Here is a 57671-nt window from a genome sequence, read left to right as displayed (position 1 = left end):
GCCGCCGGGCGCGTCTACGAGCACCCGGGGGAACATCGGCGGCACTATCAGAATGCCGCCTCGACCGTGATAGATCGCTCGCGTACGTCAAGCACAGCCTTCATCCGCGAACGGAACATCTCATTCGAGAATCGCTTGGCATTTTCGGCACAGGCGTACGGACTCATTTCCGGACCCGCCTCAAAGCGCGCAACCGCCTCGATAATCGACTCTGGTGTCTGCTTGGAGAAAAGCGTTCCGGTTTTCCCGTCACGAACGATTTCCGCCGCGCCTCCGACACCATATGCAATGACCGGGGTGCCGCACGCTTGCGCCTCGACCATGACTATTCCGAAATCCTCTTCCGCTGCGAAGACAAACGCACGCGCCTCCTGCATCAGTTTCACTACCTCGGCGTCCGACTGCCTTCCTAGCAGTTCAATATTGCGCGCGCCGTTCGCTGCCCGCTCCAGCGCTGCACGCTCAGGCCCATCGCCGATCACCAACAAACGGCGCCCCAAGCGCCGAAACGCTTCGGCGATCAATGGCACACGCTTGTATGGCACCAGCCGGGAGGCAGTCACATAATAGTCCTGCTTCGTCTGATTAAGCGCAAATCGCTCGGTGTCAACGGGTGGATACACGACGGTTGCCTCCCTGCCATAAACCTTCCGAATACGGCGCGCGATGAATTCCGAGTTCGCTATGAGCTGATCGACGCCATGTACGCTGCGCAAATCCCACAAACGCATGTAGTGCAGCATGGCTCGTGCAGCAGCAGACTTCACGCCCCGCAGCAACGCGGCCTCGCGCAGGTACTGATGCTGGAGGTCCCATGCGTAGCGAATAGGCGAATGCACATAACTCACATGCCGTTGGTTAGGTCCCGTTAGCACGCCCTTCGCCACGGCGTGCGAACTTGAAATCACGAGGTCATAGCCCGCTAGATCGAGTTGCTCGATCGCCAACGGCATCAGTGGCAAATAGGCGCGATAGCGCTTGCGCGCGAAGGGTAGCCGCTGAATGAAACTCGTGCGTGCCTTGCGTCCGCCAAGGAAGCCTCGTTCATCGTCGCGCAGAAAGTCGCATACGGAGAAAAGGTCGGCTGCCGGATACAGAGCAAGAATCTGTTCGAGTACCCGTTCTGCCCCGGCGTACGTGACCAGCCAATCATGAACTACCGCTACTCGTTGACTCATGCCTGTACTTCCGAAACGAGCGAAAGCATCCGCTCAGTACGCGCTGCGTACGTGTTCTGACGCGCGAGTTCGATACGTTCCTGCTGGGAAACACATCGACCGGCAAGTGCGCTCTCGATGCCCGCAATAAACTCATCGACCGTTTTCGCGATACAGACTGATTGCGCATAGCTTGCAAGCGACGGTAGATCGACGCTAACAACGGGTTTCCCGGCCGCCAGATACTCGAAGAACTTCATCGGGAACATGGCAGCCGTATATTCGTTAAGCTGATTAGGAAGAATCGCGACATCAACGCCTTTCAGATAGGCGGGCAACTCTGCATAGGGTCTCGGTCCAAGAAGATGCACGTTCGCAAGTCCCTTCAACGCGGACGCGTCCGTCCAAGGGTCGCCCTCTCCGACCTGGCCAATTAGAACGAGTGACCAATCCGGGTGCGCCTCCGCCACTGCCTTGAGCAAGGCAAAATCGACCTTGTAGCCGCTAATCGCACCAATAAAGCCTATGCGGGGCCCGGGGATAGACTCGAGGTCCTTTGGGATTGCGGTCGATTTCTTCAGTGCCAGGGAGAAGTGATCGAAGTCCGCGACATTCGGTAAGTAATACGTGTGCGGATTCAGTGCACGACGCGACGACGCGAGTGTGACCGAAGTCACGAAGACAATACTCGCCTGCTTGACTAATTCTGTCTCCGCGCGTGCGAGAGTCTCGGCCGGCATGCCAGGCATGGCCTTGATCTCATCGACGCAGTGATAGACCACACATGGCCATCGCGTCCCGCCCATTATTTCCGTGGTCAACGGACTGTAGGTCCAGAAAATGCTTTTGCGCATGCGCAACATCGACATCCAAAACTTCAAGCCACCGGCCAATAGCAACCGGTTTAGCTTGCGCACCCATGCAACCCCGTGAAACGGCAACAGAATCGGAGACCAAACCCAGACGTTATCCATCACGCGCCTCGGCGCCCTGACGCCACTGACAAGACGCCGCCAGATTCGATTCGCGTCGCTCGTTGAAAGGCTGGGCCTGCGCAGTCCGAGCGAGTCGATATACAACACACGGTGCCCGTGCCGGGCCAATTCAACAGCAACGTGCTGCTTGTTCGTCCAGAACGGATTATCCCAATCGGCTGTGGACATCAAGACGATATCTTCACCACTCATCTAGCTGTACTCCATTTTTCTATCATGAAACGGGCGTCGGTGCGCAACGTCGGCACAACCGCGATAAATGCCCCCCACCAAGCCATGAACCAGATCGCGGCCACCAGCATGCCGAGCCACCCTTGCGCGATCGGCATCATCTCGATCGACGCATACCCGAGCGAACCCAACGCCAACCAGGCGAGTCGCTTCAAGACAGTCCCTGTCAATCCGAGTGCTCGGGTACTGAGCGCGAAAAGCACCACACCATTCGCACAACTACCTATTCCAAGCACCGCCGGCCCCACAACACGATAGAAGCTGAAGTTGATCACCATGTTCACGACCAATCCCGCCGCCATGATGCGAAACACCGCAGTATTGAGCAGGCGAGCGCTGAGCGACTTCATCAGCACGTAGCTGGCCACTTGCGCCCAAAACCCAAGCGCGTAGCCCCATAGAATCAATTGCGTGAGGTGAGTCGACTCGGCATCGAAGTGACCGCGCTGATACACGATGGCGATGACCCAACGGCAATTGACGGCCAGGGCCATAGAGACAGGAACGGACGCGAGCAATAGCGGTGGAAGGAGCCTTTCAAGCGATACTCGCGCCTCTTCGTCACTCATCTTGCTGATAGCAGACAGGCCTGCAAGTCCGAGTGGCACAGCAAAGAGGAGGATCCCCGTATCGCTAATGAACTTCGCGTAGTCGAGAGCAGCAAACGTGCTGACACCGAGTAACGATGCGACTGCCCGTTCTGCGACCGTGTTGCCCTGCAGAAGAACGGGAATCAGCATGAGAGGCTTTACCACATGCCAGAACTCGCCTGCAACGCTACGGATATCCTCACTACGCAACAAGGATGGCAATGGCACCCATCCGCGCCGAACGATACGCGCGAACCCCCAAACTGAGTACACGAGGTAGGCTACGGTGAAACCCCATGCGAGCAGGCTCGGCACACGCATTACATAGGCGACGAGCGTTCCCACAATCAGGCCCGCGCTCTGCAGCGTCGCCCGCGCCGATGCTAGCGTGTACACGCCGTGCCCCATCTCGAGATACGAGAACAGTCCTCCTGCAATGTAAAACGGCACGCCGAGACCCATGATCCGCACGAACTCGACGGTCAATGCACGCTCGCTTGCGCTGAAACCCGGCACCAATGCACGTATCCAATACGGCGCGGCAGCTAGCAAAAGCGTGACAGTCAGAACCGATGCCACCAGGAGCAGGCCCGCCGTCCACCAAAAAAGCGATCCGGCACGACGGCCATCGCTGTCGCGATAGCGCGCGTAGAGCGGCAAGAATCCGGCCGATAGCGTGTCGGCAGTAAAGAAATTGACGGGCACCAGCGTCGCCGACTGGGCGGCACGCAGCGCGGCGACCATGCCAGACGTGCCAAAGAGCCCGGCGAGCAAGACCTCGCGTAGCACGCCGGCAAGCTTGCCCGCAAGTGAGCCGAAGAAAAGATGGAGAAACGACTTAAACACGGCTGCCGCCCATCCATATCGGCATTGCGCGTTGTGCATTCAGCCGTTCAAAAAGCGCGAGGTAGGAATCGACACACGTATCGAGCGAGTAGTGCTGCGGTAGCACACCAGAGGCAGCGGTGCCCACCTCGAGAGCCGACCGCAAGCCATCGGCCACCGCCGATTCGTCTTGCGCTTGCACGCGTGTCAGCCATCGACCGAAATCCGCGTCCCTGAACAAATGCCGGGAGACGACGCATGACAGTCCCACAGCCAATGCTTCAAGGACGTTAAGCGGCAATCCCTCGACGTGCCTCGTCGTAAAAAGCAGGACGTCCCCTGTCTGCAGATAGCGCGGCAATACATCACGCTGTACGCTGCCGACAAAGCGAACTTTCTCTTTAAGCCCAAGTGCGCTCGCGTGTGCCTCCAGTTCGCTGCGCTCAGGACCGTCTCCCACGATCAAATAACGCGCGTTGTCCATCGTCTTTGACAATGCCGCGAACGCGTTCAACCCTAGATCGATCCCCTTCTGCTTATGCAAACGACTGGCCGATACGATCACAGGCGCGGCATCGCTCCAACCGAGTGTCTTGCGCATCGCGCTCCGGACAGACAAGTCCCGTTTGAACAACGCCGTATCGATTCCATTGGGAATGAGGTGCACACGCTCCGACGGCAACGACCGACGAATCAGCGCGGAACGCATGTCATTGGAGACACGTTCCCCAACGGCAACGATCGCGTCGTATTGCCGATACGCACGCAGATCCTTCACGATCCACGAGATATTGCGCGCGGAGCTCAAGATGCTTTTCGGTGAACGCGTACGCCACTTCGAAAGCACTTCACCCAGAGAGGTACCATGCGCCTGCATGACAAATGCAAGCTCCGGATAGCGGCCACGCAACGACAACAGCGAATTCGCTGCGGCGCTCACTCCGAGCACGGCGTTGCACGAGGGCGCTATACGCTCGAAAACGCCTCGAGCGCCGCGCCACCACGTCGCGTCATAACGTTTCCATGCAGCTCCCGGAATCGTAACGATGTGTACGCGCTCATCCTCGAACTCACACGGCCGCCCAGGGATCTCGGTAGTCACCAAGGTCACCCTGTTGCCACGCGAAAACGCTCTCGCCAGATCCCAAGCGACGGTTTGCATTCCACCAATACTGTGATGCGGTAAAACGCGGGTAAAGATCGCAATGTGCATTTCGCGGTTCAGACGAGCTCTTTGTAGTATTCGGCGAGCAGGGCGGATTGCTTCGCCACATCGAAATGCTCTTCCACACGTCGTCTCGCCGCTCGTCCCATCTCCTTCCTTGTACTTGAGGAATCCATAAGATCTGTCATAGACCTTGTCAATCCAGCTATATCATGCTCCCTCACCAAGAGTCCGGTCTGCCCGTCAACAACGGCCTCCACAATTCCGCCACTTCGCGTTCCAATGGCTGGAATTCCGGATGCAGCGGCTTCCAGTAGGACCATGCCAAAGCCCTCTGCGTCCCCTGATCGTGCAGTCACACTCGGCTGACAAAGAAGCATCGCCTCCCGCATGAGTTCATGTACGCGGTGCTGAGGTTGCGGCCCCATGAACACCACTCGTTTGCTCAAGCCAAGCGCCTGCGAACTACTCTCCAAAACACCGCGTAGTGGACCGTCGCCGACAATGACGAGCCTGGCATCCCTATGCCGCGCGGGCAAATTCGCAAACGCTTGGATTAAATCTGCGCATCCCTTCTTTTCCACCAATCTTCCAACGTGCAACACAATGGGAATATCTGATCGTGATTCGGGCACAAAAATCCTTTTTGTGTCGATTCCCATGTAATGCACACGCATTCTCTTTTCTGGATAGCCATGACTTAATGCCCGTTGCCGGATATACTCCGAAACACAAAGGAAAAGTTGTCCGCTACGCGCCAACGCTCTTCGATGGAGAAGATAGTTGATCCACGAAGGTTTCCCGGACCGAATCATGTTGATCATTCGAGTTGTGACATCGAATCCATGGAAGGTTGAAACCAAAGGAATATCCAGAAGCGCAGCGACACGCTCCGCGTAGACAGCGTCTACACCAAAATGGGCATGAATTAGCCTGACATCGAAAGGACGCAACATTTCAGCGATGCCCCCCGGACAACGCGTAATTGCGTGCAGAATGTGCGCACGCTTCATGTGATTGCCCGCGATATCACACATTGCGATGCTCTTCATACCAACAGGTGCATCGCCCCAACGGTCTCGTCCAACCATGATTGGCCGAAACCCTCTTATGTGCATCGCCTGCTGTTCGATGAACGGCTCAGAGCGCTTAAAGAGTTGATGACGATAGATTGCGACGTTATGCACTTTTCCCTCTCGTCGTCTTTCCGTTTAAGGACGCCCGAACGGTGAACAGAGCCAACACGGTCGCAAGTATGGGTTGAATGTGTACATCTCCGATGAGGCCCTGATTCTCCCCAAATCCCTGTATCAATAACCAGGTGTAACTGAGCAACAGCATCACTCCTAAACCTTTTGACTCCACATCCGCTGCACCAGCGCCTTCCAGGGCCTTCTTCAATATCCAAACGACGAGCGCGACACCGAGCGTTAGCGCAACAATTCCACTTTGAGACCAGAGATAAATAAAAGTATTGTGGGGTGGCAAGTCTGTCGGAACGCCAGAAAATCTTGCATAGGCCGGAAATTCAATTTGCCACCCCCCAAATCCCTGACCAAGAATTGGATTTTCAAGAAACATCTTCAAAGCAAATCCCCACATTTGAAACCGTGTATCTGCCGTATCTGCCACTCTGCTACTTACAACAGAGCTCATCCCGCTGTGGCCGATATTCATAATTTTGTAAGAAATTATTGCAATAGCAGTGACCTGAACTAACAAGATCGACACAATTCCCCGATCCTTTTCTGAAACACGAAACAAGAACAGGACCGCCAACATTGGTAAAATAAGCATCATTCCCGCCTTCGATCCCGCGAATGGAACCGCAGCAGTCAATATAATTCCCATAATGAAATGGGATCGAGATCTATAGGCGAATGCAGACCCCAGCGCCGTCATAGCGACGAACCCAAGGAAAGTAGACGCAGCGTTGCCGTTGACGAATGCGAATCCACCAGATTTTTCAGGATCGAAAACATTATTTCGACCATCTGAAAATAACTCCGTCAACGTATTTGAGCTTATAAACCACGTTGCAAGGTTCGTCTTCAGGAATAGCAACTTCTCAACCGGCGCGAAACGAAACATCACGACACTTGCAGCAAATACCATCATCGCGAGATAGAAAATCGTTAGCGCACGTGTGATCCAACGAGAGTCTGAACGCGCCTGGCTCGCGATGCCTGCGAATACGGCTATGAATGAGAGAAAGGCATTTAACGAAACAAGTCCGAGTCGGACGTTAACGGACCAGAGAAAACTCACGACTGTAATGATCGAAATTCCGAGAATGATTCGAATCGGTTTTACGGAGAACAGGAATTTCGCTTCCTTGAGAAGCTCCGGCCAAAATGCATAGGCAACGACCAGTGCCAACGGCACCGGGAGTTGACCGACTACGAGCCACGGTGGGTAGACCTGAAATACCGCAAGCGGCAACAGAAGACACACGCGCAGACATCTCGGTATCAACGGCAATCCAATAACGAGTGCAAGAATGATTACGATCCCCATGCGCACTCCAACCCTGCCAGTCGCATGGTGTCGCCAGCCTTGCCAAAACAAACATCCATCTTATTCGCGCTCACGTTGGATCGACGAGACGGCTAGAACATTGACCGCGGTGGGCTGTCACAATGGCAGGTATTGGGGAAACTGAAGCGGCTCCGAACGTTTGGTCGATCGTCATGACATCGTCACCTTTCCCGCAATCGACGCGCATCCTTCCAGTTTGTCGGACATCCCACACAACCGCTGTTCTCGGGCCACCCATGAGGGGCCGAGCTTCTATCGCGACCACGCCTTCGTCGAACCCATTCGTGTTTGCCAACGTCAACGCATGCGTCGCAACAAAGGTAGCGGCCGACGACATACCCGAGGCAACCGACTTCGACGTCAGGTCGATGCGAAACAACCCAAAGTGATGCTCCTTGTTGGTCGGGTCGTTGCCATCGTCAACGAGGTCGTACCACCAGATTCCCTTGATGTACGGAAGCGAACGGGCGAGCAAAACGAGGCGCGTCGCGAAAGATCTCTGCGTTTCCTCGCTTACACCGAATTTGCCGATGTTTGTAGGCCAGCCAATTTCAGTCACATACAGATCGACCTTTGCCTTACGGGTCAAGTGGCGCAAACGCTCCTCAAGTTCGATAAGCGCCCGGATGCAGTGCTCTGGCGCGAGATCGTCCGTAACCTGGTAGTTGTAAGGATGAACGGCCAACCCGTCGCCCATCTGAACTATGCCGAGTTCAGCAAGACGCTCCTCCCAGCCCTTGCGCACGCCAGCTCCAACCACGATCGTGGCATCGGGGTTGGTCGCCTTAAGCACCGGATAGACGGCTCGAAACAGCGTCGCATAGTCCTCCGGACTACCCGGTCGAAACCCTCCCGTGTAGTTGTCCCATTCGTTCCAGACTTCGAATTGATTGACACGACCGCGAAAGTGAGCAACGACAAACGTGGCATATCTCGCATAAGCGTTGATTGCGGCCGCAGAGCGAGGTTTGTCACCACCGTCATAGAGAGAATTGCCGTAGTCGAGGATCAACACTGGCTGAATCCCGCGCTTTATCGCCATATCGACGTACCGCTCAAGATCGGCCGGGATTGAATACTCGCCCTGACGCGTCTCGATATACTTCCACGGCATGTCGAAGCGAACCGAAGTCAGGTTGGTTTTGCTGACCAAGTTCAGTTCCGATTCCTGCTTTGCCACGGCAACTCCGCCCGGATGTACACCTACACCGACCCAAGGCTGTTGGGCAGCAGCCGTTCGGCACAGCCCCTCGATCATCAGCATTACCATCAAAACGGCTGACCTCAGCCATCTTGACTCTCCAAGACATTTCGACATTATTTCGATCTCAACATGTTGCATTCCTAATTACTTGATCTAAGATAATTAAATGCAACGTTTCACTTTTATACAGGGAACGACTCTAACGTCCTGCCTTTTCGTCGTAGGCGTAATACGCGGTGTAGTACGCACCCGCCTTCAGGCTGCGCTCAGCCACATTGGTAAACAGCGCTCCCTTGATCGAAACGCCCGCCGCATGCAGACGCTGAACAACCTCCATCAGTTCAGGCATCGGATGCGCGCCGTGCTGGATAGCAAGGAGAGTCATACCCGAAAGTTTTCCGACCACAGCCGAATCGGTCACTGCGAGCACAGGCGGCGTATCGACGATGACGACGTCATATTCCCTTGAGAACCGATCGACAAGATCTCTCATCCTGTCGCTCATCAGAAGCTCTGAAGGGTTGGGCACCGAAGTACCTCGTGGCAATACGTCGACGTTCTTGATAGCTTGCTTCACCACGGCACGTGAAACTTCTGTACCACGAAGGATCACATCCGTAACACCCGGCTCCTTTTGGATGCCGAAATATGATTGGAGCGTCCCCCTTCTCAGGTCGGCGTCGATGAGCATGACGCGCTTGCCGCTGCTTGCTAGCACCGCCGCGAGATTGGCGGAGGTAAACGACTTACCGGCGCCTGGCCGCGAGCTCGTAATGGAGATCACATTGTTAGCGGCATTGAGCATCGCAAACTCTAGCGCAGTGCGCAAGCTGCGTATCGCCTCAACCGCCACATCACCAGGGGCGGTCACCGCCAACAATGGAATACCGCGTCCGTCCCGCTTGACCTGCTTCTCCAGGCGATTTTGCGCATCGCTGTGCGGGATCATCGCGTACACCGGCAGCCCCAGCGATCGCTCGATTTCCTCACTATGCGTCACACCTTGGGACAAGCTCCGGCGGATGAATACGATCGCGGTGCCGATAAACGACCCGGCCACGATAGACAGCAGTAGCACCAACAACTTCTTGGGTTTGACCGGTAGATCTTGTACCACCGCATAGTCAACGATGCGAACGCTTCCCACCTGCCCTGCCTTGAGGATTCGCAGTTGCTGTGCACTATTGAGCAGGCTCATATAGAGCTCTGTGTCGACTCGCACGTCACGCAGCAACTGGAGCGCCGTTTGCTCGGTATTGGGTAGTGCGGTCACCTGCTTGCTCAATTGATCAAGCTCGGAGGTGACCCCTGCAATCTGACCGTCCAGTGCCGCAACGGCCGGGTGAGATGCCGTAAAGCGCTGCACCATCTCGGTACGTTTTTGCTGAAGCTCAAGAAGCTTTGTCTTGCTGTCGACGACCCGCTGCAACAGCAACTGCCCTTCCTGCGATAGATCCACTGTCCCCCGCTGATTACGGAAGGCGTTATATTGACTCTCCGCGTCATTGAGTTGCTGGCGCAATTGGGGCAGTGTGTCGTCCAGGAATTTCAGTGTGTGTTGCGCTTCAGCCGACTTGCGGTCAACGTTTTGCTGCACATACATGCTCGCTATTGTGTTGATCACCAGAGCGGCATGGGATGCGTCGTCGCTATCCAGCGATACACCGATGATTCCCGAGTCCTTAGCGAGTTCGGTAATGACTAGTGCCTGCTGCAAATCGCCAATCGTATCCAGCGTAGAACTACGCTTCAGCACGAAGTGCGTACCCGCGTGCGCGATCAGCCGGTCGACCTTGATCGAAATCGGCTCCTTGCCTACGGAAGTCGTGGCCAACTGCCCCACATGGCCTTGCAATACCAATTCGCCGTCGGGGTCGACAATATCGTAGGCTCCCCCTTCGCGCGCGACGAGTGTGTACTTATCGTCGTACCGGCTTTCAGCAACGTCGAAGCGTGACACTTCGATCTTTTCTCCGCCCCACGCGTAGCGGGTCATACCTAGCACTGGAGATGCCAGCCCACCCTCAACCGCATGCCGGGCGATCATCCGGCCAATCAACGGAAAATAACGGGGGCGCGCAGTGACATCCAGATGTAGCGCGTTGACCGCCCCACCCACGACAAGCCGGGAACCGATCAGCGCCATCTCTGCCGCAGCCGTCTGCTTGTTGTCGAAAATGGACGCTAGTTGGCCCAGCGCGCTATTCGAGGAATTACCATCGTCCTCTACCTGGATCATGGCGTCCGCCCGGTACTGGGGCGTCGCGACAACGATATAGACAACACCAAGCAATAGCGAGATAGCAATGGCAACTGCGATCAGCTTCCAGTGTTCGAGGATTGCGGCGACATATTCGGCAAGCTGAATTTCATTGCTAGCCGAGCCGTTGTCATCAGCAACGTTTTTTTGGGAAGAGATCATACAATCAGGAAATAACTTTCTTTAAATCTTCGATCCACACAGCGATGCACCGGTCGATTTGGTTCAGCGACGAGACGAACGCATCTCGACCGCGTCGATAAGGATCAGCCACCTCAATGCCAAGAGGCGCACCTATGCAATACACCTTACCCTTTGCAAACGGGTACCGCGCCTCGACAGTTTTGGACTGGGCGTTTGACATGGTCAGCACGAGGTCCGCCATTCGCACCTGCTCGAGATTCATGTTCACTGCGACATGATCACGAATATCGATGCTGCGCTCCGCCATCAATTCGACAGCAAATTCGTCCACGGGGCGGCCTGCAAGTGCCGCACAACCTGCGGAGATTACATTCACACCCGGCAGACGGCTTGCAAGAAGCGCTTGGGCCATGGGGCTACGGCATATGTTTCCTTCACATATAACGAGTATGTTCTTAAGCATTCTCACCTATCCTCTTTTTTGTTCCACACGGGGGCCTCTCGTGCCAGCGATTTACTGGCAACTCACGACCGCCCGTATGTATCGTCGAGGCGGACGATGTCGTCCTCGCCCAGATAGGCTCCGGACTGTACTTCGATCAATTCAAGCGGTAACTTGCCAGGATTCTCGAGCCGGTGAGTTACCCCTAGCGGGATATAGGTGGATTCGTTTTCGCTGAGCAGAAATTGCTCATCGCCGCGCGTCACGCGTGCCGTTCCACGCACGACGATCCAATGTTCAGCACGGTGATGGTGAAGTTGAAGCGAAAGCGAGCCTCCAGGAGTGACGACTATCCGCTTGACCTGGAATCGGTCACCTTGATCGATCGAATCGTAATAGCCCCACGGCCGACGCACCATTCGATGTCTGTCCGCTTCCGGCGCTTGTTGCATTCGAATTTTTTCGACCAGCGCCTTTACATCCTGAACGCGTGAACGGTCAGCGACCATTACAGCATCGGCGGTTTCGACGACGATCAAATTCTTGACGCCAATACACGCAACGAGACGTCCTTCGGATCGGACCAGACTTTCAGTTGTCTCCGCTAAGGCGACCCGGCCACTAGCAACGTTGCCCTCAGAATCTTTCTCGAGCGCACCCCAGACCGCGTCCCAGGTACCCAGGTCCGACCAGCCGGCATCAAGCGGGACAACCACGCCCGGGGGAAGCGATTGCGTACGGCCAAGATGTTCCATCACCGCATAGTCGATCGAACTCGCGGGCGCACTGCTGAACGCAACCGCATCTGGAAATGAAGCGTCATCGTCTCCCGTGCCTCGGTTGTATGCCGAGACACATGCGTCGAGCATCGAGGGTTCGAGCATACGTAGCGCATTCAGCCACACGCTGGCGCGCAACACGAAGATGCCGCTGTTCCACCAGTAACAACCTGAAGCGAGGTAGCGCTCCGCTGTCGCCACTGCGGGCTTTTCGACGAATTGCTCGATACGGCGTGCGCCGTTCTCCAGAGCGGAACCCGTCTTGATATAGCCGAAGCCGCTGTCTGGACGTGTAGGCGGCACGCCCAAGCTCACGATCGCACCATCGCAGGCATAGCGAACTGCGGTATCAATTGCGCTATAGAAGGCCTGAAGCTCCGTGATTGCATGGTCTGCCGGCATCGCGACGACAATTGCATCTTCCTTGCCCCGCAAAGCCGCGAGCGCCGCAAGCGTGAGCGCCGGTGCGGTTTCGCGCCGGCACGGCTCGACAATGACGTGCGTTTCGACACCTGCTGCCCGAAGTTGAGCTTGCGTCGCGAAACGCGTGTCTTCGCCGCACACGACTATCGGCCGCTCAACCTTCCAGCGAAACGGGGGAACGCTCAGCAGTCGTTGAACCGTAGTCTGAAGAAGCGATTCCTGACCGAGTACGTCAATCAATTGCTTCGGAAATTGCTCGCGCGATAGTGGCCACAGGCGAGTTCCGGAACCGCCTGCCAACACAACCGGAACGACAGCAATATCAGTGATCGAACTGGCGTTCCCAAGCGGTTGAATTTCATCGGACGTCGCGTTAGCGCTACGAGTTTGAATATCCATAGTTTCTATCGGCCTCACGCGTCCGATGCCACCTTGAAAGCGCTTAGCGGGGCATGTTCTTCGCTCAGAAATCGATCCTGACGCGGCCTCACTTCGCCAGCACTCCTGCCGTCATGCCCGCATTAATCGCCGGCAAGAGCAAATTCAACACACGACTAAAGCGCACAAGCCCGTTGCCGTCCACATAGACCACGTCCTTCGGCTGAAGATCAAACTCCTTGGCGACCAGCATCGCGACCGGCGATCGGCCATCCAAATGGAATACCTGCGGCGTGCCGTTGAGCGCCCCGCGCACAACAAACATTTGTGCGGCGTCCGCCGTCGCGGCGTTCACGCTTCCAGCCTGGGAAAGCGCATCGGCGAGTGTGATTCGCCCAGTGCGATTAGGAATCGCCGAAACCGGCTTATTCACCTCGCCCATGACATAGACGTCGTTCTCTTCGCGTGCGACGACCCGTAGTCTGTCACCCGTGCGCAGATAAAGACGGGACGGGTTGAGGCCGCTTGCGACCATTTGCGTGAGGTCTATTCGGTGGGAAACGCCATCGCGCACCAACACCAGCGTGCTTTGATCGGCCGCATCGGAAAAACCGCCGGCTCGCGCGATCGCCTCATAAAGCGACATAGGCACATCGTTGATGGCAATCACGCCAGGCGTATGAACTTCACCATCTACATAGACTTGATGCGCCCGATAGGAAGCCATACGCACGGTCACCTGCGGCTTCACGAAATACTTGCCTAATGCAGCGCTCAAGCGTCTTTGTATTTCCTCTGTCCGCAAGCCAGCGACATGCAGCGTACCCGCATAAGGAAATGCCAGATCGCCGGCCTGATCAACGACGAAACCTGAGCTGGGATCTCCTGGCCGGCTGGTATTCTGCGCCGGCGTACTGCCCATCGCAGCTGCAAGTTCCGGGTGATCCCAGACAATGATTTGCAGAACGTCGCCCGCTCCCACCGCATATGGCGTCGGCTGGTCGGAAAGCAGCTTGACATGCTGCTGACCATTCTCTGCCCGCTCTTGTTGCGAGCGTCTAACGTATTCGATATCCAGCTCGACGATGGGAATTTCTGGCGTGGCTCCGGTGGCGCTCACCGTTTTTGTCGCATTCGCGGATTCAGTGCTAGTGCTCGCAGCGATAGTCGTACCGTCCTCCTTAACCGCAGAAGCCGTAGCTTGAGAGCTTTCCCTCTGCGTCGCGCCGCCTCCCGACGAAGTCAACATGCGCATACCGGGTGCGAAAGCGCAGCCGCCAAGCAGCAGCGAGAGCGCCAATGCGGCACCGATGCCTGCAAACTTCACCGTAAGTCGCGAAGACACCGGAGCCTGAGAATTCTTCAATCGAGTCACCACTTCCACTGTCCAGCCAATCAATAAGCATTACGATGAACCAGTCCCTTGAAAACTGTGGCAAAGACAATCCGAATGTCGAACCAGAAGGACCAGTTACTGAGGTAATAGAGATCGTGCGCGATACGCCCCTGCATCTTTTCGATGCGGTCTGTTTCGCCACGAAAACCGTTGATTTGCGCCCAGCCGGTGATACCCGGCTTGATGCGGTATCTATGGATGTACCCATCCACAATGTCTTGATACAACCTGTCGTGCTCGATGGCATGAGGCCGAGGCCCGACAACCGACATTTCGCCACGCAAAACGTTGAAGAACTGCGGTAGCTCATCAAGACTCGTACGCCTGAGGAAAGCTCCAACGCGCGTCACACGCGGGTCGTTGCGCGTCGCTTGCTTGAGCACACCATCCGATTCAGCATGCACACGCATGCTGCGAAATTTATAGATATTGAAGACCTTACCGTTTGCGCCCTTGCGACGTTGCGTGAAGAATGCAGGGCCTGGTGATGAGCATTTGACTGCCGCCGCAATCGCAAGAAAGAGCGGTGCAAGCGTCACCACGGTACACAGTGCAAACGCTCGATCGAATATTTCCTTGCTGATGAGTGAATGCGAAGCGAGCGGTGAAGCTACAAGGTTGATCGCCGACGTACCTTCGAGATTCGTCATTCCAGCTGCGAAAACCGAGAGACCGCTCACATCCGGGATAAAACGGACGTTGATCAAATCATTACGAAACAACCCGACAAAAGGGACAATCGTCTGCCCTTCGGAAAGCGGAACGGCTAGCCAAAGCTCGTCGATATTGGTATTGCGAACATAGTCGGCAAACGCTTTGCGATCGCAGAAGGTGGGCAAGCCAAGCGGAACGGCGTCTGCCTTCGGCTCCGTGTCAAAAGCCGCACTGACGCGATACATCGAATCCGACTTCGCGCCAACCTTACGCATGATCTGGCGGCAACGCGCCGCGTTGCCCACTACCGCAACCGTGCGCGTGTGCGCATCCTGCTTCGTCAGCCGGAAATAGATTGCATGTGCAGCCAGGCGACTGATCACGACTCCGGCCGCAGAAACGCACGCCCACTCTTCGAGCCAGTCCGCTGCAGGACGGTATGTACGATGTAGCGCCATCACCAATACGCACGATGCGACCAGGACGAAAAGCCATGCAAACATTGGCACGCAAACACAACGCCAGAACACACCTCGACGCGCCACACGGTACATGCCCCACGAGGGAAACAGCATGAGCGCTAGCAGCATCGAAAACGCGACCAGAGCGCTGTCGTAGCCGGCACCATCGATAATGCCCGGCGCGCGCATTGTCAAAAGCGCACCACCGGCGATCACCACGACGTCCGACAGACGCGCAAGCATTCCGCCGTTTCGGATAGGCACCGAAGCATCAATATGGGTAGTCGAATGCATAGGCTCTCCTTCTCGGAGGCAGGTAGCGCAGTGGACACAATGCAACCGGTTCAAACAGCCGCGAACCGATTCAACGACATGACGCCTGCGGATTCCAGCAGTTAGCCCACGCACTGCCATGCGCACGCTTATTCGTCGGTCAAACCGGCTCCTACTTAAGGGCCAAGCGCTGATTTTGTTTTAATGGCACTTTCGCGTATATAGGAAGAGTCCTAAATGACCTCTCAAACCTACGCATAGACACCTCTTACCTAGTCGCAAAACGACCGCGATCGCGATCATGTCGCCGGATTGCTCGATGTCAACTATCTATAAATACGTACTGCGAATTATTTGTATCGGTATATTTCACCCGATCGAAGACAGGCGATATCGATCAAAAAAGATGATGACTCGTGCAATCGACAAATGGTCGCACGTGTATCCCACGTGAGATAAAGATGAAAAATATTTAATTCTCACAAATCATCCGGTATTTTCTTTTTAATTGCCGGACATCTGTTAATTCGATTTAAAACTCAACGAGCTTTAAGCAGCGACGCCAGAGAATTCCGACGCCGCCCTACAAACTACCTTACTTCTTCCTCTGAATAAACTCGATCTTGTACCCATCCGGATCGGTCACAAACGCGATCACCGTGGTCCCATGCTTCATCGGACCCGCTTCACGCACCACCGTCCCGCCCTGCTCCTTGATCTTCGCGCAGGCGGCGTAGGCATCATCCACCTCAACCGCCAGGTGACCAAATCCGGCCCCAAGATCATAGGAAGCCGTATCCCAGTTATGCGTAAGCTCGATCACCGTGCCATCGCGCTCGTCCGTGTACCCAACGAAGGCCAGCGTGAACTTGCCATCGGGGTAGTCTTCGCGGCGCAGCAGTTTCATGCCGAGCAGTTCGGTATAGAACTTGATCGAGCGATCGAGGTCGCCGACCCGGATCATCGTGTGCAGCAGGCGCATTGTGTACTCCGTTTTGCCGTCGTCAAAAACCGGACTGTACCAAAAACGCGCCAGCCCTGCCGGGCCCGGCAAGATGCGCCGATTTGCTCTAGCATGAACGCCATCCTGAAATTGCCCCCGGCAATTTCGCTATACGCAAGCAACTAGGAGTAGACATGCGAATTCTGGTAGTGGGTGCGGGTGCGACGGGCGGCTATTTTGGCGGCCGGCTCGCCGCTGCGGGGCGTGACGTGACGTTTCTGGTTCGCGAGGCGCGCGCCGCGCAACTGCGCGAATCGGGCCTCGTCATCCGCAGTCCGGCGGGCGATCTCACGCTGCGCGACGTCAAGACCGTCACGCGCGAAGCGCTCGAGTCGCAAGGTGGCCAATCGTTCGATCTCGTATTGCTGAGCTGCAAGGCCTACGACCTCGACAACGCCATCGATTCGTTCGCCGCTGCCGTCGGGCCGAACACGCTGATCCTGCCGCTGCTCAACGGTATGCGCCATCTGGAAGTCCTGCAGGCGCGCTTCGGCACGCAGGGGGTGTTGGGCGGCGTGTGCCTGATCGCGTCCACGCTCAACGACAAACGCGAGATCGTGCATCTGAATGATGTGCACGCCATCACGTTCGGCGAGCTCGGCGGCGGCGTCTCGCCGCGCGTGCAAGCCGTAGCGGATCAGTTCGGCAATGCCGGCTTCCACGTGAAGGCGAGCGATCACATCCTTCAGGAGATGTGGGAGAAGTGGGTGTTTCTCGCGTCGCTCGCGGGCAGCACCTGTCTTTTCCGTGCGCCCGTTGGCGTGATTCTCGCCACGCCCGACGGCGCCGCGACCATCGAACGTCTCTTTGCCGAATGCCGCGCGATCGCAGCCGAACATGGCCACGCCGTGCGCGACAGCTTCCTCGAACGTTCACGCTCGATGCTGTTCGCCAAGGGTTCGGCGCTCACCGCCTCGATGTTGCGCGACGTGCAGAACGGTTCGCGCATCGAGGCCGATCACGTGCTCGGCGACCTGATCCGGCGCGGCGGCGCGGTGCAGCACGCATCGAACGAGCTATCGGTGCTGCGCGTCGTCTATAGCCAGCTCAAGGCCTACGAGGCGCAGCGCAGCGAGGCGACCTGAGAAGCGGTCTGAGAAGCGGCCTCAAAAAACGGCTAACGCACCGGCAAGGCGGCGCATCGCGCGCTCATCAAGCGCCGCCTGCCCCTTCCAGCGCCTGCGCGAGACTCACATACTCCTCAACGGGCACTTCCTCGGCGCGGCGCGCCAGATCGAAGCCGAGCGCGTCGAAGTCGAGGCGTTCGCGGTAATCGCTGAGCGTATTGCGCAGCATCTTGCGGCGCTGCGAGAAGGCGGCCGTCACGAGTTCGCCGAGCAGCGCATCGTTCACCTTCGGCAGTTCGTGCGGGGCGTAGGGAATCATGCGCACGATCGCTGAATCCACCTTGGGCGGCGGTTGGAACGATTCGGGCGGCACGTCGATGAGCTTGTCGATCACGTAGCGGTACTGGAGCATCACCGTGAGACGGCCGAACGCCTTGCTGCCGGGCTCCGCCACCATGCGCTCGACCACTTCGTTCTGCAGCATGAAGTGCTGGTCGATCACGCGCTCGGCAAACGTGGTCAGGTGAAACAGCAGCGGGCTCGAAATGTTGTACGGCAGATTGCCGACAATGCGCAGCGAGGGTTTCTCGCCCGGCGCCGCGAGCGAGCCGAAGTCGAATGCGAGCGCATCGCCCGCGTGCAGTTCGAGCAGCGGGCCGAACTTCTTCGTGAGGCGCGCGATCAGGTCGCGGTCCAGCTCGACCGCGTGCAGCGGCGATTCAGGCGTGGCGAGGCGCTCGATGAGCGGCTCGGTGAGCGCACCCAAACCGGGCCCGATCTCGACCATGCGCTCGCCGCGCTGCGGGCGAATGACGTCGACGATCGAGTCGATCACGCCCGTGTCGACGAGGAAGTTTTGGCCGAAGCGCTTGCGCGCGAAGTGGCCCTGGTGCTGTCTGCTGCTGTTGGACATCTTCTCTGGATTCAATCAGATAGCGCGCCGGTGGCGCGCCATCGAAACGGCGGTGTCGAGGGCGGCGATCAGGCTGCCTGCGTCCGCGCGGCCAGTGCCGGCGAGGTCGAGCGCAGTGCCATGATCGACCGAGGTGCGCACGATCGGCAGGCCGAGCGTGACGTTGATGCCTTCGCCGAACGTCGCGTATTTCAGGACCGGCAGGCCCTGGTCGTGGAACATCGCCAGCACGCAGTCCGCATCCTTCAGGTAGCGCGGCTGGAACAGCGTGTCGGCGGGGTAAGGGCCGCGCGCGTCAATACCTTGCGCAGCGGCGGCGGCCAGCGCCGGCGAGATCGTGTCAATTTCCTCGCGCCCCAGGTAGCCGTTCTCGCCCGCATGCGGGTTGAGGCCGGTCACCAGAATCCGCGGCAGCGGCACGCCGAAATGATGACGCAGGTCATGATCGATGATGCCAAGTGTTTCAACGAGCCCCTCGACCGTGAGCGCAGCCGACACGTCCTTGAGCGGCAAATGCGTCGTGGCGAGCGCCACGCGCAACGGGCGCGCGCCGGTGCCCGCCAGCATCATGACCACGCGCGGCGTATGCGTGCGTTCGGCGAGATATTCGGTGTGGCCGGTAAAGGGCACACCGGCGTCGTTGATGGTGCTCTTTTGCAGCGGCGCGGTGACGATCGCGTCGAATTCGCCCGCCAGTGCGCCGTCGATCGCGCGGTCGAGCAGCGCGAGAACATAGCGGCCGTTGGCGGCGTCGAGCTTGCCGGGCTTGGCTGGCGTCGCGAGCGCGATATGCTCGACCTGCACAGGCTGGTGCGCCAGCACGGCGGCCCAGTCGACGCTCGCGGCTTTCGCGCGTGCTTCGAGCAGCGCGCTGTCGCCGAGGACGACGAACTGCGCGTCGGGCCAGTGGGCCGAGGCGCCCGCCAGCGCGGCGGCGGTCAGTTCGGGGCCGACGCCGGCCGGTTCACCCGTGGTGATGGCGATGCGGATCGGCCCCGCCCTCCGCGGAGCCGGCGACGACGATGCGGAGGCGTTCATGGCTCGATCCCTGGGTGACTGCTTAGTTGTGCGGCGGCGTCATGCCCGCGATCTTGTAGCTGACGTAGGCGCTGTCGCGCAGCTGCCGCAGCCAGTCGGCGTAAGCCTGCTCCGCCTTGCGCTGCCCGATGGCCTGGCGCGCGAGTTCCATTTGCTGCGCGATCGAGCCTTCGGCGTCGCGGCGGCCCAGCACCTGGATCAAGTGGTAGCCGTACTCGGTGCGAATCGGCTCGCTCAACTGGCCGTCCTGCAGCGTATTCATGGCGCGCTCGAATTCAGGCACGGTTTCGCCCGGGCTGATCCAGCCGAGGTCGCCGCCCTGCGAGGCCGAGCCGTCCTGCGAGTAAGTGCGCGCGAACTTGGCGAAGTCGCCGCCCGCCGCAATTTCCTGGCGGATTTCAAGCAGCTTCTGGCGCGCCTGGGGTTCGGACATGCCGTCGCCCACACGCAGCAGGATGTGGCGCACGTGCGTTTGCACGAGCTTGGGCGCGTCGGCGGCGGTGCCCTGGCCCTGGCGGCGCTCGACGAGGCGGACGATTTCAAAGCCGTCGTTGGTGCGGATCACCGTGGGGTTCACTTCGCCCGGACGCAGGGTGGAAGCGGCCGTCACGAACTCGGGCGGCAGCTTCGACTGCTGCAGAAAGCCCATGTCGCCGCCCTTGCTTGCGTCGCTCGCCTGCGAATTCGACTTCGCGAGGCTCTCGAACTTGCTACCCGACTGGGCTTCCTTGAGCAGCGCGTTGGCCTTCGCCTGCGCGGCTTCGATGTCGGTTTCCGAGGCGTTCAGCGGCGCCTTGATGAAAATGTGCTGGAAGTGCAGATCGCTCGACTGGCCTGCGTTCGGTCCGCGCTGGCTCGCGATGTAGTTCGCGACTTCGGCGTCGGACACCGTGACCTTGCTGTCCACTTCCTTCTCGCGCAGCTTCGAGAGCGTGAGTTCGGTGCGCGCGTCCTTCATGAACGTGGTCCAGGGCACGCCGGCCGCCTCGATGCGCGCGCGATAGGTGGCGAGATCCATGCCGTTGGCCTGCGCAAGACGCTCGAGCGTGCGTTGCACGGAGGCGTCGTCGACAGTGATGCCGTCTTCCTTGGCCTTCTGGAGCTGGATGCGCTCGAGCACCATCTGGTTGAGCACCTGCGCGCGCAACTGGTCCGCGGGCGGAACCGGCGCGTTTTGCTGCTGAAGGCGATGCGAAATGAGTTCGGCGCGGCTGTCTAGCTCGCGCTGCGTGATCACGCCGTCATTGACGACTGCGGCGATCGTGTCGACCGTCTGGCCGTTGCCGGCCGGGAGACCTTGAGCTTGCGCCGGCGCGGCCGGCAACACGCCTGCGACGGCGAAGAGACTCGCAGCGTACGCTGCCAGGCGAAGCTTTTTCATGATTCCCACAGATACTCCAATGTTGGCGGGCACGCTTCGCCCGTCTCTATGCAACCGACACCGCGTTGCCCCGAGGCGCCTTGTGCAAACAATGCGCTCCGGATCACGCGTTATTGATAATCAGTGAAGCGCGAATCCGGCGGCGACTGGGCCGGCAGCTGCGTGTACCCCGGCACTGCCGTCCTGAACGCCGCCACCAGCCCGTTGTCGACGTTCGAGAGTCCCTTGAGCGTGAGCTGCGCGAGAAACCGCGTTGACGAATTCGGCGTACCCGACGTATTGAGCCCGTTCGCGTATCGCTGCAGGCCGATCCCGAGCACCCAGCAGTCGGCGTCGTACTGCATGCCGACCAGGCCGTCGACGATCCGATGGCCGTTCAGATCGTAGTTGAAGCGGCCCACGGCGTACACCCGGTGCGAGAACGGCCATTGAGCCGAGATCAGAACCTGATTGATCGGCTGGAAGTCCAGCGTGGTGTTCGCCCGCGTGTAGCGGTAGGCCACGTTCAGCACGCGGCTCGTTCCCGGGCTGTACCCGAAACCGATGCTCGCCTTCGTGAGCTGGTTGTTGTCGGCATTATATTGGAACGCCGTTTCCGAAGCGAAACCAGCCCCGATTTTCAGCGCAGCACCCGCAATCAGGTCCGAATGCGTCGCCTGACTCGTGCTTTCGCCGGAGTTCAACGTGACGCGCTGATCCTGGAAGTAGTACTGCTGCGCAATCACGAAGCGCGCGCGCTCGTCGCCCGAAGCCGGGTCGATGAAGCGCGTGGTGAGCGCGGCCGTAATGCGGTTCGCGTCGGCAATCCGGTCGTTGCCGACGAAGGTGTTCGGCGTGAAGATTTCCGCGAGGCCGAAGTCCGACTCCGCGGTATCGAAAAGGGGCGCGAACTGCTGGTTGTGGTACGGCGTGTACACGTAGTACAGGCGCGGTTCCAGCGTCTGGATGTAGTCCTGGCCGAACAGGTGGACCGAGCGGTCGAACACGAGGCCCGTGTCGAAGCTGAAGGTCGGGATCGATTCGGTGAAGCTCTTCGGCGTGCCGACGGGCGAACCGAAGGTCGTGCCCGCCGGGCCGATGTTGCTCAGGTTGTACGACGCGAAGTGCCACTGAACCTTCGGCGTGACGAAGTAACCCGGCCCCATCAAGGAATACGACAGGTACGGATTGAAGACGACGCGGTCGCCTTCGGTCGCGTTGTCTTCCGTGATGCGGAAGCGCGAATAGTCGGCTTCCATGCCGTAGTCGAAGCCGCCGACGTTGTACTTTGCGTACTTCACGTTCAACTGCGGCTCGCGGCCGTACGGCGGCGTCGACGACTCGACCGCCTGCCAGTGCTGGTAGCGGCCGAGCACGGACCACGGTCCGTTGTTGTACGTGAGGCCGGCTTCCTGCTGGTACAGCGTCTGCGTACCGTTCAGGAACTGGTTGGCCGGCGACGACAGGTCCGACGGATAGGTGTTGTCCGAGACCTTGTTGTAATAGACGTACCCGCCGAACCCGTTGCCGAAGTTCTGGTTGTGCTGGATGAACAGCGCGTAGCGGTTCGTCTTCGTGATCGCGTCGTCCGGCAGGAAGGTGCCGGTGATCGATCCCGAGTAATTCGTCGAGAGATACCGGTAGTTGCCCTGCAGGAACACGCCACGCTTCGAGATGATTTCCGGCGTGAACGTGAAGTCGCGGTTCGGCGCGATGTTGAAGTAATACGGCAGCGAGATTTCGTAGCCGTTCGTCGAGCTGACCGAGAACGTGGGCGGCAACAGGCCGCTGCGGCGGTCGCCCGTAAGCGGGAACGACAGCCACGGGCTCGCGAAGATCGGCACGTCCTGGAAGAACAGCACGGCGTTGTGCGCGACGCCCTCGTCGCTGCCGGTGTCGAAATCGAACTCGCTGCCCTTGATGTACCAGGCCGGATTGGTCGAGCAGTGGCACGCGGTGTAGGTGCCGGTCGTGAGCACCGAGCGCTCGCTGTCCAGCAGGTCGGCGCGCGCGGCGCTGCCCGAGCCGCCCGTAAGCGTGAAGTGGTACTTCGGCGCGGGCATGAAGCCCTCGTTCGCCTCGACCTTCAAATGCGCCTCGGGGCCCGTGAACGTCGTGCCGTTCTGCACGACCACGACATTGCCGTACGCATTGGCCATGTCGGTGTCCTGGTCGTAGTGCAGGGCGTCGCCCTTCACCACGTTCGTGCCCTGGCGCAGTTCCGCGGCGCCCTTCACTGCGAGGTCGGTGTCGATCGTGCCGGTCGTCGAATCGCCGAGCACGAACGTTGCCGGGTGCTGGCCCGTCGCGTTGGGGTGATCCTCGAGTTGCGGCGCGAGCCGCAGGCTCCACGGGCCGTCCAGCTGCTGGGGCTGCGCGGCCGCGCCCGCGAGCTGGGCGTGCGCGAGCGCGGGCACCAGACCCGGTACGGCCAGGAGTGCCGCGATGAGCCGCCGCTTGCCCGGCACGCCGTCGTCACTAGGGGAGATCGTCTGGAAAAACTGTCTGGGCGGCATGTATGGTTTTGGCGAATCGGCCCGGCCGCCTGCCCTCTGCTTGATGGTGGCCCGCCTGGGCACCCGCCTCCCGATAAACCGGATCGAGGCCGGGCTGCAAACAATTAATTACAATTCATCGAACCCTGGAGCGACGATGAATGCGGCGAGCGAACCGTCATGCGGGCTTTGGCGCGAGTCGCGTCAAAAAAGTCGTGGGGTATTATATGGCAAGACGTTGATCCACTGATTTTGCCTCTGGCTTTCATGACCTTTTCCGCCGCGCATTCTCCCGCCGACTCACCTGCCGCATCCGCGACCGACACTCGCCGCGACCTGCTCGCCGCCTGGCTCGGCAGCCACGCCGGGCAGTACGCCCTCGACCTCGCAACGCTCGCCCCCGCCTCGGCGGACGCGAGCTTTCGGCGCTATTTCCGGCTCGCTAGCGCGGGCGCGCACGGTGCGACGCTGATCGCCGTCGACGCCCCGCCGCCCGAAAAAAGCCGCGAATTCGCCCAGATCGCGCAGATGCTCGAGGCCGCCGGCGTCCACGTGCCGCGCGTGCTCGAAGTCGATTTCGACGCGGGCTTCATGCTCGTGACCGATCTCGGCACCGCGCCCTACCTGAAAGCGCTGCAGGAAGCCGGCCCCGGCACGCGCTCGCGCGAGTTGATGCGCGACGCCATCGAAGCGTTGATCCGCTGGCAGTCGAGCTCGCGGCCGGGTGTACTGCCGGACTTCGACGAATCCTTCATGCGCCGCGAGATGGAGCTGATGCCCGAGTGGTATCTGGAGCGCCATCTGGGCCGCAAGGTGGACGAAGCCACGCGCGGCGTGCTCGATCGCACCTTCGCGCTGCTCGTGGCAAGCGCCCGCGCACAGTCGCAAAGCTACATGCTGCGCGACTTCATGCCCCGCAACCTGATGATCGCCACGCCCAACCCCGGCGTGCTCGACTTCCAGGACGCGGTGTATGGCCCGATCACCTACGACGTCGTCTCGCTGTTGCGCGACGCGTTCCTGAGCTGGGACGAAGAGTTCGAGCTCGACTGCTTCGCGCACTACTGGGAGCGCGCCAAGAAGGCGGGACTGCCGGTCGACGCCGACTTCGGCGAGTTCTACCGCCAGCTCGAGTGGATGGGCCTGCAGCGCCACATCAAGGTGCTGGGCCTCTTCTGCCGCATCAACTATCGCGACAGCAAACCGCATTACATGGCAGACCTGCCGCGCTTTCTCAACTACGCGAGCAAGGTCGCGCACCGCTACCGCCCGCTCGTGCCGTTCGCACGGCTCATCGACGAACTGCAGGGCAGCGCCGTCGAAGTCGCCTACACCTTCTGAAACGGGCCGTCATGACCCAAACGAATCACACGCGGGACAAGGCGCGCCACGGCCGAACCGCCATGATCTTCGCCGCCGGACGCGGCGAGCGCATGCGTCCGCTCACCGACACCTGCCCGAAGCCGCTGCTGGCCGTGGGCGGCAAACCGCTGGTCGTGTGGCAGATCGAGCGGCTCGCCGCGGCGGGCTACACGCGCATCGTCATCAACCACGCCTGGCTCGGCGCGCAGATCGAAGCCGCGCTCGGCGACGGCGCGCGCTTTGGCGTGACGCTCCACTATTCGCCCGAGCACGACGCGCTCGAAACGGCGGGCGGCATTGCACAGGCGCTGCCGCTGATCGAGTCGAACGGCACGCCCGAGGTGTTTCTCGCGGTGAGCGGCGACGTCTACAGCGCCTACGATTTCTCGCGCCTGAACCCGCACGCGCAAGCGCTCGCGGCGCAAGCGCAGCCGGGCATGCATCTCGTGATGGTGCCGAACCCGCCGTTCCACCCGAAGGGCGACTTCGCACTGAACGCTGACGGCCGGCTCGCGCTCGAAGGCGCCCCGCGCTACACGTTCGGCAATATCGGCCTCTACGACACGCGCATGTTCCGCGATCTCGCGCCGGGCACGAAGCGCGCGCTTACACCGTACTATCGCGAGTCCATCGCGCGAGGACGCGTGAGCGGCGAACTGTACGAAGGCGTTTGGGAAAACGTCGGCACGCCCGCGCAGCTCGAAGCGCTCGACGCCGCGCTGCGCACGTCGACTCACGCGCAACCCGGCTAAAAACCTGCAAACGCCGGCGCGCGGAGCGCTTCAGTTTCCGCCCGCCGCCGGCAACTCCACTTGCCCAGCTTCTGACTGCGGCACATCGCCCGCCTTCTGCTGCTGGAGCGCCCACATCTGCGCATAGTGTCCGCCCGCGCGCAGCAGTTCCGCATGCGTGCCGCGCTCGACGATGCGCCCGTGATCCATCACGATGATCTGCTGCGCGTGCACGACGGTCGAGAGCCGGTGCGCAATGACGAGCGTCGTGCGCTCGCGCGCGATCTGGTCGAGCTCGTGCTGGATGGCCCGTTCCGAGCGCGAGTCGAGCGCCGACGTCGCCTCGTCGAACAGCAAAATGGGCGGATTCTTGAGCAGCGTGCGCGCGATCGCCACGCGCTGCTTCTCGCCGCCCGAAAGCTTGAGGCCGCGCTCGCCCACAGGCGTGTCGTAGCCCTTGGGCAGACTTTCGATGAACGCGTGAATATGCGCCGCGCGCGCCGCTGCGATCACTTCCTCGCGGCTCGCCGTCGGGCGGCCATAGGCGATGTTGTAGTAGATCGAGTCGTTGAACAGCACCGTGTCCTGCGGCACGATGCCGATCGAAGCACGCAGCGAATCCTGCGTGACGTCGCGGATATCCTGGCCGTCGATGGTGATCGCGCCACTGCTCATGCGGTCGAGATCGTAGAAGCGGAACAGGAGCCGCGCGAGCGTGGACTTGCCCGATCCGCTATGCCCAACCACGGCCGTGGTCGTGCCCGCCGCAATCGTGAAGCTCAGGTCGTGCAGAATCTGACGCGACGGCTCATACGCGAAGTTCACGTGCGAAAAGCGCACCTCGCCACCGCGCACCGCAAGCGCCTGTGCGCCGGGCACGTCGGCCACTTCGCGCTCGACGGTGAGCAGCGTGAACATGCGGTCCATGTCGGTGAGGCTTTGCTTGAGCTCGCGATACACCACGCCGAGAAAATTCAGCGGAATGTAGAGCTGCAGCATGAACGTGTTGATGAGCACGAGGTCGCCGAGCGTGAGGCGCCCCGCCATCACGCCTTGTGTGGCGCGCCAGAGAATGAATACGAGCCCCGTGCCGATGATCGCCTGCTGCCCGAAGTTGAGCGCGGAAAGCGAGTGCTGCGACTTGATCGCGGCCTTGCGGTAGCGATGCAGGTTCTCGTCGTAGCGCTTCGTCTCCCACTCTTCGTTGCCGAAGTACTTCACCGTCTCGTAGTTGATAAGCGAGTCGATCGCACGCGCGTTGGCGCGCGAATCGAGCTCGTTCATCGTGCGGCGATAGTGCGTGCGCCACTCGGTCACCTTCACCGTGAACACGATGTACGCAACGAGCGCGATGAGCGTGACGATCGCGTAATAAGCCTCGTACTTCACGACGAAGAAGCCGAGCACGAGACCCACTTCCACGAGCGTCGGCAGGATGCTGTAGAGCGAGTAGGAAATGAGCTGCGTGATGCCACGCGTGCCGCGCTCGATGTCGCGCGACATGCCGCCGGTTTGCCGCTCGAGATGAAAGCGCAGCGAGAGCGCATGCAGATGGCGGAACACCTTGAGCGCGAGCTGGCGCACGGCGCTCTCGGTCACTTTCGAAAACAGGATTTCGCGCAGCTCGGTGAAGAGCGATGTCGAGAGGCGCACGATGGCGTAAGCCACCACGAGCAACCCGACGCCGCCCGCGAGCACGATGCCTGGCGCGTGCTCCGCGCGACCGAGCGCGGTGAGCTGGTGCACGGAAGCGAGACCGTCGACGATGTGTTTCATCACGATCGGCACGCCGAGGTTGGCCACTTTCGCGCCGATCAGGCAGGTGAGCGCGAACGCCACGCGCCATTTGTAGGCGGTGAGGTAAGGCAGCAGCGAAACGATCGTCTGCCAGTCGTTGCGCGGCCCGGTGGCGGGCAGTGCGGGTTCGTTGGAAGCGGGAAAGCGGCGCATGGGGCGAGCAGCGAGAAACGTGCGCAATGCGGCGCGCGAAAGCCGGTTCAGCAACCGGAGCCTGGCGCGGCGCAAGCGGCACGGCGAGTCTTGTGGGGTAATCGGCGACGGGTTTCGCGAAGGTGGAAGGCTCTAATCGACCCGCCCGCCGCACCTTATGCTTTCCCGTACAATTCCTGATCAACGTATTGTCGCAGAAGGCGGCGCGCGCCGCTGAGCACGCCACGCCGGGCGCGCCCCGCTTGCCTCCAGCCTGCGCCGCAATGCTGTCCGCCGTTCGATCCCTTTTCATGGAAGCCCGATGACCGACTCCTTCCCGCTCCCCCAAAAATCGCCCGCGCTGCGCGTCGTGCCGCAACCCTCGGACGCCAACGTTCACGGCGACGTCTTCGGCGGCTGGATCATGGCGCAGGTCGACATTGCCGGTTCGATTCCAGCGAGCCGCCGCGCCAATGGACGCGTTGCGACCGTCGCGGTGAACTCGTTCGTGTTCAAGCAACCGGTGTTCGTGGGCGACCTGCTGAGTTTCTACGCCGACATCGTCAAGACCGGCAACACCTCGGTGACCGTCGAGGTCGAGGTGTACGCGCAGCGTATGCGCCTCCAGGAGGAAGTCGTGAAGGTGACGGAAGCCACGCTCACCTATGTTGCGACCGGCACGGACCGCCGCCCGCGCCAGCTGCCGCCGATTGAATAACGCTCGCGCCCGGCCGCTGCGCCGGGCTTAGCCCGTCCACGCCAGCCCCGGCGCTTCCTCGTACGTTGCGCTCGCGCGCAACAGCGCCGCGGCCTCGTCGCCGGGTAGCGGCGGCGCGAAGAAGTAACCCTGCAGCTCGTCGCACGCGCGATCACGCAAGAAGGCGAATTGCGCCGACGTCTCCACCCCTTCCGCGATCACCTGCAACTGCAGCTCGTGCGCAAGCGCGATGATGGCCGCCGTGATCGTTTCGTCGTCGCTGCTCGTGCCGATGTCGGCCACGAACGAGCGGTCGATCTTGAGCCGGTCCACCGGCAGCCGCTTCAGGTAGCTCAGGCTCGAATAGCCGGTGCCGAAATCGTCGATGGCAATGCCGATGCCGAGCGCGTGCAGCTCGTTCAACATCGACACGGCTTCTTCCGCGTTGCGCATGAGCGTGCTCTCGGTCAGCTCGATTTCGAGCCAGCAGGCTTCCAGCCCGGTTTCCTGCAGCACGTCCTTCACGAGCTGCGCAATGTCGCGCTGGTGGAACGTCTTCGCCGAGAAGTTCACGGAAACGCGCACGGGCGGCAACCCCGCGAGTTGCCACGCCCGGTTCTGGCGGCACGCCTCACGTAGCACCCAGTCGGAGAGCGGGCCGATCAGGCCGCTTTCTTCCGCCACGGGAATGAACTGCGCAGGCGACACAAGCCCAACCTCCGGGTCGCGCCAGCGCACGAGCGCCTCCATGCCGACGACGCGGCCGCCCTCGATCTCCACCTGCGGCTGGTAGTGGAGCAGGAATTCGCTGTCGCGCAGCGCGCGGCGCAGGCGCCGCTCGAGATTCAGGCGCGCACCCACATTCGCGTTCATCTCCGGCTGGAAGAACTGGAACGTGTTGCGGCCCATGTCCTTCGCGCGGTACATCGCGACGTCGGCCTTCTTCATGAGCGTTTCGGCGTCGTTGCCGTCCTGCGGGAACACGCTCGCGCCCATGCTGCAGCCTACGTACAGTTCGGTGCCGTCGATCCACACCGGCTCCGAGATCAGCGCGCGCGCCCGCTCCATCCAGCCGATCAGCGACTTTTCGTCGATGGTGTCGGTGAGCACGATCACGAACTCGTCGCCGCCGTGGCGCGCGACCGTGTCGGTCGTGCGCGTGCAACGCTGAAGCCGCTCGGCCACCACGCCGAGCAGACGGTCGCCCACGCTGTGGCCGAGACTGTCGTTGACGTTCTTGAAACCGTCGAGGTCGATGAACACCACGGCCACGCCCGTGTCGTGCCGCTGCGCCGCGAGCAGCGCGTGCTGAAGCCGGTCGCGCAGCAGGTTGCGGTTGGGCAGCAGCGTGAGGCTGTCGTAGTTCGCCTGGTATTCGAGCTGCTCCTGATAGCGGATCAGCTCGGTCACGTCGTTGATGATGCCGATGTGATGCGTGATGCGGCCATCGAGATCGGGCACCGGCGCGATCAGCAGCTGGTTCCAGAAGAGCGCGCCGTCTTTGCGGTAGTTGCGCAGCACGGCGCTCACTTCGCGATTGGACAGCAGCGCCTTGCGCACCGCGATGAGGCCGTCCTGATCGCGGTCGTCGCGTTGCAGGAAACGGCAGTCCTGGCCAACCACCTCGGCCGGATCGAAGCCCGTGATGCGGCGAAACGCAGGATTCGCGTACTCGATCAGATTGCTGCCGCCCGGACCCGGCGCGGTGATGAGAATGGCGTTCACGCACGCGTCGAGCGCGCGGCTTTGCAGGCGCAGCGCGAGGTCGGCGCGCTTGCTTTCCGTGGTGTCCGAGTACGAGCCGAGCACGCCGATCACGCGGCCGTCGCCATCGAGCAGCGGCAGCTTGCTCGTGAGCGTCGTGCGGTGCAGGCCGTCGATCGTGTGGTCGTCCTCGAAGTTGATGCGCGGCAGGCCCGACTCGATCACCTCGCGATCCTGTTCGCGCATGTCGTCGGCGTAGGCGCGCCACGGCAGGTCTTCGTCGGACTTGCCGATGATCTGCTCGGGGTAAGCGAGGCCCGCGTCGCGCGCGAACGTCATGTTGCAGCCGAGATAGCGCGATTGCGCGTCCTTCCAGAAGATGCGCTGCGGGATGTTGTCGATCACCGACTCGAGCATCTGGTTCGAGCGCTGCGCCTCCGCCTCGGCCTTGATCTGCTCGGTGACGTCGTCGGCGAGCACGAACACGGCGTCGCGGCCGAGGAAGGTGAGCGAGTGATGCGAGATGTCGGCGCTGATGATCGAGCCGTCGCGGCGGCGATGGTGCCAGATGCCGGCCATCATGCGCACGTTCTGCGTGAGCATGTCCGAGCGCGTGAGATGTTGCTCGAGCCGCGAGACGTCCTCGGCGGGACGGATGTCGCGGATCGTCATCGCGAGGAACTCCTCCTCGCTGTAGCCGTATTGCTGGATCGCGGCGCTATTCACGGCGAGAAAGCGCAGCGTCTCGCGGTCGAACACGTACATCGGCACCGGGTGCGCGTCGAACAGCCCCTGAAAGCGCTCGCTGCGCAGGCGCATGCCGCTCACGGCGCGCAGCTTCTCGCGGGCGGCGCTTTCGCGCGCGCCGAACGTGTAGATGAGCAGCGTCCCACCCGCGAGCATCGTCACGATCAGCAGCAACAGGGCGCGGCCGCCCGAGCGCGCCGAGTCGGCGAGCGCGGCGGCGAGCGCCAGATCCTCTGCGCGTTGCAGCGCCGCGAGCCGGGCGTCGAGCTGGTCCACGAGGTTGTCGACGCGGATGTATTCGCCGGCGAGCCACGCGGCAGTGGCAGGCGACGGCGCTTCGACACTGGCCGTGAGTACTGCTGTGGGCACAGCGGCGGTTGGAGGTGTTGCCGCAGCAGGCGGCGCGGCGGTCGCTGTGACGGGATTTTGGGTGCTGCTTGCCGCGATATTTGCCACGCCGTTTGCTGCGATATTTGCCGCGACGCTCGCGCCGAGCGGCGCCGCGGTGAGCGTATCGAGCGTCACGGCGCGCGCCGCCACATCCGCCGCGGCGTGCAGCGGCAAGATGGTGCCGGTCACGACATGGCCGGCCATGCGCGCGTCTGCGGCGTTCGCGGGTTGAACCGCTTTCGCGGCGGCGCCATTGCGTGCGGGCGCCTCGCGCGATTCCCATGGCGCTGCGGGCGAACGTGCGGCATCGGCTGGCATTGCCGTGCCGAATTCCTGGTTGGCCGCGCCGTCAGCCGGAGCCGCCGCCGCTGGCACGGTCCCGTTCGCCGCAGCCTGTCCGCGCTCGTCGGCAACGCGCTGCTCGGCGCGCGCGAGCGTCACGTCGATCTCGCCCGCAATGGCAGTGGCCTGCGCCGCCAACGCATCGAAACGGGCGGCGAGGTCGGCATTGCCGGCCAGCTCCGCGCGCAGTGCGCGGCCGGTTTCGTCGAGCATGACGGCGCGCGCATCGTGCGCGGCCGCCGACTCCGGCTCGCCCTGCACCGCGAAGCGGCCCAGCGCGCTCACACCGCTGCCAAGGGCATCGCGATAGCGGTCGAGGTCGTGACGGATCGTCGCCGCCTGGCTCGCGCGCAGGTCGATCTGGCGCTGACCGTCGATCTGCGTCCACGCGACAAAAGCGTTCGCGCCCACGGCCGCCGCAACGACGGCCAGATTGATAAGTTGGCGCTTCGAAAAAAGAAGGTTCATGAATGCCGAGCGTCGTTCGCACCCGCGCCGTGAGCGCGGGATGATGGGTCACGACTGCGCGCGACCGGTCGGCGCCTGACGCGCCAACCCGAAATAACGGCAGGGCCGGCCTTGTCTTGAGGGCAAACGGGGAGAAAGAGGCGGAAAACGACGCGCGACGGCGCGCGCAAGGCGGCCGCGGCTAACAGGAATCGGGTATGGATCGGCTATTTGTCCGCCTGGAAGCGAACAAGAAGCGGCACTGACCCGCTGGTGGGCAGGATTGGCGGGAAATCAGCGCCGGAAAATCACCGCGGCACCGCCAGCCCGAACTCGCGCATCGCCGGCGCGAAGTCGTGATTGCTCTCGGGCTTGCGCGCGAGCTTCGCAAGCACATAGCGCTGGAACGGGTCGAGCTGCGCCCAGTCTTCGAGGCCGGGTGCTTGCAGGCTGGCAAGCTCGGACTGAAGCGCAATGCCGCCCGGCACTGTGTTCACGTCGCGCCAGGCCGGCGCTTCTTCGGGCGCGAACCATTCGGGCTCGACGTTCGCATGCGTGCGCATCATCTCGAAGAGCGCGTGGTCGAAATTGGGCTCGATCTGCGTGTCTTCATCGACGGGGAAACATGCCAGCAGCCGGCGGTCCTCGTAGGGCAGCAACTGCCATTGCGCGAGAGAGATGCGCAGACCAAAGCGATCCAGGTTGAAGCGCACGCACATCGGGATATAGGTGAGGTTTTCGGACGACTCGACCTCGAACCGGAAAAGCAGCGGAGCTTCGTTCAATGCCATGACGGTATCCTCGCGAGGCGGGCAAAGGCGCAGGCAAGCGCGCGCGGCCCGCTTGAGGTATTTTAGAACCTTCCGCGCGCGGCGCGGCTGCGCTGTCCCCTGGCGGCGCTGCGGTGCCGCGCCGCACAAGGACTGATGGAGTTTTGCGCTTGAATACCCCAACCCGCTCGCAGATCGCGGCGACGAATCCCCTGGAATCCGATGGCCAGCCCGGCGCCATCGAGTTGCGCGTGCACCGGCACCGTGGCGGCACGGTAGAAACGCGTGAGGACCACGTTGGCCAGGAATGGCCCGTCGCGCTCGTCTTCAATGGCATTTCGCACGCGGTCATGATGTGCACGCCGCGCGACCTCGAAGCGTTCGCCGTGGGCTTCGCGATCTCAGAAGGCATTGTCGGGCGCAACGCCGACATTCAGGACATCGAGGTGTACTGGCACGACGAGGCGGATTTGCCGCATGCCGAGGTTCATCTCACGGTCGTGCAGCAGGCATTCGTCGAACTCAAGGAAAAGCGCCGCGCGCTCGCCGGGCGCAGCGGCTGCGGCGTGTGCGGCATCGAGAGCATCGACTTGCTCGATCTCGAGCCCGAGCAGGTGCCCGACACCGGCTTCGCCGCGCGCCTGGCGCCGGACGCCATCGCGCGCGCCGCACGCGAACTGCCGCAGCACCAGGCGCTCACGAAGCTCACCGGCGGCTTGCACGCGGCCGCGTGGTGCGACGAAACCGGCGCGATCCTGCGCGCCTTCGAGGACGTGGGGCGCCACAACGCGCTCGACAAACTCATCGGCCAGCTCGTGATGGAGCGCGCCGACACGCAGCAGGGCTTCGTCTTCCTCTCCAGCCGCGCAAGCTACGAACTGGTGCGCAAAGCCGCGCGCGTGGGCATTCCGATGGTCGCGACGATCTCGGCGCCTTCTTCGCTTGCGATCGCCATTGCGAAGCGTGCCGGACTGCGGCTCGTGAGTTTTTGCCGCGAGTCCGGCTATGTCGATTACGAAACGGCCTGATTCAACCTGAGCTTGCGCTCGCGGCTCAATCGAACTGCCGGAAATCCGGCTTGCGCTTTTCGAGGAACGCCGTGAACGCCTCGCGCGCTTCGGGCGCGAGCAGCATCTTGCCGAAGTGCACGAACTCTTCGCTCATGCGCGTCTTGATCTCGTGGTCGCTCGCGCGCTTCATGAGCGACTTCGTCACGCGCAGCGACGACGCGGGCAGCGCCACGAGCTTCGCCAGTTGCCCGGCGACGAACGCGTCGAGCTCGGCGGCCGGCAGCACACGGTTCACGAACCCCATGCGATGCGCTTCGGCCGCGTCGAAGGTCTCGCCGAGCAGCAGCTTTTCCGCCGCGCCCTGATAGCCCGCGATGCGCGGCAGCAAGAGCGACGAAGCCGCCTCGGGGCACAGCCCCAGTTGCGCGAACGGCACGGCGAAGCGCGCATTGTCGGCGGCGTAGACGATGTCGCAATGCAGCAGCAGCGTCGTGCCGACACCGATCGCCGGCCCCTTCACCGCCGCGACGATCGGCTTGTCGAACGTCGAGATGGCGTCGAGAAAGCGGATCACGGGGGAATCGGCGCCGGCGGGCGGGCTCTTCAGGAAGTCTTCGATGTCGTTGCCGGCCGTGAAGATCTCGGCGTGGCCGCCCAGCAGCACCGCGCGCACCGAGGCGTCCTCGTTCGCACCGGTGAGCGCGTCGGCGATCGCCTGATACATCGCGGGCGTGAGCGCGTTCTTGCGCGCGGGCCGGTCGATGGTGATCGTGAGCACGCCGTTTTCGCGTGCTACGAGAATTTCGTTGCTCATACGAATGTCTCCTCTGTCGACCGGAGTTGGCGCTTCAGCGCTGACTCCAGTCCCACCTGGTCTGATACGAAAAACGGTCCGCAAACCGTGAAGTCTGCGAACCGTGTCGATAACGCCTGAGCGCTAGTCGTGCTTACAGCCGCTCGATGATGCCCGCCGCGCCCATGCCGGTGCCAACGCACATCGTGACCATGCCGTACTTGTAGTTGCGGCGGCGCAGGCCGTGCACGACCGTCGAGGCGCGAATCGCGCCCGTCGCGCCGAGCGGGTGGCCGAGTGCAATCGCGCCACCGAGCGGATTGATCTTCGAAGGATCGAGGCCGAGGTCCTGGATCACCGCCAGCGACTGCGCGGCAAACGCTTCGTTCAGCTCGATCCAGTCGAGATCGTCCTGCTTCAGGCCCGCGGCCTTCAGCGCCGCCGGAATCGCTTCCTTCGGACCGATGCCCATGATCTCCGGCGGCACGCCGCGCACCGCGAAGCTCACGAAGCGCGCAAGCGGCGTGAGGTTGAACTGCTTGAGGATCTTCTCGGAGACGACGATCAGCGCGCCCGCGCCGTCCGAAGTCTGCGAGCTGTTGCCGGCCGTGACCGAGCCCTTGTTCGCGAACACCGCGCGCAGCTTCGCGAGGCCTTCGAGCGTGGTGTCGCCACGCGGGCCTTCGTCCAGCTCGATCAAACGTTCCTTCACCTTCACTTCGCCCGAAGCGAGATCCGGGAAGCGCTCGACGATCGTGTACGGCGCGATCTCGTCCTTGAACTCGCCCGCTTGCTGCGCGGCGAGCGCGCGGCGATGCGATTCGACCGAGAACGCGTCCTGCGCCTCGCGGCTCACCTTCCAGCGCTCCGCGACCTTCTCGGCGGTCAGGCCCATGCCGTAAGCAATGCCGATGTCTTCATTGCGATCGAAGATATGCGGCGAGAGCGACGGCTTGTTGCCCATCATCGGCACCATGCTCATCGACTCGCAGCCGCCCGCGATCATCGCGTCGGATTCGCCCACGCGGATGCGGTCGGCGGCCATGGCGAGCGCCGTGAGACCCGACGCGCAGAAGCGGTTGACGGTCACGCCGCCCACGCTCTGCGGCAGCCCCGCGAGCAGCGCGCCGATACGCGCCACGTTCAGGCCTTGCTCGGCCTCCGGAATCGCGCAGCCGACGATCGCGTCTTCGATCACGCTCGTGTCGAGCCCGGGCACCTGCGCCACGGCCGACTTGATTGCGTGAACGAGCAGCTCGTCCGGGCGGGTGTTCTTGAACACGCCGCGCGGCGCCTTGCCGATGGGAGTGCGGCTCGCGGCGACGATGTAGGCGTCCTGCAACTGTTTGCTCATCTCTTACTCCAGTATCTGGTGTGCGTCGTGCCGCTTAGTTGCGCACCGGCTTGCCGGTTTGCAGCATGCCCATGATGCGTTCCTGCGTCTTCTGCGTGCCGAGCAGTTCGACGAAGGCGCGGCGCTCGAGCTTGAGCAGCCATTCTTCGTCGACGAGGCTGCCTGCCTCGACGTCGCCGCCGCACACCGCTTCCGCGATGCGGCTCGCGATCAGGAAGTCGTGATCGCTGATGAAGCGGCCGTCGCGCATGTTCACGAGCGACGCCTTGATGGTCGAGATCGCCGAGCGGCCCGCCACCGGAATCTGCGTGGCGCGCAGCGGCGCACGGTAGCCCGCCGCGCTCAGCGCGCGCGCTTCCTTCTTCGCCGTGTCGAGCAGTTCGAACACGTTGAAGACGATCGTGTCCGAAGGCTTCAGATAGCCCATTGCGCGTGCTTCGTGCGCCGAGGCCGAGACCTTCGCCATCGCGGCGTTTTCGAACGACTTCTGCAGGAAGCGGAGCAGATCGCTCGGCACCGCGCCGATCGCCTGCGCGCCTTCTGCGGCGCGAATCGCCGCTTCCTTCAGGCCGCCGCCGGCGGGCACGAGGCCCACGCCCACTTCCACGAGGCCGACATAGCTCTCGATGTGCGCCACACGCTTCGCGCTCTGCAGCATGATTTCGCAGCCGCCGCCGAGCGCGATGCCCGACACCGCCGTGATGACCGGCACGTTCGCGTACTTCACGCGCAGCATCGTGTCCTGGAACTTCTTCACGAACGGCTCGATACCTTTCGCGCCGCCCATCATGAACGCGGGCATGGCCTCTTCGAGGTTCGCGCCAGCCGAGAACGGGCCGCCCGGCGCGCCGAGCTTCAGCGACGTCGGTTGCCAGATCACGAGGCCCTTGTAGCCGTCTTCGGCAATGTCGATGGCCTTCACGAGCGAGTCGAGCAGGCCCGGGCCCATCGTGTTCATCTTGCTCTTGTACGAGACGATGACGACGTCGTCCTCGCCCGCGCGGTCGTCCACCCAGGCGCGCAGGTTTTCGTTCTCGAACAACGTCTTGCCGTAGGTCTTCGGGTCGCGTGCATTCGTTTCACCGAACAGCGCCGCACGGAACACCTGGCGCTCGTACACCGGCAGATTCGAGCGCGGCACGAAGCGCGCTTCGGCGGGCGACCACGAGCCGTCCGCGCCGTGCACGCCGCCGTTCGCGGCGACCGGACCTTCGAACACCCAGGCGGGCAGCGGCGCATTCGACAGCGCCTTGCCTGCATCGATGTCTTCCTTCACCCACTCGGCCACCTGCTTCCAGCCAGCGGCCTGCCAGCCTTCGAACGGGCCTTCGTTCCAGCCGAAGCCCCAGCGGATCGCGAGATCGATATCGCGCGCATTGTCCGCGATCGACTGCAGATGCACGCCGATGTAGTGGAACACGTCGCGGAAAATCGACCACAGGAACTGCGCTTGCGGGTGCTGCGTTTCGCGCAGCAGCTTCAGACGTTCTGCGGGCGGGCGCTTGAGGATACGGCCCACCAGCTCGTCGGCCTTGGCGCCGCCGTCGACGTACTCGCCCGTATTCGCGTCGAGCACCTTGATCGCACGGCCTTCCTTGCGATAGAAGCCACCGCCCGTTTTCTGGCCGAGCGCGCCCTTCGCTACGAGCCCCGCGAGCACCGCCGGCGTTTCGTACACCGGGAAGAACGGATCGTCCTTCAGGTTGTCCTGCATCGTCTTGATGACGTGCGCCATCGTGTCGAGGCCCACGACGTCCGCCGTGCGGAACGTCGCCGACTTCGCGCGGCCAAGGCGCGAGCCCGTGAGGTCATCGACTTCGTCGAAACGCAGTCCGAACTTCTTCGCCTCGGCGATCACCGCGAGGATCGAGAACACGCCCACGCGGTTCGCGATGAAGTTCGGCGTGTCCTTCGCGCGCACCACGCCCTTGCCCACCACGCTCGTCAGGAACGATTCGAGCTGGTCGAGAATTTCGGGCTTCGTCTGCGCGGTCGGGATCAGCTCGACGAGGTGCATGTAGCGCGGCGGGTTGAAGAAGTGCACGCCGCAGAAGCGCGCCTTCAACGCATCGTCGAAGCCATGCGAGAGTTCGGTGATGGAAAGGCCCGAGGTGTTGGTCGCGAAGATCGCGTTCGGAGCGATGTGCGGCGCGACCTTCTTGTAGAGGTCGTGCTTCCAGTCCATGCGCTCGGCGATCGCTTCGATCACCACGTCGCATTCCGCGAGCTTGGCGATGTCGTCTTCGTAGTTCGCGGGCGTGATGTATTGCGCGTCGTCCTTCACGCCGAACGGCGCGGGCGAGAGCTTCTTGAGCGTCTCGATTGCCTTGAGCGCGATGGCGTTTTTCGGGCCTTCCTTCGCGGGCAAATCGAACAGCAGCACGGGCACGCGGGCGTTGATCAGGTGCGCGGCGATCTGCGCGCCCATCACGCCGGCGCCGAGCACGGCCACCTTGCGAATATTGAGGTTGCTCACGTTGTTCCTCCAGCGGGTATGCAATGTCGAGCGGATTGAGGTGTGAGGGCGGCGTGCCTCAACGGGTAACCGAGCGGGCGCCGCCTCTGGACATCGTGTTGAGCGGGCGCGCGCCTTTGCAAAGCACGCGCCCGTTGGCTTTTAGAACAACGCTTCGTCGACTTCCATCAGCGTCTTCGAACCCGCGCGCGCCTGGCGGATCGCGGTGGCCGTTTCGGGCAGGAGCTTCGCGAAGTAGAAACGCGCCGTGGCCAGCTTCGACTTGTAGAACGGATCGCCCGAGCTTTCCTTGTCGAGCGCGATGCGCGCCATGCGCGCCCAGAAGTACGCGAACACGAGGTGGCCCGCCGTACGCAGGTACGGCACGGCAGCGGCGCCGACTTCGTCGGGGTTCTGCATCGCCTTCATGCCGATTTCCATCGTGAGCTTCTGCACCTTGTCGCCGATGTCGGCGAGCGGGTTCACGAACTCCTGCATTTCCGGCTTGATGCCTTCGGCTTCGACGAACTCCGTCACGAGCTTGCCGAACTTCTTGAGCTTCGCGCCCATGTCGCCGAGCACCTTGCGGCCCAGCAGGTCGAGCGACTGGATCGTGTTCGTGCCTTCGTAGATCTGGTTGATACGCGCGTCGCGCACGTACTGCTCCATGCCCCACTCCGAGATGAAGCCGTGGCCGCCGTAGACCTGCATGCCGAGGTTGGTGCTCTCGAAGGCGTTGTCGGTGAGGAAGGCCTTGATGATCGGCGTGAGCAGCGCGACGAGATCGGCGGCTTCCTTGCGCTCGGTTTCGTCAGCGTGCGAAAGTTCCTTGTCGATTTGCAGCGCCGACCAGTACGTGAACGCGCGCGCGCCTTCGGCCCAGGCCTTTTGCGTGAGCAGCATGCGGCGCACGTCCGGATGCACGATGATCGGGTCGGCGGCCTTTTCGGGCGCCTTCGGGCCGGTCAGCGCGCGCATCTGCAGGCGCTCTTTCGCGTACGTGAGCGAGTTCTGGTAAGCGACTTCGGTCAGGCCAAGGCCTTGCATGCCCACGCCCAGGCGCGCGGCGTTCATCATCACGAACATGGCGTTCAAGCCCTTGTTCGGCTCGCCAACGAGCCAGCCCTTCGCGCCGTCGAGATTCATCACGCAGGTCGCGTTGCCGTGAATGCCCATCTTGTGCTCGATCGAGCCGCACTTGATGCCATTGCGCTCACCGACTTCGCCCGCGGCCGTGGGGATGAACTTCGGCACGACGAAGAGCGAGATGCCCTTGGTTCCCGGCGGCGCGTCCGGCAGGCGCGCGAGCACGAGGTGGATGATGTTCTCGGCCATGTCGTGCTCACCGCTCGAGATGAAGATCTTCGTGCCGGTGATCGCATACGAGCCGTCGCCGTTCGGCTCGGCCTTCGTGCGCAGGATGCCGAGGTCGGTGCCGCAGTGCGGTTCGGTCAGGCACATCGTGCCGGTCCAAACGCCTTCGACGAGCTTCGGCAGATAAGCCTTCTGCAGTTCGGGCGTGCCGTGCGCATGCAGACACTCGTATGCGCCATGCGAGAGACCCGGATACATGGTCCACGCCTGGTTCGCCGAGTTCAGCATTTCGTAGAGCGCGTTGTTCACGAACGCGGGCAGACCCTGGCCGCCGTAATCGGGATCGCAGCCGAGCGCCGGCCAGCCGGCCTCGACATATTGCTTGTACGCTTCCTTGAAACCAGTGGGCGTGGTGACCACGCCGTCGCCGGCGTAGGTGCAGCCTTCACGGTCGCCGACCTGGTTCAGCGGAAACAGCACCTCGGAGCAGAATTTGCCGGCTTCTTCGAGCACCTGGTTGATGGTGTCGGCGTCGAGGTCGGCGTGCTTCGGCATCTGCTTCACTTCGCCTTCCACGTTCAGCAGTTCGTGCAGCACGAACTGCATGTCGCGCAGCGGCGCGGTGTACTGTCCCATGTCTTCTCTCCAAAATTTGAGCTACGGGTCCCACGCGCGCCGCCGCGACTTCGTGTTGCGGTCTGGGCGCTACTGGGTCTCGCTCTGATACGAAACAATCAGCTTCTCGAACGCGGCCCACGTATGCTCGACCGCGTCCGGCAGATGCAGGAAGCGGCCGTCATGATGCAGGCCGAGCGTCACGCTATACAGTTCGAAGAGCATCAGCGCGGGATCGGTCTCCTTGCGCAAATGGCCTTCTTCAATTGCCTGCGAAATGGCCCTCAGGAGCGCTGCGCGCCACATCGTCACGCTCGCCACGAGCTGTTCGCGCACCTGGCTGTCGGCGCGGTCGTCGTACTCGACGGCGCCGCTAATGTAGATGCAGCCGGTCGTGACTTCGTGAATGCGCTTCTCGAACCATCGCGACAGCATCGCACGCAGACGCGGCAAACCGCGTGGCTCGCGCAAACTCGGAAAGAAGACTTCTTCCTCGAATCGACGGTGGTACTCGCGCACCACCTCGACCTGCAGGTCTTCCCGAGACCCGAAGTGAGCGAAGACGCCACTCTTGCTCATCTGCATGCGCTCGGCGAGCAGGCCGATGGTCAGGCCTTCCAGGCCATCGCGTCCTGCGAGGTCGAGTGCTGCATCCAGAATGGCGGCTCGTGTCTGTTCGCCTTTTCGCATAGCTTTCTTTACCGTAACGATGTGGCCGCGATGTTGCCGTCAATTGCTCGTCAACTGCTTACATCAAGGCCTGAATTAAATCGAACGGCCGTACTATTGTTGAGGACAGCCGTCCGCGAAACAAGGACTTTATTAGAAACCGATTTCTAACCGGTACTCTAATTTTGGGGGTTCGTGCGCCGCGCGCAAGCCGACATTCTCTCGATTGCACGTGCGCGGATTCGTATGGCAGGCGGCTTTCTCGTTCTAGTCGTAGCCGCCCACCGTAATGAGCTTCATGAGGGCACGATAGAACGCCCACGCAAGCCAGTTCACGGCGCGCACGTGCCACGGCCGCGCCTCGTAGCGCGCGCGGTCGATCTGCGCGGCATCGCCGAATGCCGTGAGTATCTCGCCGCGCAGCTGTTCGATCTGCGGATGCTGCACGAGCAGCACGTTGGCCTCGTTGTTGAGCACGAGGCTCAGCGCATCGAGGTTCGAGGAACCCACGGTGCCCCAGCTCGAATCGACGACGGCCACTTTGCCGTGGAGCATCGTTTTCTCGTACTCCGCAATCTGCACGCCCGCGCTGAGCAACTGGTGATAGAGGAACGGCACCCCGTAGTCGAGCACCTTGAATTCTTTTCGTCCGACCAAAAGCTTGACGGCCACGCCGCGTTCCGCGGCGCTCACCAGCGCGCGCCGCAACCGCCGGCCCGGCATGAAATACGGATTGGCGAGCAGCACTTCCTTGCGCGCCTCGCCGATGGCGTCGAGATAAGCCTTTTCGATGGCGCGCCGGTTGACCACGTTGTCGCGCGCGACGAACGCCACGCAGGGCACTTGCGCCGTGCGTGGATCGCGCACGCTCGCGCGCAGACGCTCACGCAGCCGCGTGAAGAAGCGCTTCGCCCGCGGCGAGTCCACGGTGGGCGCGAGCGCGCGCAGCGCGTCGTCGACGATCTGCGTGGGGCGCCCGATCGTATGGCCGGTGGGATGCGGCGACATGAAGCCCGCGCTCGCGGGCACGCCGGGCGAAACCTGCTGGGGCAGCGGCGGCCGGTACCCGAGCCGGATCCGCCGCCACTGCTGCTCGATCGCAAGGCGCACATCCACGACCACGGGGCCGTGCAGTTCGACGGCGAAATCCCAGCGCGAATACGGCAGCTTGTGGCCGTCCTGCTCGAAGTCGTCGATCACGTTGATGCCGCCGCAATACGCGAACTGGTCGTCGATCACACAAAGCTTGCGGTGCGTGCGCGAAAAACCGAAGCGCCCGAAGATATGCGGGTTGTAGACGCGATGCTCCACGCCGGCGCCAGGCCAGGTCTCGAACAGCGCAATGCGCGGCGAGCCAATGCCGTCGGTGATGACGCGCACGCGCACGCCGCGCGCCGCCGCGCGTATGAGCGCGTCGGAGAGCGCGCGACCGATGTCGTCGTCGCAGAAGATGTAGGTTTCGAGCGCAACGTCGCGCGCGGCGGCGTCGATGCGTTCGATCATCGCGCCGAACAGTTCGGCGCTCGAGCCAAACAGGCGCACGTCGTTGCCGCTCGTGAAGCGATAGCGTGAACGATAGCGCCGGCCAAGCAGCGCCTCGCGCAGCCTCACCACGCGCTGCGATTCAATGCCGGGATCGGTACTGGTCTCGCTCATGTTGGGCTCACCCGCGACCCTCGCCTAGCCGCTCGGGCAGTTGCAGAATGGCCTCGCGGTTCGACCACGAGAAACACTTCGCCGCCGCCTGCTCGTAAGGCAGCCACACATAAGCCGTATGTTCGCGCGGCGCGAGCGTGACGACTGTGCCCGCGGGCACTTCCAGGCTGAACCAGTGCTCCGTGTTGCGCGTGACGCCGGGCGCGTAGCGATGGCGCCAGACAGGATAGATCTCGTACTCGATCTCGTGACGCCAGTCGAGCAGCGCCGAGTGCGGAACGCCCGCCGCGCCGACAGCAATCCCCGTTTCTTCGCCCACCTCCCGCACGGCGGTTTCGGCGAACGGTTCGTCGAGCCGGTCCTTGGAACCGGTGACCGACTGCCAGAAACCGGGCCGGTCGGCGCGTTCGATGATCAGGACCTCCAGTTGCGGCGTATGGATGACGACGAGTACGGATTCCGGAATCTTCGGCGGCTTCTGCATGGCGATGGAGCGTGGGGAGGAACGCGCACTGCGCGCTTGCGGCGCGTCTAAAGGTAATTTAACGCAAAAAGCAAAAAAGGCGCACGATGCGCCTTTTTTGTTGTTGCGATGCAAAAGCCCCAAGGGCCTTCGCAGCAGGGATCAAGCGCTTACTGCGCTGCCTTCTGCTCGGGCTGACGCAGACGGATGTGCAGTTCGCGCAGCTGGCGCTCGTCCACCGGGCTCGGCGCCTGCGTGAGCAGATCCTGCGCACGCTGCGTCTTCGGGAACGCGATCACGTCGCGGATCGAGTCGGCGCCGGCCATCATCGTGACGATGCGGTCCAGACCGAATGCGATACCGCCGTGCGGCGGCGCGCCGTACTGGAGCGCGTCGAGCAGGAAGCCGAACTTCGCACGGGCTTCTTCCGCATTGATCTTGAGCGCGCGGAACACCTTGCTCTGCACGTCTTCCTGATAGATACGCACCGAGCCGCCGCCGATTTCCCAGCCGTTCAGCACCATGTCGTAAGCCTTCGCGAGGCAGCGGCCCGGATCCGTTTCGAGGTATTCCAGGTGCTCGTCCTTCGGGCTCGTGAACGGGTGGTGCGCGGCCACGTAGCGGTTTTCTTCCTCGTCGTACTCGAACATCGGGAAGTCGATCACCCACAGCGGCTTCCAGCCCTTCTCGACCAGGCCGTTGGTCTTGCCGAACTCCGAATGGCCGATCTTCAGGCGCAGCGCGCCCAGGCTGTCGTTCACCACCTTCGCGCGATCTGCCGCGAAGAAGATGATGTCGCCGTCTTGCGCACCGGTGCGCTCGAGGATCGCAGCGATCGACGCGTCGTGCAGGTTCTTGACGATCGGGCTTTGCAGACCGTCACGGCCCTTCGCGACTTCGTTGACCTTGATCCAGGCGAGGCCCTTCGCGCCGTAGATGCGTACGAATTCCGTGTAGCCGTCGATGTCGCCGCGCGAGAGTTCGCCGCCCTTCGGCACGCGCAGCGCCGCAACGCGGCCGTCCTTGCTGTTGGCCGGCGTGCTGAACACCTTGAAGTCCACGTCCTTCACGGCGTCAGTCAGATCGGTGAACTCGAGTTTCACGCGCAGGTCCGGCTTGTCCGAACCGAAGCGGCGCATGGCTTCCGAGTACGGCATGACCGGGAACTTCGCGTCGAGCTCGACGCCAATCGTTTCCTTGAACACGTGACGCGCCATGTCTTCGAACAGGTCGCGGATTTCCTGCTCGCCGAGGAACGACGTTTCGCAGTCGATCTGCGTGAATTCGGGCTGACGGTCAGCGCGCAGGTCTTCGTCGCGGAAGCACTTGACGATCTGGTAGTAGCGATCGAAGTTCGCCACCATCAGGAGCTGCTTGAAGAGCTGCGGCGACTGCGGCAGCGCGAAGAACTGGCCAGCGTTCACGCGCGACGGCACGAGGTAGTCGCGTGCGCCTTCCGGCGTGCTCTTCGTGAGCATCGGCGTTTCGATGTCGATGAAGCCGAGCGCGTCGAGATACTTGCGCACGGCCATCGTCACGCGATAGCGCAGACGCAGGTTGTGCTGCATTTGCGGACGGCGCAGGTCGAGCACGCGATGCGTGAGGCGCGTGGTTTCCGAGAGGTTGTCGTCGTCGAGCTGGAACGGCGGCGTGACCGACGCGTTGAGCACCACGAGTTCATGGCACAGCACTTCGATCTTGCCGCTCGTGAGGTTGGCGTTGACCGTGCCTTCCGGACGATTGCGAACGAGACCCTTGATCTGGACGCAGAACTCGTTGCGCACGCCTTCGGCGGCCTTGAACATTTCCGCGCGGTCCGGGTCGCAGACGACCTGAACGAGGCCCTCGCGGTCGCGCAGGTCGATGAAGATGACGCCGCCATGGTCGCGGCGGCGCTGCACCCATCCGCACAGCGAAACAGTTTGGCCCAGCAGCTGTTCGGTCACCAGACCGCAGTATTCAGATCTCATCGACATGATGTTCGTCTTTCGTTATGCATGAATGAACGGGAGCGGCGCGTGCAAGCGCGTCGTCCGGTATTTAAAGCGGAGGATCGATGGGGCGGCGTGGAGAGGTTGCCGGCGCGACCACGCCCATCGAAACAATATACTTGAGCGCGGCGTCGACGGTCATGTCCAGCTCGACCACCTCGCTCTTTGGCACCATCAGGAAGAAGCCCGACGTGGGATTCGGCGTAGTCGGGACATACACGCTCACATGATCTTCCTGCAGGTGGTTGACCACGTCGCCGCCGGGAATGCCGGTGAGAAACGCGATCGTCCACGAACCCTTGCGCGGGTACTCGATCAGGAGCGCCTTGCGAAATGCGTTGCCGTTGCTCGAAAGCAGTGTATCGGAAACCTGCTGGATGCTGCCGTACAGCGGTCCGATGATCGGAATGCGGCGCACTAGCGCGTTCCACCACTCCACCAGCTTCTGGCCGATGAAGTTGTGCGTGAGCAGACCGACTCCGAAGATGAACGCGAGCGTGAGCACCGCGCCGAGACCCGGCAGGCGCACGCCGAACACGCGCTCCGGCCGCCACGATTCGGGCAGCAGCAGCAGCGTCTGATCCATCGTGCCGATGACGAGGTTCAGCACCCACAGCGTGATGGCCAACGGCACCAGCACCAGCAGGCCGGTCAGGAATACCGATTTGAACGTCGCTTTCTTGATCGTCATGTACACCGCCAAACGCGCCGCGCACGGCTAATGGGCTGCCAGCGCGGCTTCGGCGCGGCGCGTATTCCCGGGAATGCAGGAATCGCGCCGCAGGTTTTCAGGTCGAGGCTGCCGGGCTGGGCGTGCTCGCCGGGGTGCTCGCCGGGGTGCTCGCTTGTGTGCTCGCAGCGGGCGCGGCTGCGCTCGCTTCGCTGGAACCACTTGCGGCGCCCTCGCCGGCCGGCTTGCTGCCTTCCGACGACGCGTTTTCCTTCGCGCCGGTCGCCGCAGCGCTCTTGGCGCCGTTACCGCCGCGGAAATCGGTGACGTACCAGCCCGAACCCTTCAGCTGGAAGCCCGCCGCGGTGACCTGCTTGCGAAATGTGTCCGCGCCGCAGCTCGGGCACTGCGTCAGGGGCGCATCGCTCATCTTTTGGAGCACGTCCTTGTCGAAGCCGCACGACTCGCAGCGATAAGCGTAGATCGGCATGATCTCTATCCTGATGAAAATCTGATAATTGCTTGCAAAGCCTTGAATTATAGCCGCAAACCAAGACCGCCCCTGGCATTTACCGGGGTTGGGTGTCCAGCGGGGAGGGTCGAAAGGATTGCAGCCGCCTCAGTTCACATGAGGGCAGCTTGCGCGCACATCAAGAGCGCACGCGGCAATGCAAGGCGGCGAGCACGTCGCGCGCCCGCCTGACACCGCTCAAACGTGCGACGGCGCGGCGTCGTTGCGGCGCCACACGAGCCAGCGCTCGCGCCCGGCGAACACGGGCAGCGAGTCGGCCACTGCCTGATCGTCGGCGAGCGTGAAGTACGGCGTGAGCAAGGCGTCGAGTTCGTCGCGCGCGATGGCGAACGGCGGCCCCTTGGGCGTCTCGCCGATGAAAAAGTAGCCCGCCAGCAGCGCGCCGGGCTGCAACAGCTGGGCCATGCGCACGGCGTAGCTCGCGCGCAGCGCCTTGGGCAGCGCACACAGGAAAGCGCGCTCGAACACCCAGGCTGGCGTGAACGGCGGCGTGTAGGCATAGAAGTCCGCCTCCTCGACGACGCCTGCGTACTGCCCCAGCGCCGCGCGCGCGCTCGCGACCGCAGCGGGCGCGAAGTCGATGGCGCGCACCGTGCGGCCGCGCTCGGCGAGCCAGCGCGCCTCCCAGGCGTTGCCGCAGCCCGGAATCAGCACCGCGGCATCAGGATGCGCGGTGGCGAAGGCTTCGAACTGGCGTTGCACGCCCGCCTGGTCCCACGGCGTGAAACCGCGCTCGAAGCGCTCGTCCCAGAACGAGGGCGACGCCGGGTCGCGGGTTTCGAATTCGGGCACGTCGTCCGGTTGCGGCGGCAGGGTCGGGTCGTTCATCGTCTCACTCCTGGTTCTCGTGGTGCGTCAGCCGCCGTACGCGAACGCGAGCCACACGCGCGCCGCCACCATGCCCACGCCCACGGCCACGCCGAACACGAGCAGGCCCTGCAGCAGGCGGTTCGTGCGGCGTTGCTCGGCGAGCATCGCGCGGATGGTCTCGTCGCTGGCGAAACCGTGCGGCTCCTGGCGGTGCAGCAGCACCTGGTGCACAAGACGCGGCAATTGCGGCAGCGTCTTGCTCCATTGCGGCGCCTCGATCTTGAAGCGCTCGTACCAGCCGCGCAAGCCGATCTGCTCGGTCATCCAGCGCTCGAGATAAGGCTTCGCCGTTTTCCAGAGATCGAGTTCGGGATCGAGCGAACGCCCAAGGCCTTCGACGTTGAGCATGGTCTTTTGCAGCAGCACGAGCTGCGGCTGGATTTCCACGTTGAAACGCCGCGAGGTCTGGAACAGACGCAGCAGCACCTGGCCAAGCGAAATGTCCTTCAACGCCCGATCGAAATACGGTTCGCACACGGCGCGAATCGCGCTTTCCAGCTCTTCCACGCGCGTATTGGGCGGCACCCACCCCGACTCGATATGCAGCGTCGCCACGCGGTGATAGTCGCGCTTGAAGAAGGCGAGAAAGTTCTGCGCGAGGTAGTTCTTGTCGAAGTCCGACAGCGCGCCGACGATGCCGAAGTCTAGCGCGATATAGCGGCCGAAATGCGTGGGATCGAGGCTCACCTGGATGTTGCCGGGGTGCATGTCGGCGTGAAAGAAGCCGTCGCGGAACACCTGCGTGAAGAAGATCTCCACGCCCTCGCGCGCGAGCTTCGGAATGTCCACGCCGGCTGCGCGCAACTTGTCCACCTGGCTGATCGGCACGCCGACCATGCGCTCCATCACGAGCACATTGGCCGTGCTGAATTCCCAGTACATTTCCGGCACGAGCAGCAAGTCGAGGCCCGCGAAATTGCGGCGCAACTGGCTGCCGTTGGCGGCCTCGCGCATGAGGTCGAGCTCGTCGTGCAGGTACTTGTCGAATTCGGCCACCACTTCGCGCGGCTTCAGGCGCTTGCCGTCGGCCCACAGGCGCTCGGCCCACACGGCGATGTCGCGCAGGAGCGCGAGGTCCGAATCGATCACCGGACGCATGTTCGGGCGCAGCACCTTCACCGCCACCGGCTTGCCCGCGTGCTGGCCGGACTTCACCTTGGCGAAGTGCACCTGCGCGATCGACGCGCTCGCCACCGGCACGCGTTCGAACTCGTCGAAAATCGCATCGACGGGCGCACCCAGCGACTTCTCGATCAGGCCGATCGCCACGTTCGAATCGAACGGGGGCACCTGGTCCTGCAGCTTTGCAAGCTCGTTGGCGATATCGGGCGGCAGCAGGTCGCGGCGCGTGGACAGCACCTGGCCGAATTTCACGAAGATCGGGCCGAGGCTTTCGAGTGCGAGACGCAGGCGCAAGCCGGGCGGATCGTCGAAACGACGGCCGATCGTGGTAATGCGCAGGAGCAGCGCCACGCGCCGGTCGTTAATCCGGCTCAACATCATCTCGTCCAGGCCGAAGCGGATGACGGTGAAGAAAATCTTGAGAAAACGCAGAAAACGCATGTCTGGGGGGCCTGTTGACTAGCGCGAGCCGTGCGGGGCAGCGCTCTCGCTCCCGCCGCCGGCCTGTGATTTTTGTTCGATTCGCTCGATGCGCTTTTCCACGCGCGCCAGCGCATCGCGAGCGCGCGACAGGTCTTCGTTGAAGCCGTCGAGCTCGGCGCGCCGCACGAGCTGCGGATTTTCGTCGAGCAGATATTCCGTGACCGAGCCAAGCACGTTGCGGCCGGTGCGCAGTGCCTGCTCACCCGCGGCGCGCGCGAGCGTAGCGATGCGTGAAGCCGGCGCGTCGCCAATCAGCTTCGCGAGGTCCTCTTCGGGCTCCCAGCGCAGATGCTCGGCGAGCTTGCCGATGACCTGCGCGAACTCGGCATCGCCCTCGATCTTGACGTGCTTCATGACGGCCGCCTGGCCGCCCTGCACGAACGACGAGAGCGCACCCGCGGGCAGCGAAAGCGTCACGTCGACATCGCCGGCATCGTGATCCTCGACCGCGCCCAGATAGCCGTCCGGCTGCACGAGCAGCGTGAGCACGACAGGCGGGCAGGTGAGGCGCGCCGTCTTGCCCGCATACGGGGCGAGGCGCTCGCGTGCCCACGTTTCACGGGCGAGCAGGTGATTGACGGCAGCAGCGAAGGGCTTGGCGGCAAGAGTCATCGGCATGGAATAAGAAAACCCGCACGGGCACAAGCCCGGGCGGGTTCCCATTGTAACGTTCGAGCCGTCGGATCGCGCCGCCACCCTGCCCTCGCCAACGAGGCACAACGGCTGGCTGGCGCAGCGCTGCGTGATCTTTATCAAATCACGAAGCGCACACGAAGCGCACTACGTCCTTGCAAACTCAGTGAGTTTCGACCTGCTGGATACCCGCGAGCAGCCAGCCTTCACCCGACGTGCGCGACTTCGAGAGATTCCACACCTCCGCAAACGGCACGGCGGGCACCCCCATGGTTTCGCGAATCAGGCCGGAGAAACGCACGCTCGCAAGGTATTCGTTGTCGCGCTCATCCACGCCGAGCAAGTCCGCGTTGAGTTGCACGACGTCGGTCTGGTTCGGCTGCGCGCCGCGGCCCGCGAGATCGACGCGGATCTCGGCAAACATCTCCGGCGTCGTGAATTCGCGGATGTCGTCCATGTTGCCAGCGTCCCAAGCGGCCTGCAGACGCACGAAGTAAACCTTCGCGTTGCGCACGAAGGCTTCGGTATCGAAGCCAGCCGGGACGGTGGGCGCCGTATCGGCGTGCGGGGTGCTGACCGGATTGGCCTCAGACGCGAGGTACTGCCCTGTGGGCGGCGCGCTGTAGCGCGGCTCCTGCGGCTGATACCCGCCCGACTGGTTCAGGCTGGCCGACGAACCGTACCCGCCACCGGTCTGGTACGCGGGCTCCGCGGCACGGCGTCGGCTCATGAACTTGCGGATCAGCCAGACGGCGATAAAGGCGATGATCGCGATCACGATCATGTTGGCCATCATGCCCGCGAACGCCTCGCCAAGACCGAAGTGCGAAAGCAGCGCGGCGATGCCGAGACCGGCCGCGAGACCCGCAATAGGCCCAAGCCAGCGGTTGCGCGCCGGCGCGGCCGCGGGCGTGGGAGCCGGCGTGGCGGGTGCGCGCTGGGCCCCGGCCTGCTGCGCGGAATTAGTGGGGCTCGTGGGGCTGGGCTGGGCGGGCGGCGGCGTGGTGCTGCGCTGCGAGGCCACCGACGACTGCTTGCCGAAACTGCGGCCGCCACCCATGCGGCGAGCCTCGGCGTCGAACGACGCGAGACTGCCGGCAATCATCACGCCGGCGAGGGCCAGAACACCGATTCGTCTGGCCCACGATGATGAAAGCTTTTTGGAAGCATCGATTCTGGGCTCAGACATAACGGAAATTCCTTTAAAGACAGTGATTTGGAAACACTAATACTTTGTGCCGACGTGTAAGGCTACCACGCCAGCTGACAAATTGTAATATTTGACGGCGTCGAGGCCGACTTGTTCCATCATCGTCTTGAGTGTTTCCTGATCGGGGTGCATGCGGATCGATTCCGCGAGGTACTGGTAGCTGTCCGCGTCCTGGGCAAAGCGGCGGCCAAGCCACGGCAGCACCTTGAACGAATACACGTCGTACGCCTTCTTGAGCGGCTCCCAGACCTTCGAGAACTCGAGCACGAGCACGCGGCCGCCCGGCTTGAGCACGCGGCGCATCTCGGCCAGCGCGGCGTCCTTGTGCGTCATGTTGCGCAGCCCGAAAGCCACGGTCACCACGTCGAAGTAGTTGTCCGGAAAGGGAATTTTCTCGGCGTCGCACAAAAGCGCCGGCGTGATCACGCCGTTGTCGATCAGGCGGTCGCGGCCCACGCGCAGCATCGACTCGTTGATGTCGGTGTGCCAGACCTCGCCCGTCGGGCCGGCTTTCTTCGCGAACGCCATGGAGAGGTCGCCGGTGCCGCCCGCAATGTCGAGCACCTTTGCGCCCGGCCGGATGTTCGCCTGAGCGATCGTGAACGCCTTCCACGCGCGGTGCAGCCCGCCCGACATCAGGTCGTTCATCAGGTCGTAGTTCGAGGCGACCGAGTGAAACACGCCGGCCACCTTCTTCGCCTTGTCCTGTTCGTCGACTGTCTGATAGCCGAAGTGGGTTTTGCTCATCGCGCTCGTCCTTTCGCGGAAGGGTGTTCTATTGAGGTGCTGCGCCGCGTCTGTCAGAGAAGCGGCGGGGCAGGATCGTAACAGGAAGCGTCAGTGGCAGTGGCCATGCGCGGCAGGGGGCGCCGCCATGGGTGCGTCACGTTCGACGCCCGCCGCCTTCAGTTTGGCGAAATATTCCGCCCAGAGTTCGTCCTGGCGCGTGGCAAGCTCGTAGAGCTGGTCCCACGAATAGATGCCGGTGTTGTGGCCGTCGGAAAACGTAGGCTGCAGCGCATAGTTGCCGACCCCTTCGAGCGCCGTGATCGTCACCTCGCGCTTGCCTGTTTGCAGCGTTTCCTGGCCGGGGCCATGTCCGCGCACTTCCGCCGAGGGCGAAAACACGCGCATCAGCTCGAAAGGCACGCGGTAGCTCTCGCCGTTCGCGTACTGGAGTTCCAGCACGCGCGAGAGCGCGTGCACCACGACGCCGGTTGGCACCGGCGTATCGGATTTCAGTCCACTCATAATCGTTCCTGCTGTTGGACGCCCACCGCCCGGCCCGGGCCTGGTCTGGCCTTAAGCCTGCTCCATTTCCTGGCGCACCGCGTCGCGCAGCAGCGTGGCCTGTGCGCGGCGCTGGCCCAGCATCGCCTCGGACACCGTGCGCTGGCGCGGCGACCAGACGGACATGGGGAAATGGGCGTCGTTCGTGAAGCGCGGAATCACGTGCCAGTGCACGTGCGGCACCTGGTTGCCGAGGCTCGCCAGATTCACCTTCGAAGGCTGCATGATGCGGCGCAGCGCACGCTCGACGGCGTACACCGCGCGCATCAGATGTTCCCGGTCGGCCACGCCCAGGTCCGAGAATTCGGCGACGTGCGCATTCCAGATGACCCGGCAAAAGCCGGGATAGTCGGCCTCGGCAGTCGCGAGCACGACGCGCATGCGCTCGTCCTGCCACAGCACATCGCCGCCTTCCTCACTGCAGAATACGCATGTCATCGTCGTCCCCGAACCGGTTCACGGAAAATTGAGCGCTGCCATTAGACCAGCACGCGCTCGATTCCGCCATTGTTCGCGTTCTGAACGTAGTCCGCCATCCAGTTTTCGCCAAGTATGTGCCGGGCGATTTCCACCACGATGTAGTCGGCTTCGATGTTGGCGTCTTCGTTGTACCGCGACAGACCCTGGAGGCACGACGGGCAGCTCGTCAGAATCTTGACGTCCTGCGTCGTACCCTGCCCGCCCGCTTCCTGCGGCGTTGCCGGCTGCACTCCGTTCGCGCCGTTGCCCACGATCGGAATGCCGCGCAGCTTCGCCGCGCCCTTGCGGATTTCCTCTTCCTTGCGGAAACGCACCTGAGTCGAAATGTCCGGGCGCGTGACGGCCAGCGTGCCCGATTCGCCGCAGCAGCGATCGTTCTTCTCGATCTTGTAGCCGTCCTTTTCGGAACCCATCAGTTCATTGACGAGCTTGACCGGGTCGATCGTCTTGATCGGCGTGTGGCACGGGTCGTGGTACATGTAGCGCGTACCCGACACGCCATCGAGCTTGATGCCCTTCTCCAGCAGGAATTCGTGGATGTCGATGATGCGGCATCCCGGGAAAATCTTGTCGAATTCATAACCGGCCAGCTGGTCGTAGCACGTGCCGCACGACACCACCACCGTCTTGATGTCGAGGTAGTTGAGCGTATTCGCCACGCGGTGGAACAGCACGCGGTTGTCGGTGACGATCTTCTCGGCCTTGTCGTACTGGCCCGAGCCGCGCTGCGGATAACCGCAGCACAGGTAGCCCGGCGGCAGCACCGTCTGCACGCCCGCTTCCCAGAGCATGGCTTGCGTGGCGAGCCCCACTTGCGAGAACAGGCGCTCCGAGCCGCAGCCGGGGAAGTAGAACACCGCTTCCGAATCGACGCTCGTCGTCTTCGGGTTGCGGATGATCGGCACGATCTTGTTGTCTTCGATGTCGAGCAGCGCGCGCGCCGTCTTCTTCGGCAGGTTGCCCGGCATCTTCTTGTTGACGAAGTGGATCACCTGCTCGACCACGGCCGGCTTGCCCGTGGATGCGGGCGGATGTGCCGTCTGCTTCTTCACGAACTTCTTCAGCACGTCGTTGCCGAGGCGCTGCGCCTTGTAGCCCACGCCCATCATCGCAGTGCGCGCGAGATTGATGGTCTGCGGGTTCGTGGCGTTCAGGAAGAACATGCCCGCCGCGTTGCCCGCGTTGAACTTCTTCTTGCCCATCTTGCGCAGCAGGTTGCGCATGTTCATCGTCACGTCGCCGAAGTCGATCTTGACCGGGCACGGCGTCACGCACTTGTGGCAGACCGTACAGTGGTCGGCCACGTCGTTGAACTCGTCCCAGTGCTTGATCGACACGCCACGGCGCGTCTGCTCTTCGTACAGGAACGCCTCGACCAGCAAGGAGGTCGCGAGAATCTTGTTGCGCGGGCTGTAGAGCAGGTTCGCGCGCGGCACGTGGGTCGCGCACACCGGCTTGCATTTGCCGCAGCGCAGACAGTCCTTCACCGAATCGGCAATCGCGCCAATGTCGGACTGCTTCATGATGAGCGACTCATAGCCCATCAGGCCGAACGACGGCGTGTAGGCGTTGCGCAGGTCGGCGCCTTCGAGCAGCTTGCCCGCGTTGAAGCGGCCTTGCGGGTCGACGCGCTGCTTGTAGGCGCGGAACTCGGCGATCTCGTCATCGGTCAGGAATTCGAGCTTCGTGATGCCGATGCCGTGCTCGCCCGAAATCACGCCGTCGAGCGAACGCGCGAGCTTCATGATGCGCGCCACCGCGTGGTGCGCGTCCTGCAGCATCTCGTAGTTGTCCGAGTTGACCGGCAGGTTCGTGTGCACGTTGCCGTCGCCGGCGTGCATGTGCAGCGCCACGAACACGCGGCCGCGCAGGACCTTCTTGTGGATCGCCTGAGTCTCGTCGAGGATCGGCTTGAATTCGCCGCCGTTGAAGATCTTGCGCAGTTCCGCGCGGATCTCCTGCTTCCACGAGATGCGCACCGTGCGGTCCTGGGTCACGTGGAAGACGTTGGCGTCCGGCTGCGCATCCACGCGGTCGGCGAACTTTTCCGCGAGCGCCTCATAGCCCAGTTGCACGAGGTAGTGCTGCGCCTCGCGCAGCGACAGGTCGAGCTTCTCGCCCACGAAGGTCCAGCGCTCGCGCACGCGCTTGAGCAAGTCGAGCGCCTGCTGCACGCGGTCTTCGAGCAGTTCCGCGGAGGGAATCTCGTTTGCGTCGTCCGTCTTGCCGAGCGGCAGCTTGCCTGCCTTGAAGAACGCTTCGAGCGCGTCGACCAGCTGCAGCTTGTTCTTGATCGACAGCTCGATGTTGATGCGCTCGATGCCGTCCGTGTACTCGCCCATGCGGTTGAGCGGAATCACGACGTCTTCGTTGATCTTGAACGCGTTGGTGTGCTTGGCGATCGCGGCCGTGCGGCTGCGGTCGAGCCAGAAGCGCTTGCGCGCCTCGGCGGACACCGCGACGAAGCCTTCGCCGCTCTTGCCGTTGGCCATGCGGATGACTTCCGAGGTCGCGGCGGCCACGGCATCGGCGTCGTCGCCGACGATATCGCCGATCAGCACCATCTTCGGAAACGCGTTGCGCTTGCTCTTGGTCGCGTAGCCCACGGCGCGCAGATAGCGCTCGTCGAGGTGCTCGAGGCCCGCGAGAATCGCACCGCCCTGCTTCGACGTTTCGAACAGGTAGTCCTTGATCTCGACGATGCTCGGAATCGCCTCGCGCGCCTGGCCAAAGAACTCCAGGCACACCGTGCGCGTATGCGCCGGCATCTTGTGCAGCACCCAGCGCGCGGACGTGATGAGCCCGTCGCAGCCTTCCTTCTGCACGCCCGGCAGGCCGGCCAGGAATTTATCGGTGACGTCCTTGCCGAGGCCTTCCTTGCGGAAGCGCTTGCCTTCGATATCGAGCGACTCGGTGCGCAAGAGCTTTTCGCCCGGCGCGTATTCGCCGTCGAACCACTTCAGCTCGAAGCGCGCCACGGGAATGTCGTGGATCTTGCCCATGTTGTGGTCAAGACGCGTGACTTCGAGCCAGTTGCCTTCCGGGTCGACCATGCGCCACCAGGCGAGATTGTCGAGCGCCGTGCCCCACAGCACGGCCTTCTTGCCGCCCGCGTTCATCGCGACGTTGCCGCCGATGCACGACGCATCGAGCGAGGTCGGGTCCACGGCAAACACGAAGCCCGCGGCGTCGGCGGCCTCCGTCACACGGCGCGTGACCACGCCCGCGCCCGAGAAAATGGTCGCGACCTTGCGGTCCACGCCTGGCAGGTCGGTCATCTCGACGGGCCCGAGCTGCTCGAGCTTTTCGGTGTTGATGACGGCCGAGAACGGCGTGAGCGGCACCGCGCCGCCCGTGTAGCCCGTGCCGCCTCCGCGCGGAATCACCGTGAGGCCGAGTTCGAAGCAGGCCTTGATGAGCCCGGCGATCTCGGCTTCGGTATCGGGCGTCAGGACGACGAATGGGTATTCCACGCGCCAGTCGGTCGCGTCGGTCACGTGCGAGACGCGCGAGAGGCCGTCGAAGCGGATGTTGTCCTTCTGCGTGCGCTTGCCGAGCACCTTGACGGCGCGGCGGCGCAAGTCGGCCATCTTCTCGAACTCGCCCGCGAAGGCGTCGATGGCGCGGCGCGTGGCGCTGACCAGCTTTTCCACGCGCGCGGCGCGCTCCACCCCTTCCTTGTCCGCATGCTCCTGCAAATCGGCGCGGCGGCGCTTTTCGATTTCGGCGAGGCGGTGGTTCAGCGCCTCGATCAGCAGCGCGCGGCGCTTCGGGTTGTCGAGCAGGTCGTCCTGCAGATACGGGTTGCGGCGCACGACCCAGATATCGCCCAGCACCTCGTAGAGCATGCGCGCCGAGCGGCCGGTGCGGCGCTCCGCGCGCAGTTCGGCGAGCGCGTTCCATGCGTCTTCGCCGAGCAGGCGGATGACGATTTCGCGGTCCGAAAAGGACGTGTAGTTATAGGGAATCTCGCGCAGGCGCGGTTCGATGTCGGCGGCCACGGCGGTGGCGGCGCCGTGAGGATCGAAAACTTGAGGTGCGTTCATGGTTGGACGACTCTTTGGGCCAGCCCCGCGCACGGCTCGCGGCCGCTGCGACGGATGCTGACGGGGCGCGTGGGGCGCTATTCTGAAATCGTGTCCGCCTGTGGCTGGCTGCGGACGAAAGGGGTGGGGAGGCACATGGCGGCAACGCTCACGCCGATGGTTCCCCGGCGCTCGGATTTAGCGACACGATCGTGCGTGGCGGGCATGCCGCTGCGCCGCCGGGCGGGTTACGCGCCGTGCGGGCATCAAATGGGCTGTCCGAAGTTGCCAGTGCATCATCCGATCCTTGTTTCGAAAACAGATTTTACCGCATGATCCGCGCCCGCGCTGACGCCGCGTGGGAACTTGGTGAACACATAACATTCACTTGCGTTGACGGGTGGTTCACGCTGGATTGCACGCGCTTTGACGATGATTTGCCTTCCGGCCGGTCGGCGAATCGCGCCGGCGCGTCGAGTGACAGCCGCCAGCCCGCGCCGGTATGCCCGCGCTGGTACGCCCCCGCCTCCAGAGCGGGAGCCGTTGGCGCTATCATTTACGCTTTCCCGCCCTAAACCCGCGCCCGGCGCGTCCTCGCATGGTCTCCCACGACGATTACCTGAAGAAAATCCTCACCGCCCGCGTCTACGACGTCGCCCGCGAGACCGAACTCGAGCGCGCACCGAATCTCTCGGCGCGCCTGCGTAACGCCGTGTTCCTCAAGCGCGAGGACAACCAGCCGGTGTTCTCCTTCAAGCTGCGCGGCGCCTACAACAAGATGGCGCACCTCTCGCCCGCGCAGCTGGAGCGCGGCGTGATTACCGCCTCGGCGGGCAATCACGCGCAGGGCGTGGCGCTCTCGGCGGCGAAACTGGGTGTGAAGGCCGTGATCTGCGTGCCGGTGACCACGCCGCAGGTGAAGGTCGATGCCGTGCGCGCCCACGGCGGCGCGACCGTCGAGGTCGTGCAGGCCGGCGAGTCGTACAGCGACGCCTATGCCCACGCCGTGCGCCTGCAGGAAGAGCGCGGCCTGACCTTCGTGCATCCGTTCGACGATCCCTACGTGATCGCCGGCCAGGGCACCGTGGCGATGGAAGTGCTGAGCCAGCATCAGGCCCCGATTCAT

Annotated in this window: 43 protein-coding genes and 1 pseudogene; 6 read left to right on the top strand and 38 right to left on the bottom strand. The window is 62.6% G+C overall.

The annotated features are described in order from the left end of the window. Window positions 1–86: 86 nt before the first annotated feature. The 13 genes and pseudogenes from U5A57_RS21545 to gloA all read right to left on the bottom strand — a co-directional run. Window positions 87–1169 (bottom strand): annotated as a pseudogene (locus U5A57_RS21545) (glycosyltransferase family 4 protein); the annotation flags it as partial. A gap of 5 nt (window positions 1170–1174) precedes the next feature. Next, window positions 1175–2344 carry a glycosyltransferase gene (locus tag U5A57_RS41705; protein WP_415774651.1) on the bottom strand — a complete coding sequence of 390 codons (1170 nt, stop codon included), beginning with the start codon at window positions 2342–2344 and terminating at the stop codon, window positions 1175–1177. Then, window positions 2341–3858 carry a murein biosynthesis integral membrane protein MurJ gene (murJ, locus tag U5A57_RS21535; protein ID WP_321913695.1) on the bottom strand — a complete coding sequence of 506 codons (1518 nt, stop codon included), beginning with the start codon at window positions 3856–3858 and terminating at the stop codon, window positions 2341–2343. Before murJ ends, U5A57_RS41705 begins: the two co-directional genes overlap by 4 nt. Then, window positions 3812–5011 (bottom strand): glycosyltransferase family 4 protein, encoded by a 1200-nt coding sequence (locus tag U5A57_RS21530; protein WP_321913694.1) that lies wholly within the window; start codon window positions 5009–5011, stop codon window positions 3812–3814. The genes murJ and U5A57_RS21530 overlap by 47 nt, the downstream gene beginning before the upstream one ends. A gap of 8 nt (window positions 5012–5019) precedes the next feature. Next, complete coding sequence (locus U5A57_RS21525) at window positions 5020–6150, bottom strand: glycosyltransferase (protein WP_321913693.1); 1131 nt, start codon at window positions 6148–6150, stop codon at window positions 5020–5022. Further along, window positions 6143–7480, bottom strand: coding sequence for an O-antigen ligase family protein (locus U5A57_RS21520; protein ID WP_321913692.1), 1338 nt, complete (start codon window positions 7478–7480; stop codon window positions 6143–6145). The genes U5A57_RS21525 and U5A57_RS21520 overlap by 8 nt, the downstream gene beginning before the upstream one ends. A 70-nt stretch (window positions 7481–7550) precedes the next feature. Then, the gene (locus U5A57_RS21515; RefSeq protein ID WP_321913691.1) at window positions 7551–8681 is read right to left on the bottom strand and encodes a cellulase family glycosylhydrolase; all 1131 of its coding nucleotides are present in this window, start codon (window positions 8679–8681) and stop codon (window positions 7551–7553) included. Window positions 8682–8904: 223 nt separating this feature from the next. Next, window positions 8905–11127: a polysaccharide biosynthesis tyrosine autokinase gene (locus U5A57_RS21510; RefSeq protein WP_321913690.1), complete on the bottom strand. Its 2223-nt coding sequence runs from the start codon at window positions 11125–11127 to the stop codon at window positions 8905–8907. 4 nt (window positions 11128–11131) lie between these two features. Then, a complete protein-coding gene (locus tag U5A57_RS21505; protein ID WP_321913689.1) occupies window positions 11132–11572 on the bottom strand; it encodes a low molecular weight protein-tyrosine-phosphatase in 441 nt (146 codons plus the stop codon). Between the two features lie 62 nt (window positions 11573–11634). Next, on the bottom strand, window positions 11635–13152 hold the full coding sequence (locus U5A57_RS21500) for a mannose-1-phosphate guanylyltransferase/mannose-6-phosphate isomerase (RefSeq protein ID WP_321913688.1): 1518 nt from the start codon (window positions 13150–13152) through the stop codon (window positions 11635–11637). An 88-nt stretch (window positions 13153–13240) separates the two neighbouring features. Then, window positions 13241–14506: a polysaccharide biosynthesis/export family protein gene (locus tag U5A57_RS21495; RefSeq protein ID WP_415774652.1), complete on the bottom strand. Its 1266-nt coding sequence runs from the start codon at window positions 14504–14506 to the stop codon at window positions 13241–13243. A gap of 20 nt (window positions 14507–14526) precedes the next feature. Continuing rightward, the gene (locus tag U5A57_RS21490) at window positions 14527–15936 is read right to left on the bottom strand and encodes an undecaprenyl-phosphate glucose phosphotransferase (RefSeq protein ID WP_321913687.1); all 1410 of its coding nucleotides are present in this window, start codon (window positions 15934–15936) and stop codon (window positions 14527–14529) included. A gap of 574 nt (window positions 15937–16510) precedes the next feature. Beyond that, window positions 16511–16897 carry a lactoylglutathione lyase gene (gene gloA / locus U5A57_RS21485; RefSeq protein WP_321913686.1) on the bottom strand — a complete coding sequence of 129 codons (387 nt, stop codon included), beginning with the start codon at window positions 16895–16897 and terminating at the stop codon, window positions 16511–16513. A gap of 155 nt (window positions 16898–17052) precedes the next feature. On the opposite strand from gloA, the gene panE reads away from it, so the two are divergent. Next, on the top strand, window positions 17053–18003 hold the full coding sequence (panE, locus tag U5A57_RS21480; protein ID WP_321913685.1) for a 2-dehydropantoate 2-reductase: 951 nt from the start codon (window positions 17053–17055) through the stop codon (window positions 18001–18003). A 67-nt stretch (window positions 18004–18070) separates the two neighbouring features. Here panE and rsmA read toward each other — a convergent pair whose 3' ends face one another. The 4 genes from rsmA to U5A57_RS21460 all read right to left on the bottom strand — a co-directional run bounded on the left by rsmA (window position 18071) and on the right by U5A57_RS21460 (window position 23812). Further along, on the bottom strand, window positions 18071–18898 hold the full coding sequence (gene rsmA, locus U5A57_RS21475) for a 16S rRNA (adenine(1518)-N(6)/adenine(1519)-N(6))-dimethyltransferase RsmA (protein ID WP_233882891.1): 828 nt from the start codon (window positions 18896–18898) through the stop codon (window positions 18071–18073). Between the two features lie 15 nt (window positions 18899–18913). Further along, window positions 18914–19936: a 4-hydroxythreonine-4-phosphate dehydrogenase PdxA gene (pdxA, locus tag U5A57_RS21470; RefSeq protein WP_321913684.1), complete on the bottom strand. Its 1023-nt coding sequence runs from the start codon at window positions 19934–19936 to the stop codon at window positions 18914–18916. A gap of 22 nt (window positions 19937–19958) precedes the next feature. Then, complete coding sequence (locus U5A57_RS21465; protein WP_321913683.1) at window positions 19959–21326, bottom strand: peptidylprolyl isomerase; 1368 nt, start codon at window positions 21324–21326, stop codon at window positions 19959–19961. Window positions 21327–21427: 101 nt separating this feature from the next. Continuing rightward, the gene (locus U5A57_RS21460) at window positions 21428–23812 is read right to left on the bottom strand and encodes an LPS-assembly protein LptD (protein ID WP_321913682.1); all 2385 of its coding nucleotides are present in this window, start codon (window positions 23810–23812) and stop codon (window positions 21428–21430) included. 246 nt (window positions 23813–24058) lie between these two features. Between U5A57_RS21460 and U5A57_RS21455 the strand changes: the two genes are divergently transcribed. Then, on the top strand, window positions 24059–25132 hold the full coding sequence (locus U5A57_RS21455) for an aminoglycoside phosphotransferase family protein (protein WP_321913681.1): 1074 nt from the start codon (window positions 24059–24061) through the stop codon (window positions 25130–25132). A gap of 62 nt (window positions 25133–25194) precedes the next feature. Continuing rightward, on the top strand, window positions 25195–25905 hold the full coding sequence (gene murU, locus U5A57_RS21450) for an N-acetylmuramate alpha-1-phosphate uridylyltransferase MurU (protein ID WP_321913824.1): 711 nt from the start codon (window positions 25195–25197) through the stop codon (window positions 25903–25905). Between the two features lie 30 nt (window positions 25906–25935). Here murU and U5A57_RS21445 read toward each other — a convergent pair whose 3' ends face one another. Beyond that, window positions 25936–27834 carry an ABC transporter ATP-binding protein/permease gene (locus tag U5A57_RS21445; RefSeq protein ID WP_321913680.1) on the bottom strand — a complete coding sequence of 633 codons (1899 nt, stop codon included), beginning with the start codon at window positions 27832–27834 and terminating at the stop codon, window positions 25936–25938. Between the two features lie 301 nt (window positions 27835–28135). Between U5A57_RS21445 and U5A57_RS21440 the strand changes: the two genes are divergently transcribed. Further along, window positions 28136–28531 (top strand): acyl-CoA thioesterase, encoded by a 396-nt coding sequence (locus U5A57_RS21440; protein WP_158758619.1) that lies wholly within the window; start codon window positions 28136–28138, stop codon window positions 28529–28531. A gap of 27 nt (window positions 28532–28558) precedes the next feature. On the opposite strand, the gene U5A57_RS21435 is transcribed toward U5A57_RS21440, so the two are convergent. Both U5A57_RS21435 and U5A57_RS21430 read right to left on the bottom strand, forming a co-directional pair. Beyond that, window positions 28559–32161, bottom strand: a complete 3603-nt coding sequence (locus tag U5A57_RS21435) for an EAL domain-containing protein (RefSeq protein ID WP_321913679.1) — start codon at window positions 32159–32161, stop codon at window positions 28559–28561. A 287-nt stretch (window positions 32162–32448) separates the two neighbouring features. After that, window positions 32449–32931, bottom strand: a complete 483-nt coding sequence (locus U5A57_RS21430; protein WP_321913678.1) for a nitrate reductase associated protein — start codon at window positions 32929–32931, stop codon at window positions 32449–32451. 149 nt (window positions 32932–33080) lie between these two features. On the opposite strand from U5A57_RS21430, the gene fdhD reads away from it, so the two are divergent. Next, window positions 33081–33938, top strand: a complete 858-nt coding sequence (gene fdhD, locus U5A57_RS21425) for a formate dehydrogenase accessory sulfurtransferase FdhD (RefSeq protein WP_321913677.1) — start codon at window positions 33081–33083, stop codon at window positions 33936–33938. A 25-nt stretch (window positions 33939–33963) separates the two neighbouring features. Here fdhD and U5A57_RS21420 read toward each other — a convergent pair whose 3' ends face one another. The 18 genes from U5A57_RS21420 to U5A57_RS21335 all read right to left on the bottom strand — a co-directional run bounded on the left by U5A57_RS21420 (window position 33964) and on the right by U5A57_RS21335 (window position 56566). Further along, window positions 33964–34734 (bottom strand): enoyl-CoA hydratase, encoded by a 771-nt coding sequence (locus U5A57_RS21420; RefSeq protein WP_321913676.1) that lies wholly within the window; start codon window positions 34732–34734, stop codon window positions 33964–33966. A 133-nt stretch (window positions 34735–34867) separates the two neighbouring features. Then, the gene (locus U5A57_RS21415; RefSeq protein WP_321913675.1) at window positions 34868–36067 is read right to left on the bottom strand and encodes an acetyl-CoA C-acyltransferase; all 1200 of its coding nucleotides are present in this window, start codon (window positions 36065–36067) and stop codon (window positions 34868–34870) included. A gap of 34 nt (window positions 36068–36101) precedes the next feature. Beyond that, window positions 36102–38543, bottom strand: a complete 2442-nt coding sequence (locus U5A57_RS21410) for a 3-hydroxyacyl-CoA dehydrogenase/enoyl-CoA hydratase family protein (RefSeq protein WP_321913674.1) — start codon at window positions 38541–38543, stop codon at window positions 36102–36104. Window positions 38544–38684: 141 nt separating this feature from the next. After that, the gene (locus U5A57_RS21405; protein ID WP_321913673.1) at window positions 38685–40472 is read right to left on the bottom strand and encodes an acyl-CoA dehydrogenase C-terminal domain-containing protein; all 1788 of its coding nucleotides are present in this window, start codon (window positions 40470–40472) and stop codon (window positions 38685–38687) included. A gap of 69 nt (window positions 40473–40541) precedes the next feature. Further along, window positions 40542–41141, bottom strand: coding sequence for a TetR/AcrR family transcriptional regulator (locus tag U5A57_RS21400; RefSeq protein WP_158758626.1), 600 nt, complete (start codon window positions 41139–41141; stop codon window positions 40542–40544). Window positions 41142–41387: 246 nt separating this feature from the next. Next, the gene (locus tag U5A57_RS21395; protein ID WP_415765335.1) at window positions 41388–42776 is read right to left on the bottom strand and encodes a phospholipase D-like domain-containing protein; all 1389 of its coding nucleotides are present in this window, start codon (window positions 42774–42776) and stop codon (window positions 41388–41390) included. Window positions 42777–42783: 7 nt separating this feature from the next. Beyond that, window positions 42784–43260, bottom strand: a complete 477-nt coding sequence (gene nudB / locus U5A57_RS21390) for a dihydroneopterin triphosphate diphosphatase (protein WP_321913672.1) — start codon at window positions 43258–43260, stop codon at window positions 42784–42786. Between the two features lie 149 nt (window positions 43261–43409). After that, window positions 43410–45215, bottom strand: coding sequence for an aspartate--tRNA ligase (aspS, locus tag U5A57_RS21385; protein WP_321913671.1), 1806 nt, complete (start codon window positions 45213–45215; stop codon window positions 43410–43412). Between the two features lie 64 nt (window positions 45216–45279). Then, on the bottom strand, window positions 45280–45921 hold the full coding sequence (locus tag U5A57_RS21380; protein WP_110384393.1) for a DUF502 domain-containing protein: 642 nt from the start codon (window positions 45919–45921) through the stop codon (window positions 45280–45282). 97 nt (window positions 45922–46018) lie between these two features. After that, entirely contained in the window at window positions 46019–46390 is a 372-nt protein-coding gene (locus U5A57_RS21375; protein ID WP_321913670.1) for an FmdB family zinc ribbon protein, read from the bottom strand. A gap of 219 nt (window positions 46391–46609) precedes the next feature. After that, window positions 46610–47260: a methyltransferase domain-containing protein gene (locus U5A57_RS21370; RefSeq protein ID WP_321913669.1), complete on the bottom strand. Its 651-nt coding sequence runs from the start codon at window positions 47258–47260 to the stop codon at window positions 46610–46612. A gap of 27 nt (window positions 47261–47287) precedes the next feature. Continuing rightward, a complete protein-coding gene (ubiB, locus tag U5A57_RS21365) occupies window positions 47288–48865 on the bottom strand; it encodes a ubiquinone biosynthesis regulatory protein kinase UbiB (RefSeq protein WP_321913668.1) in 1578 nt (525 codons plus the stop codon). An 18-nt stretch (window positions 48866–48883) separates the two neighbouring features. Continuing rightward, window positions 48884–49519, bottom strand: coding sequence for an SCP2 domain-containing protein (locus tag U5A57_RS21360; RefSeq protein ID WP_321913823.1), 636 nt, complete (start codon window positions 49517–49519; stop codon window positions 48884–48886). 184 nt (window positions 49520–49703) lie between these two features. Continuing rightward, complete coding sequence (locus tag U5A57_RS21355) at window positions 49704–50729, bottom strand: Tim44 domain-containing protein (protein ID WP_321913667.1); 1026 nt, start codon at window positions 50727–50729, stop codon at window positions 49704–49706. Between the two features lie 36 nt (window positions 50730–50765). Further along, a complete protein-coding gene (gene ubiE, locus U5A57_RS21350) occupies window positions 50766–51497 on the bottom strand; it encodes a bifunctional demethylmenaquinone methyltransferase/2-methoxy-6-polyprenyl-1,4-benzoquinol methylase UbiE (RefSeq protein ID WP_158758634.1) in 732 nt (243 codons plus the stop codon). Between the two features lie 90 nt (window positions 51498–51587). Further along, window positions 51588–52001 (bottom strand): DUF971 domain-containing protein, encoded by a 414-nt coding sequence (locus tag U5A57_RS21345; RefSeq protein ID WP_321913666.1) that lies wholly within the window; start codon window positions 51999–52001, stop codon window positions 51588–51590. 51 nt (window positions 52002–52052) lie between these two features. Further along, window positions 52053–52478, bottom strand: coding sequence for an HIT family protein (locus U5A57_RS21340; protein ID WP_321913665.1), 426 nt, complete (start codon window positions 52476–52478; stop codon window positions 52053–52055). A gap of 41 nt (window positions 52479–52519) precedes the next feature. Then, entirely contained in the window at window positions 52520–56566 is a 4047-nt protein-coding gene (locus tag U5A57_RS21335) for an FAD/FMN-binding oxidoreductase (RefSeq protein WP_321913664.1), read from the bottom strand. 577 nt (window positions 56567–57143) lie between these two features. On the opposite strand from U5A57_RS21335, the gene U5A57_RS21330 reads away from it, so the two are divergent. After that, window positions 57144–57671 (top strand): pyridoxal-phosphate dependent enzyme (locus U5A57_RS21330; protein ID WP_321913663.1); only part of this gene is annotated, 528 nt, incomplete at its 3' end.

The sequence above is a fragment of the Paraburkholderia sp. J11-2 genome (assembly GCF_905220185.1).
Taxonomy (GTDB): Bacteria; Pseudomonadota; Gammaproteobacteria; order Burkholderiales; family Burkholderiaceae; genus Paraburkholderia.
This window is presented reverse-complemented; position numbering and strand designations above follow the sequence as displayed.

What these genes read in the sequence shown, in the direction of transcription:
- U5A57_RS41705 (WP_415774651.1), bottom strand. Translation starts at nt 2,344, where the DNA reads ATGAGTGGTGAAGATATCGTCTTGATGTCCACAGCCGATTGGGATAAT.
- murJ (WP_321913695.1), bottom strand. Translation starts at nt 3,858, where the DNA reads ATGCACAACGCGCAATGCCGATATGGATGGGCGGCAGCCGTGTTTAAG.
- U5A57_RS21530 (WP_321913694.1), bottom strand. Translation starts at nt 5,011, where the DNA reads ATGCACATTGCGATCTTTACCCGCGTTTTACCGCATCACAGTATTGGT.
- U5A57_RS21520 (WP_321913692.1), bottom strand. Translation starts at nt 7,480, where the DNA reads ATGGGGATCGTAATCATTCTTGCACTCGTTATTGGATTGCCGTTGATA.
- U5A57_RS21510 (WP_321913690.1), bottom strand. Translation starts at nt 11,127, where the DNA reads ATGATCTCTTCCCAAAAAAACGTTGCTGATGACAACGGCTCGGCTAGC.
- U5A57_RS21505 (WP_321913689.1), bottom strand. Translation starts at nt 11,572, where the DNA reads ATGCTTAAGAACATACTCGTTATATGTGAAGGAAACATATGCCGTAGC.
- U5A57_RS21500 (WP_321913688.1), bottom strand. Translation starts at nt 13,152, where the DNA reads ATGGATATTCAAACTCGTAGCGCTAACGCGACGTCCGATGAAATTCAA.
- U5A57_RS21490 (WP_321913687.1), bottom strand. Translation starts at nt 15,936, where the DNA reads ATGCATTCGACTACCCATATTGATGCTTCGGTGCCTATCCGAAACGGC.
- gloA (WP_321913686.1), bottom strand. Translation starts at nt 16,897, where the DNA reads ATGCGCCTGCTGCACACGATGATCCGGGTCGGCGACCTCGATCGCTCG.
- panE (WP_321913685.1), top strand. Translation starts at nt 17,053, where the DNA reads ATGCGAATTCTGGTAGTGGGTGCGGGTGCGACGGGCGGCTATTTTGGC.
- rsmA (WP_233882891.1), bottom strand. Translation starts at nt 18,898, where the DNA reads ATGTCCAACAGCAGCAGACAGCACCAGGGCCACTTCGCGCGCAAGCGC.
- pdxA (WP_321913684.1), bottom strand. Translation starts at nt 19,936, where the DNA reads ATGAACGCCTCCGCATCGTCGTCGCCGGCTCCGCGGAGGGCGGGGCCG.
- U5A57_RS21460 (WP_321913682.1), bottom strand. Translation starts at nt 23,812, where the DNA reads ATGCCGCCCAGACAGTTTTTCCAGACGATCTCCCCTAGTGACGACGGC.
- U5A57_RS21455 (WP_321913681.1), top strand. Translation starts at nt 24,059, where the DNA reads ATGACCTTTTCCGCCGCGCATTCTCCCGCCGACTCACCTGCCGCATCC.
- murU (WP_321913824.1), top strand. Translation starts at nt 25,195, where the DNA reads ATGATCTTCGCCGCCGGACGCGGCGAGCGCATGCGTCCGCTCACCGAC.
- U5A57_RS21445 (WP_321913680.1), bottom strand. Translation starts at nt 27,834, where the DNA reads ATGCGCCGCTTTCCCGCTTCCAACGAACCCGCACTGCCCGCCACCGGG.
- U5A57_RS21440 (WP_158758619.1), top strand. Translation starts at nt 28,136, where the DNA reads ATGACCGACTCCTTCCCGCTCCCCCAAAAATCGCCCGCGCTGCGCGTC.
- U5A57_RS21435 (WP_321913679.1), bottom strand. Translation starts at nt 32,161, where the DNA reads ATGAACCTTCTTTTTTCGAAGCGCCAACTTATCAATCTGGCCGTCGTT.
- U5A57_RS21430 (WP_321913678.1), bottom strand. Translation starts at nt 32,931, where the DNA reads ATGGCATTGAACGAAGCTCCGCTGCTTTTCCGGTTCGAGGTCGAGTCG.
- U5A57_RS21420 (WP_321913676.1), bottom strand. Translation starts at nt 34,734, where the DNA reads ATGAGCAACGAAATTCTCGTAGCACGCGAAAACGGCGTGCTCACGATC.
- U5A57_RS21415 (WP_321913675.1), bottom strand. Translation starts at nt 36,067, where the DNA reads ATGAGCAAACAGTTGCAGGACGCCTACATCGTCGCCGCGAGCCGCACT.
- U5A57_RS21405 (WP_321913673.1), bottom strand. Translation starts at nt 40,472, where the DNA reads ATGGGACAGTACACCGCGCCGCTGCGCGACATGCAGTTCGTGCTGCAC.
- U5A57_RS21400 (WP_158758626.1), bottom strand. Translation starts at nt 41,141, where the DNA reads ATGCGAAAAGGCGAACAGACACGAGCCGCCATTCTGGATGCAGCACTC.
- U5A57_RS21395 (WP_415765335.1), bottom strand. Translation starts at nt 42,776, where the DNA reads ATGAGCGAGACCAGTACCGATCCCGGCATTGAATCGCAGCGCGTGGTG.
- nudB (WP_321913672.1), bottom strand. Translation starts at nt 43,260, where the DNA reads ATGCAGAAGCCGCCGAAGATTCCGGAATCCGTACTCGTCGTCATCCAT.
- aspS (WP_321913671.1), bottom strand. Translation starts at nt 45,215, where the DNA reads ATGTCGATGAGATCTGAATACTGCGGTCTGGTGACCGAACAGCTGCTG.
- U5A57_RS21380 (WP_110384393.1), bottom strand. Translation starts at nt 45,921, where the DNA reads ATGACGATCAAGAAAGCGACGTTCAAATCGGTATTCCTGACCGGCCTG.
- U5A57_RS21375 (WP_321913670.1), bottom strand. Translation starts at nt 46,390, where the DNA reads ATGCCGATCTACGCTTATCGCTGCGAGTCGTGCGGCTTCGACAAGGAC.
- U5A57_RS21370 (WP_321913669.1), bottom strand. Translation starts at nt 47,260, where the DNA reads ATGAACGACCCGACCCTGCCGCCGCAACCGGACGACGTGCCCGAATTC.
- ubiB (WP_321913668.1), bottom strand. Translation starts at nt 48,865, where the DNA reads ATGCGTTTTCTGCGTTTTCTCAAGATTTTCTTCACCGTCATCCGCTTC.
- U5A57_RS21360 (WP_321913823.1), bottom strand. Translation starts at nt 49,519, where the DNA reads ATGACTCTTGCCGCCAAGCCCTTCGCTGCTGCCGTCAATCACCTGCTC.
- U5A57_RS21355 (WP_321913667.1), bottom strand. Translation starts at nt 50,729, where the DNA reads ATGTCTGAGCCCAGAATCGATGCTTCCAAAAAGCTTTCATCATCGTGG.
- ubiE (WP_158758634.1), bottom strand. Translation starts at nt 51,497, where the DNA reads ATGAGCAAAACCCACTTCGGCTATCAGACAGTCGACGAACAGGACAAG.
- U5A57_RS21345 (WP_321913666.1), bottom strand. Translation starts at nt 52,001, where the DNA reads ATGAGTGGACTGAAATCCGATACGCCGGTGCCAACCGGCGTCGTGGTG.
- U5A57_RS21340 (WP_321913665.1), bottom strand. Translation starts at nt 52,478, where the DNA reads ATGACATGCGTATTCTGCAGTGAGGAAGGCGGCGATGTGCTGTGGCAG.
- U5A57_RS21335 (WP_321913664.1), bottom strand. Translation starts at nt 56,566, where the DNA reads ATGAACGCACCTCAAGTTTTCGATCCTCACGGCGCCGCCACCGCCGTG.